The 57671-nt window shown below is 74.5% G+C and carries 51 protein-coding genes (1 of these 51 running past the window's edge); 25 read left to right on the top strand and 26 right to left on the bottom strand.

Annotated elements, in window-relative coordinates; all coding sequences use genetic code 11:
• The 4 genes from J4557_RS19680 to J4557_RS19665 form a co-directional block, all read left to right on the top strand.
• Positions 1 to 555 carry the 3' portion of a LysR family transcriptional regulator gene (locus tag J4557_RS19680; RefSeq protein ID WP_208268190.1) on the top strand. The gene continues 345 nt to the left of window position 1, outside the view, so the window shows 555 of its 900 coding nt (coding positions 346–900); its start codon lies off the left edge, out of view; the stop codon is at positions 553 to 555.
• Between the two features lie 93 nt (positions 556 to 648).
• Complete coding sequence (locus tag J4557_RS19675; protein ID WP_208268189.1) at positions 649 to 1416, top strand: SDR family oxidoreductase; 768 nt, start codon at positions 649 to 651, stop codon at positions 1414 to 1416.
• 11 nt (positions 1417 to 1427) lie between these two features.
• Positions 1428 to 2387, top strand: coding sequence for an LLM class F420-dependent oxidoreductase (locus J4557_RS19670; RefSeq protein WP_208268188.1), 960 nt, complete (start codon positions 1428 to 1430; stop codon positions 2385 to 2387).
• 123 nt (positions 2388 to 2510) lie between these two features.
• Entirely contained in the window at positions 2511 to 2822 is a 312-nt protein-coding gene (locus J4557_RS19665) for a Fe-S cluster assembly protein HesB (RefSeq protein WP_194737570.1), read from the top strand.
• A gap of 83 nt (positions 2823 to 2905) precedes the next feature.
• On the opposite strand, the gene J4557_RS19660 is transcribed toward J4557_RS19665, so the two are convergent.
• From J4557_RS19660 to J4557_RS19650, 3 genes are read right to left on the bottom strand one after another with little or no spacing between them, the layout of a single operon-like run.
• Positions 2906 to 3109: a hypothetical protein gene (locus J4557_RS19660; RefSeq protein WP_208268187.1), complete on the bottom strand. Its 204-nt coding sequence runs from the start codon at positions 3107 to 3109 to the stop codon at positions 2906 to 2908.
• Positions 3110 to 3152: 43 nt separating this feature from the next.
• Complete coding sequence (locus J4557_RS19655) at positions 3153 to 4262, bottom strand: Rv3169 family protein (protein WP_208268186.1); 1110 nt, start codon at positions 4260 to 4262, stop codon at positions 3153 to 3155.
• Positions 4259 to 5323: a phosphotransferase family protein gene (locus tag J4557_RS19650; protein ID WP_208268185.1), complete on the bottom strand. Its 1065-nt coding sequence runs from the start codon at positions 5321 to 5323 to the stop codon at positions 4259 to 4261. The genes J4557_RS19655 and J4557_RS19650 overlap by 4 nt, the downstream gene beginning before the upstream one ends.
• Positions 5324 to 5497: 174 nt before the next feature.
• On the opposite strand from J4557_RS19650, the gene J4557_RS19645 reads away from it, so the two are divergent.
• The 4 genes from J4557_RS19645 (at position 5498) to J4557_RS19630 (ending at position 11087) form a co-directional block, all read left to right on the top strand.
• On the top strand, positions 5498 to 6148 hold the full coding sequence (locus tag J4557_RS19645) for an MBL fold metallo-hydrolase (RefSeq protein WP_208268184.1): 651 nt from the start codon (positions 5498 to 5500) through the stop codon (positions 6146 to 6148).
• Positions 6145 to 6825: an HAD family hydrolase gene (locus J4557_RS19640; protein WP_307800078.1), complete on the top strand. Its 681-nt coding sequence runs from the start codon at positions 6145 to 6147 to the stop codon at positions 6823 to 6825. Before J4557_RS19645 ends, J4557_RS19640 begins: the two co-directional genes overlap by 4 nt.
• A gap of 161 nt (positions 6826 to 6986) precedes the next feature.
• Positions 6987 to 7190, top strand: coding sequence for a PspC domain-containing protein (locus J4557_RS19635; RefSeq protein WP_208268183.1), 204 nt, complete (start codon positions 6987 to 6989; stop codon positions 7188 to 7190).
• A 135-nt stretch (positions 7191 to 7325) separates the two neighbouring features.
• On the top strand, positions 7326 to 11087 hold the full coding sequence (locus J4557_RS19630; RefSeq protein ID WP_208268182.1) for a hypothetical protein: 3762 nt from the start codon (positions 7326 to 7328) through the stop codon (positions 11085 to 11087).
• A 16-nt stretch (positions 11088 to 11103) separates the two neighbouring features.
• Here the strand turns inward: J4557_RS19630 and J4557_RS19625 are convergent, their stop codons facing one another.
• Together J4557_RS19625 and J4557_RS19620 are read right to left on the bottom strand one after the other, a co-directional pair.
• Positions 11104 to 11427 carry a cupin domain-containing protein gene (locus J4557_RS19625; RefSeq protein WP_208268181.1) on the bottom strand — a complete coding sequence of 108 codons (324 nt, stop codon included), beginning with the start codon at positions 11425 to 11427 and terminating at the stop codon, positions 11104 to 11106.
• A gap of 21 nt (positions 11428 to 11448) precedes the next feature.
• A complete protein-coding gene (locus J4557_RS19620) occupies positions 11449 to 12420 on the bottom strand; it encodes an NADP-dependent oxidoreductase (RefSeq protein ID WP_208268180.1) in 972 nt (323 codons plus the stop codon).
• Between the two features lie 87 nt (positions 12421 to 12507).
• Between J4557_RS19620 and J4557_RS19615 the strand changes: the two genes are divergently transcribed.
• Both J4557_RS19615 and J4557_RS19610 read left to right on the top strand, forming a co-directional pair.
• Positions 12508 to 13071 carry a TetR/AcrR family transcriptional regulator gene (locus tag J4557_RS19615; RefSeq protein WP_243776060.1) on the top strand — a complete coding sequence of 188 codons (564 nt, stop codon included), beginning with the start codon at positions 12508 to 12510 and terminating at the stop codon, positions 13069 to 13071.
• A 58-nt stretch (positions 13072 to 13129) separates the two neighbouring features.
• Positions 13130 to 13726 carry a hypothetical protein gene (locus J4557_RS19610; protein ID WP_208268178.1) on the top strand — a complete coding sequence of 199 codons (597 nt, stop codon included), beginning with the start codon at positions 13130 to 13132 and terminating at the stop codon, positions 13724 to 13726.
• Positions 13727 to 13747: 21 nt separating this feature from the next.
• Here J4557_RS19610 and lysX read toward each other — a convergent pair whose 3' ends face one another.
• Complete coding sequence (gene lysX, locus J4557_RS19605; protein ID WP_208268177.1) at positions 13748 to 17035, bottom strand: bifunctional lysylphosphatidylglycerol synthetase/lysine--tRNA ligase LysX; 3288 nt, start codon at positions 17033 to 17035, stop codon at positions 13748 to 13750.
• 197 nt (positions 17036 to 17232) lie between these two features.
• Here lysX and J4557_RS49725 point away from each other — a divergent pair, with 197 nt between their 5' ends.
• From J4557_RS49725 to J4557_RS19590, 3 genes are read left to right on the top strand one after another with little or no spacing between them, the layout of a single operon-like run.
• Positions 17233 to 19170, top strand: a complete 1938-nt coding sequence (locus J4557_RS49725; protein ID WP_243776059.1) for a serine/threonine-protein kinase — start codon at positions 17233 to 17235, stop codon at positions 19168 to 19170.
• Positions 19170 to 20861 (top strand): serine/threonine-protein kinase, encoded by a 1692-nt coding sequence (locus tag J4557_RS19595; protein WP_208268176.1) that lies wholly within the window; start codon positions 19170 to 19172, stop codon positions 20859 to 20861. The genes J4557_RS49725 and J4557_RS19595 overlap by 1 nt, the downstream gene beginning before the upstream one ends.
• Positions 20862 to 20883: 22 nt before the next feature.
• A complete protein-coding gene (locus J4557_RS19590) occupies positions 20884 to 22227 on the top strand; it encodes a serine/threonine-protein kinase (protein ID WP_208268175.1) in 1344 nt (447 codons plus the stop codon).
• A gap of 30 nt (positions 22228 to 22257) precedes the next feature.
• Here the strand turns inward: J4557_RS19590 and J4557_RS19585 are convergent, their stop codons facing one another.
• From J4557_RS19585 to J4557_RS51690, 10 genes are all read right to left on the bottom strand, one after another.
• Positions 22258 to 23514: a DUF6114 domain-containing protein gene (locus J4557_RS19585; protein ID WP_208268174.1), complete on the bottom strand. Its 1257-nt coding sequence runs from the start codon at positions 23512 to 23514 to the stop codon at positions 22258 to 22260.
• Positions 23515 to 23518: 4 nt separating this feature from the next.
• Positions 23519 to 24130, bottom strand: coding sequence for a DUF6230 family protein (locus J4557_RS19580; protein ID WP_208268173.1), 612 nt, complete (start codon positions 24128 to 24130; stop codon positions 23519 to 23521).
• Positions 24131 to 24482: 352 nt separating this feature from the next.
• Positions 24483 to 25103, bottom strand: a complete 621-nt coding sequence (locus J4557_RS19575; RefSeq protein ID WP_307800077.1) for a response regulator — start codon at positions 25101 to 25103, stop codon at positions 24483 to 24485.
• Between the two features lie 140 nt (positions 25104 to 25243).
• Positions 25244 to 25909 (bottom strand): response regulator transcription factor, encoded by a 666-nt coding sequence (locus tag J4557_RS19570; protein ID WP_190864891.1) that lies wholly within the window; start codon positions 25907 to 25909, stop codon positions 25244 to 25246.
• On the bottom strand, positions 25906 to 27273 hold the full coding sequence (locus J4557_RS19565) for a sensor histidine kinase (protein WP_208268171.1): 1368 nt from the start codon (positions 27271 to 27273) through the stop codon (positions 25906 to 25908). The genes J4557_RS19570 and J4557_RS19565 overlap by 4 nt, the downstream gene beginning before the upstream one ends.
• A 109-nt stretch (positions 27274 to 27382) precedes the next feature.
• On the bottom strand, positions 27383 to 28774 hold the full coding sequence (locus J4557_RS19560) for an alpha/beta hydrolase (RefSeq protein ID WP_208268170.1): 1392 nt from the start codon (positions 28772 to 28774) through the stop codon (positions 27383 to 27385).
• Positions 28774 to 29916, bottom strand: coding sequence for an alpha/beta hydrolase (locus tag J4557_RS19555; RefSeq protein WP_208268169.1), 1143 nt, complete (start codon positions 29914 to 29916; stop codon positions 28774 to 28776). Before J4557_RS19555 ends, J4557_RS19560 begins: the two co-directional genes overlap by 1 nt.
• A 244-nt stretch (positions 29917 to 30160) precedes the next feature.
• Entirely contained in the window at positions 30161 to 31144 is a 984-nt protein-coding gene (locus J4557_RS52195; protein WP_208268168.1) for a cytochrome P450, read from the bottom strand.
• An 82-nt stretch (positions 31145 to 31226) separates the two neighbouring features.
• Positions 31227 to 31874 carry a response regulator gene (locus J4557_RS19545; protein WP_208268167.1) on the bottom strand — a complete coding sequence of 216 codons (648 nt, stop codon included), beginning with the start codon at positions 31872 to 31874 and terminating at the stop codon, positions 31227 to 31229.
• Positions 31871 to 32650, bottom strand: a complete 780-nt coding sequence (locus tag J4557_RS51690; RefSeq protein WP_208268166.1) for a sensor histidine kinase — start codon at positions 32648 to 32650, stop codon at positions 31871 to 31873. Before J4557_RS51690 ends, J4557_RS19545 begins: the two co-directional genes overlap by 4 nt.
• Positions 32651 to 33346: 696 nt before the next feature.
• Between J4557_RS51690 and J4557_RS19535 the strand changes: the two genes are divergently transcribed.
• Entirely contained in the window at positions 33347 to 34522 is a 1176-nt protein-coding gene (locus J4557_RS19535) for a Rieske (2Fe-2S) protein (protein WP_243776058.1), read from the top strand.
• Positions 34523 to 34743: 221 nt separating this feature from the next.
• Positions 34744 to 34881: a hypothetical protein gene (locus J4557_RS19530; RefSeq protein WP_208268164.1), complete on the top strand. Its 138-nt coding sequence runs from the start codon at positions 34744 to 34746 to the stop codon at positions 34879 to 34881.
• Positions 34882 to 34899: 18 nt separating this feature from the next.
• On the opposite strand, the gene J4557_RS19525 is transcribed toward J4557_RS19530, so the two are convergent.
• The 9 genes from J4557_RS19525 to J4557_RS19485 all read right to left on the bottom strand — a co-directional run bounded on the left by J4557_RS19525 (position 34900) and on the right by J4557_RS19485 (position 45263).
• Positions 34900 to 35826, bottom strand: coding sequence for a hypothetical protein (locus tag J4557_RS19525; protein ID WP_208268163.1), 927 nt, complete (start codon positions 35824 to 35826; stop codon positions 34900 to 34902).
• Positions 35827 to 35851: 25 nt separating this feature from the next.
• Positions 35852 to 36637 (bottom strand): sugar transferase, encoded by a 786-nt coding sequence (locus J4557_RS19520; RefSeq protein ID WP_208268162.1) that lies wholly within the window; start codon positions 36635 to 36637, stop codon positions 35852 to 35854.
• 2 nt (positions 36638 to 36639) lie between these two features.
• Entirely contained in the window at positions 36640 to 38022 is a 1383-nt protein-coding gene (locus tag J4557_RS19515; protein WP_208268161.1) for a lipopolysaccharide biosynthesis protein, read from the bottom strand.
• Complete coding sequence (locus J4557_RS19510) at positions 38019 to 39407, bottom strand: O-antigen ligase family protein (protein WP_208268160.1); 1389 nt, start codon at positions 39405 to 39407, stop codon at positions 38019 to 38021. Before J4557_RS19510 ends, J4557_RS19515 begins: the two co-directional genes overlap by 4 nt.
• Positions 39404 to 40639 carry a glycosyltransferase gene (locus tag J4557_RS19505; protein WP_208268159.1) on the bottom strand — a complete coding sequence of 412 codons (1236 nt, stop codon included), beginning with the start codon at positions 40637 to 40639 and terminating at the stop codon, positions 39404 to 39406. Before J4557_RS19505 ends, J4557_RS19510 begins: the two co-directional genes overlap by 4 nt.
• 8 nt (positions 40640 to 40647) lie before the next feature.
• The gene (locus J4557_RS19500; protein ID WP_208268158.1) at positions 40648 to 41856 is read right to left on the bottom strand and encodes an SDR family NAD(P)-dependent oxidoreductase; all 1209 of its coding nucleotides are present in this window, start codon (positions 41854 to 41856) and stop codon (positions 40648 to 40650) included.
• A 2-nt stretch (positions 41857 to 41858) separates the two neighbouring features.
• Positions 41859 to 43016 (bottom strand): DegT/DnrJ/EryC1/StrS family aminotransferase, encoded by a 1158-nt coding sequence (locus J4557_RS19495; protein WP_208268157.1) that lies wholly within the window; start codon positions 43014 to 43016, stop codon positions 41859 to 41861.
• A gap of 2 nt (positions 43017 to 43018) precedes the next feature.
• On the bottom strand, positions 43019 to 44458 hold the full coding sequence (locus tag J4557_RS19490; RefSeq protein WP_208268156.1) for a YveK family protein: 1440 nt from the start codon (positions 44456 to 44458) through the stop codon (positions 43019 to 43021).
• A 136-nt stretch (positions 44459 to 44594) separates the two neighbouring features.
• Positions 44595 to 45263, bottom strand: a complete 669-nt coding sequence (locus J4557_RS19485; RefSeq protein WP_208268155.1) for a response regulator — start codon at positions 45261 to 45263, stop codon at positions 44595 to 44597.
• A gap of 290 nt (positions 45264 to 45553) precedes the next feature.
• On the opposite strand from J4557_RS19485, the gene galE reads away from it, so the two are divergent.
• The gene (gene galE / locus J4557_RS19480) at positions 45554 to 46567 is read left to right on the top strand and encodes a UDP-glucose 4-epimerase GalE (protein WP_208268154.1); all 1014 of its coding nucleotides are present in this window, start codon (positions 45554 to 45556) and stop codon (positions 46565 to 46567) included.
• A 150-nt stretch (positions 46568 to 46717) separates the two neighbouring features.
• A complete protein-coding gene (locus tag J4557_RS19475) occupies positions 46718 to 48487 on the top strand; it encodes a WD40 repeat domain-containing protein (RefSeq protein WP_208268153.1) in 1770 nt (589 codons plus the stop codon).
• Positions 48488 to 48533: 46 nt separating this feature from the next.
• On the opposite strand, the gene J4557_RS49710 is transcribed toward J4557_RS19475, so the two are convergent.
• Positions 48534 to 49115, bottom strand: a complete 582-nt coding sequence (locus tag J4557_RS49710) for a DUF2752 domain-containing protein (protein WP_208268152.1) — start codon at positions 49113 to 49115, stop codon at positions 48534 to 48536.
• A 191-nt stretch (positions 49116 to 49306) separates the two neighbouring features.
• Here J4557_RS49710 and J4557_RS19465 point away from each other — a divergent pair, with 191 nt between their 5' ends.
• From J4557_RS19465 to J4557_RS19430, 8 genes are all read left to right on the top strand, one after another.
• On the top strand, positions 49307 to 49714 hold the full coding sequence (locus tag J4557_RS19465) for a YciI family protein (protein WP_208268151.1): 408 nt from the start codon (positions 49307 to 49309) through the stop codon (positions 49712 to 49714).
• Positions 49715 to 49722: 8 nt separating this feature from the next.
• Positions 49723 to 50865, top strand: a complete 1143-nt coding sequence (locus tag J4557_RS19460; RefSeq protein ID WP_208268360.1) for an RNA polymerase sigma factor — start codon at positions 49723 to 49725, stop codon at positions 50863 to 50865.
• 320 nt (positions 50866 to 51185) lie between these two features.
• A complete protein-coding gene (locus J4557_RS19455) occupies positions 51186 to 51797 on the top strand; it encodes a TetR/AcrR family transcriptional regulator (protein WP_208268150.1) in 612 nt (203 codons plus the stop codon).
• A 111-nt stretch (positions 51798 to 51908) separates the two neighbouring features.
• Positions 51909 to 52538: a LysE family translocator gene (locus J4557_RS19450; RefSeq protein ID WP_208268149.1), complete on the top strand. Its 630-nt coding sequence runs from the start codon at positions 51909 to 51911 to the stop codon at positions 52536 to 52538.
• A 127-nt stretch (positions 52539 to 52665) separates the two neighbouring features.
• Positions 52666 to 53997 (top strand): PucR family transcriptional regulator, encoded by a 1332-nt coding sequence (locus tag J4557_RS19445; protein ID WP_307800076.1) that lies wholly within the window; start codon positions 52666 to 52668, stop codon positions 53995 to 53997.
• 111 nt (positions 53998 to 54108) lie between these two features.
• Positions 54109 to 54714, top strand: a complete 606-nt coding sequence (locus J4557_RS19440) for a TetR/AcrR family transcriptional regulator (protein ID WP_208268148.1) — start codon at positions 54109 to 54111, stop codon at positions 54712 to 54714.
• The gene (locus tag J4557_RS19435) at positions 54711 to 56072 is read left to right on the top strand and encodes an MFS transporter (RefSeq protein ID WP_208268147.1); all 1362 of its coding nucleotides are present in this window, start codon (positions 54711 to 54713) and stop codon (positions 56070 to 56072) included. Before J4557_RS19440 ends, J4557_RS19435 begins: the two co-directional genes overlap by 4 nt.
• The gene (locus tag J4557_RS19430; RefSeq protein ID WP_208268146.1) at positions 56062 to 57543 is read left to right on the top strand and encodes a pyridoxal phosphate-dependent decarboxylase family protein; all 1482 of its coding nucleotides are present in this window, start codon (positions 56062 to 56064) and stop codon (positions 57541 to 57543) included. Before J4557_RS19435 ends, J4557_RS19430 begins: the two co-directional genes overlap by 11 nt.
• Positions 57544 to 57671: the final 128 nt, after the last annotated feature.

Below are 57671 nucleotides of genomic sequence, written 5' to 3'. Positions count from 1 at the left end.
GACCACCCCGGCGTGGCGTTCCGGCTGAGCCAGGACAACTCCGAGCGGCTCGCGGCGATGGTCCTGGACGGCCGCGCCGACCTCGCCATCACCAGCCCGCCGCCGGCCGACCCGTCCCTGACCTGGCGCCCGCTCGTCACCGAGCGGCTGGAGCTGGCCGTGCCGGCCGACCACCGGCTGGCGCCGCGCCGCGCCGCCCGGGTACGGGACGTGCTGGACGAGCCGTTCGTCGCCTTCCGGCAGGGCACCGGGCTGCGGGCGCTGACCGAGGAGCTGTTCGAGGCGTGCGGCGCGCGGCCGAGGGTCGCGTTCGAGGGGGAGGAGCACTCGACGGTCCGGGGACTGGTCGCGGCGGGGCTCGGCGTGGCGATCGTGGCGCCGCCGCCGGCCGGCGAGGACGTCCCGGGCGTCCGGCGCCTCGCCCTCGCCGACCCCGGCGGCGTCCGGACGATCGGCCTGGTCTGGGCGTCGGAGCGGACGCGCCCGCCGGTGGTCGAGGGGTTCCTGGCGTTCGTGCTGGAGCGGGGCGGTGAGCTGCGCGGGGCCGCTAACTGACTCGTCAGTCACTTCGGTACAGTGAACGACCGAGCCTGATTCTGTTGTCGGGCCCGCGCCCCGCGCGGAGCCCGCCGAGAAGGGAAGTTGCGGATGCGGACTGGACTTCAGGGCAAGACCGCTCTGATCACCGGGGCCTCCCGGGGCATCGGGAAGGCGATCGCCGTCGCCCTCGCCGCCGAGGGCGCCAACGTCGTCATCTCCTCCCGTAAGCAGGAGTCGCTGGACGCGGTCGCCGAGGAGATCCGCGCGGCCAGCCCCGGCGTCGGCGTGCTCCCGAAGGCCGCCCACGTCGGCCACGCCGACGAGGCCGCCGCCTGCGTGGACGCCGCCGTCGCCGAGTTCGGCGCCGTCGACGTCCTCGTCAACAACGCCGGCACCAACCCCTACTTCGGCCCGATGGCCGACATCGAGCCCGCCGCCGCCGCCAAGACCGTCGAGATCAACCAGTTCGCGATCGTCCAGTGGACCCAGCTGGCCTGGCGCGCGTCCCTCCGGGAGCGCGGCGGCGCGATCATCAACATCGCCTCCGTCGGCGGCATGGTCACCGAGCACGGCATCGGCTACTACAACGCCACCAAGGCCGCGGTGATCCACCTCAGCCGGCAGTTCGCGATCGAGCTCGCGCCGAAGGTCCGCGTCAACTGCATCGCCCCCGGCCTGGTCAAGACCCACCTCGCCCGCGCCCTGTGGGAGAACAACGAGGAGCAGATCGGCAAGCACATGCCGCTCGGCCGCATCGGCGAGCCCGAGGACATCGCCAACGCCGCGGTGTTCCTCGCCGGCGACGCCTCGTCCTGGATGACCGGGCAGACCCTGGTCGTCGACGGCGGTTCCACCGTCCGGCCATCGATCGCCTGAGGAGGGCGCACATGTCTCGCTGGGGACTGACCATTCCGCTGACCGGCGTCCCGCTCGCCGAGCACCGCGAGATCGTCGCGGGCCTGTCCGAGCTGGGCTACACCGACGCCTGGTCCGCCGAGACCAACGGCACCGACGCCTTCACCCCGCTCGCCCTCGCGTCCCAGTGGGACCCGGCGCTGCGCCTCGGCCCCGCGATCGTGCCGGTCTACACCCGCGGCCCCGCGCTGCTGGCCTCGCACGCCGCCACCCTCGCCGACCTCGCGCCCGGACGGTTCGTCCTCGGCATCGGCACCTCGTCCGACACGATCGTCGAGCGCTGGAACGGCATCCCGTTCACCGAGCCGTACAAGCGCACCCGAGACACCCTCCGCTTCCTGCGCAAGGCGCTCGCCGGCGAGAAGGTCAAGGAGGACTACGAGACCTTCTCGGTCAAGGGCTTCAAGCTGGAGAACGCCCCCGCGACGCCGCCCCCGATCGTGCTGGCCGCGCTGCGCCCCGGCATGCTGCGGCTCGCCGCCCGCGAGGCCGACGGCGCCATCACCAACTGGCTCGCCCCCAAGGACGTCCGGACGGTCCGCGGCGCCCTCGGCGACGAGCCGGAGCTGGTCGCGCGGCTGTTCGTCTGCCCGACCGCCGATGCCGAGGAGGCCCGCGGGATCGGCCGCTGGATGATCGCCGCCTACATGAACGTGCCCGTCTACCGGGCGTTCCACGAGTGGCTCGGCCGCGGCGAGGCGCTGCGCCCGATGAACGAGGCGTGGGCCGCCGGGGACCGCAAGAAGGCCCTGGAGGCCATCCCGGACGAGGTCGTCGACGACCTGATCGTGCACGGATCGCCGGAGGCGTGCCGGGCGCGGATCCGCGAGTACGTCGACAACGGGCTCACCACCCCCGTCCTGGCGATCGTCCCGGGCGGCGGGCTGTCGCCGGCGGAGGCCGTGCGGGCCCTCGCCCCCAACGCCGGCTGAGGCGGATCCGGCGCGCCGGCCGGGGGATTCGTCGCTCTTCGGGGCCGGACGTTCGCCCGCCGTGATGGTTTACCGCACCTCGCAGCGGGGAGGGTGGGGCAGACCCCCATCCGAAACGAACCCATGAGACGTGAGGAGCTGATCGTGCTCACGCTGACCAGCGGTGCCGTCCAGGTCATCAATACCGTGACCGCCAGCCCGGAGCTTCCGCCGGAGACCGGCATCCGCATCGAGTCCGGAGTCGATGGCTCGGACGCGCTGCGGCTCTCGGTGGCACCCGCCCCGGAGGCCGGAGACCAGGTCGTCGAGGAAGAGGGCGCCAAGGTCTACCTGGAGCCGAGCGTCGCCCAGCTGCTGGACGACAAGACCCTGGACGCCCAGGTCGACCCGCAGGGCGACGTGGCGTTCACCATCGCCGAGGGAACGGCCATGTGACGTGACCGCCCGCCCTCCGGGGCGGGCCCGAGACGAGGGGCCGGGGTGCCGATCCGCGCGATCGGCGCCCCGGTTTCGTCCCGTCAGCGGACGGCCGCCACCACGGCGATCACGGCGAAGACGAACGCCGCGGTCGTCAGCAGGAGGAAGGCGGCGATCACCGCGCAGGCCAGCCCGCGCGGCTGGTCGCGCCAGGTTCCGTAGCGGTCGCGCACCTGCCCGTCCAGCTCCCTCCGCCGCGCCCGGCGCCTCTCGTCCTCCGGGTCCTGCGATGGCGGCGTCGTCACGGTCGCCAGTCTGGCAGAACCCGCGCCGCGGAGCGGCCCGTGCTCAGCCGTTCGCGGGGAACGACGGGTGCGGGCCGAGCGCCCAGTACTCGAACAGCCCGTGGCCCGTGGCGGCGTCCCCCGGGGCCGCGCCGTCCAGGTACTCGTAGCGCCCCACGGCGTCGACCATGCCCCACATGCGGGCCGCGTCGTCCGGTTCGCGGGTGTCGTAGGTGACGCCCTGCACCTTCAGGTCGGGGCCCTGGTACATGCCGTGCTTCCAGTCGGGCTCCAGCCCGTACCCGGTCCCGACCATGAGGTGGACGGGCAGGATCGGCGTCGCGCGGATCTCGAACGGCTCGCCGGCCGGGGGAGCGAACCGCAGCGTCGCCGCCAGCACGTCCCGCGTCCCCTCCGCGTACTCCGGCCGGTACTCGGGACGGCCCAGGTACTCGGGCTCGCGGCCGTCCGGCCAGACGCGCGTCGCCTCCTCCAGCAGCCGTCGGCCCTTCTCGTCCTCCTGGAGGATGCAGAGGATCGAGTGGTCCTCGAACTGCATCGGCGCGTACAGCCAGTAGAACGTCCCGGCGTTCTTCATCTGGATGCCGGGCGGTTCCGGTTCGCCGACCGGGCGGATGCCCCAGGAGCGGTCGCGCGAGCCCCACCAGTGGTCCGGCGTGACGTCGACGGTCTCGCCCTCGACGGTGATCGAGCCCGTCCAGCGGCCCGTCTGGGCGAGGCGCCGCGAGTCGAACACCACCCGCTCCTGCCAGCGCAGGTAGTGCGGCGGCTCCAGCGTCGCCGGGATCGCCCCGTCCCAGGTCAGGTCGAACGACAGGCCGTGCCCGGTCTCGTCGAGGACGACCCGCAGCCGCTTCAGCCCCTCGATCACCTCGACGCGGAACGGCCCGACCGTCGTGTCCATCCGGTCGTTCCCGAGCTCCCGCGACGCACGGACGACCTTGTGCAGCGGCCCCCGCCGGATCACCGCGAACGCGTCCGTCACCCCGAGGTTCGGGTACTGCCCGACGCCGATGAGCATCATCATCTCGTCCGAGCAGGGGTGGACGTTGAAGTAGTAGCGGTCGTAGAAGTTGCGGTCCGACGTCGTGACGTGCCGCATCACCTCGGGCGCCTGGTGGACCGGGTAGTCGTCGAGCGGCGAGAGGGTCACGTGTCGTCTCCGAGGATGCGGGCGAGCAGCTGCGTGCAGTTGTTGTTGTAGGGGAAGTCGGAGTCCTCGCCGATCCAGCCGAAGTCGACCATGGCCTGCCCGATCCGCGCCATGATCACCGAGAACTTGAAGCCGGAGAGGATCTCGTAGTACGGCATGTTCCGCACCGGCCGCCCGAGCAGCTCCTCGTAGCGCGCGATCGTGTCGGCGTAGGACGGGAAGCCCTCCAGCCGGGCGGCGCCGACGCCCTCGGAGTGGTGCCGGTCCAGGAACATGAACCAGGCGAGGTCCTCCTCGGGCGCGCCGAGCATCGCCGTCTCCCAGTCCAGGACGGCCGCGGGCACGCCCGACTGGAAGATCACGTTGCCGATGCGGGCGTCGCCCCACAGCGCGACCGGCGGGTCCGGCTCCTCCGGCCGGTTCGCCTTCAGCCAATCCAGGGCCTTCAGCGCCGTCTCCTGCGGGCCCTTGTACGCCCAGTGCAGGTAGTGCTCGTAGTAATTGAGCCGCTGCTCCAGGCCCGGCGCGCCCCACGCGGGCATGTCGAGGAAGCCGAGGCCGAGCTCGCCGACGTCCAGCCGGTGCAGGCGCGCGAGGATCTCCAGCGTGGACCACCACATCGCGGCCCGCTCCTCCGGCGCGACCTCGGTGACCCAGCCGTCCATGTGGTACGGCGGCATGTCGGTCGGGACCAGGCCGTCGATCCGGCCCATCACGAAGAACGGGGCGCCCAGCACGCCGTCGGACGGCTCGTACCAGCGGATCGGCGGCACCGGGATGCCGGTGCGCTCGTCCAGGATCCGCATCAGCCGGTACTGCTCCTCGAACCGCGGCTCGGGGAAGATCTGGTAGTTCGCGGGCGCGACCCGCGCCACGTAGGGCTCGCGCCTGGTGGCGCCGTCCTCGGTCCACTCGGCGTCGAACATCAGGGTCTCGCTGGAGAAGCCGCTCGTCTGCGGGGTCTCCAGGTGCGGGATCGCGGCCCCGGGCAGCCGCTCGCCGAGCCAGTCCGCCAGGGCGGTCCTGGTGATCTCGGGATCGCGTTGGTCGGGAACGGGCATTCGCCGCCTCCTCGGTCCGGTGCACGCCCGAACTAGAACGCGTTCTAGTGGCGTTCACCGTGTTGTACCAGCGGGGAAAGGGCCGGTCAATGGTCCGTTCACCGCGGAACCGGCCGGGCGCGCCCCCTGGGAGGTGCCGGTCCGTTCACCGGACCGGCGTGGAAAACTGGCGGAATGCGTCTCACCAAGCTCGGCCACGCGTGCGTCCGGCTCACCGAGGACGACCGCACCCTCGTCATCGACCCCGGCGGCCTCACCGGCGACGCCGACCCCTACGCCGGGGCGCGGGCCGTCCTCGTCACGCACGAGCACTTCGACCACTTCGACGCCGACGGCCTGCGCAGGGCCATGGCCGCCGACCCCGCGCTCGAGGTCTGGACCTCCCGCACCGTCGCCGAGAACCTCGCCGACCTCGGCGGGCGCGTCCACCAGGTCGGCCACGAGGACACCGTCACCGTCGCCGGCTTCGACGTCCGCGTCTACGGCGAGGACCACGAGATCATGCACCCGGACCTGCCGCCGATCCCGAACGTCGGCTTCCTGGTGGACGGCGAGGTCTTCCACCCCGGCGACGCGCTCACCGTCCCCGGCGAGCCCGTCCCGACCCTGTGCCTGCCGGGCAACGCGCCCTGGATGCGGGCCGTCGACCTGTACGAGTACACCCGCGCCGTCCGCCCGGAGCGCGCCTTCGCCATCCACGACGGCCTGCTCAACGAGGTCGGGCTGTCGGTGATGGAACGCGTTCTCACCAGCGCCGGCGAGGAGCTCGGCCGGGAGTTCCGCCGCCTCGCCCCCGGCACCACCGTGGACCTGGCCCGCCCGTGACCCGCCCGAACCCCCCGTCCCCCCGGTCCATCCAGGCGGTCTTCTTCGACATCGGCGAGACGCTGATCAACGAGGGTGAGATCTACGGCCGCTGGGCCGACTGGCTGGGCGTCCCCCGGCACACGTTCCTCACCAAGCTGGGCGCGATCCTCGCCGCCGGCGGGAGCCACCAGGACCTGTTCGAGTACTTCCGGCCCGGGTTCGACCTGGAGGCCGAGCAGAAGCGGCGCGCGGCCGCGGGCGTGCCCAACGGGTTCGGCCCCGGCGACCTGTACCCGGACGCGCGGGCCTGCCTCGCGTCGCTGCGCGGCCAGGGGCTCTACGTCGGGATCGCCGGGAACCAGCCGGTGCAGGCGGCCGAGCAGATGGAGGCGCTCGGGCTGGACGCCGACGTCATCGGCATCTCCGACGTGTGGGGCGTCCAGAAGCCGGCGACGGAGTTCTTCGAGCGCTGCGCGCAGATCGCCGACGTGCTCCCGGACCGCGTCCTGTACGTGGGGGACCGCATCGACAACGACATGCGGCCCGCCGTGGCGTTCGGGATGCGGGCGGCGTTCCTCCGGCGCGGGCCGTGGGGCCACATCCAGCAGGACGACGAGACGCTGGCCGAATGCCTGTTCGTCCTGGACGACCTGGAGGGCCTCCCCGCGCTCGTCGCCCGGCATAACGCCCCCTAGGGAAAGTCCCGTACCCCTCGAGGGGGACGGGCAAAGGGGTCGAAAGGGGGATGCCGGGTCGGATGCCCGGTTCGTAGCGTGAATGGTGTGGCCGCGAGAACGCGGCCCCCGGGCCGCGAGGCCCGCGTTCACGGATCGACGGATCGGGGAGAGAAGAAACCATGAACGGCCTCTATCGTCCGCGTCACGGCCGGGTCATCGCCGGCGTCTGCGCCGGGCTGGCACAGCGGTTCGGCATGGCGCCGTGGACCGTCCGGCTGCTCGCCCTGCTGTCCTGCCTGCTGCCGGGCCCGCAGTTCGTCGTCTACCTGGTGCTGTGGGTCATGATGCCGAGCGAGGACCGGTACGTCGCGCGCGCCCACTGAGTCAGCGCACACTGATCAAGATCATCGGAATCGCTCGACCGGGCCCGCCCTTGGGTGTTAGATCGGTGCACAGCATCACAGGGGCGGCGGCACCGCACGAGCGGGCGGCTCCGCGGCCCCGGGGAAGGAGCCGCGGTGCCGGAGCAGGGCCCGGGTCCGGGACGGGCGGCGGGCGACGCCGCCCCGGAGGCGGCGGGCGTCCGGCGGGACGCGGCGGCCGGGGACGCGGCGGACGCCGGATCCCCGCTCGACGCGGCACAGGCCGCCGAGCGCGCCGCGCGCCTGCTCGGCCACCTGCGCGACCTCGCGCGGTCCCGGCGGCGGCCGTCCCGGGACCTGGCCGACCACGAGCAGGTCCACTGGCTCGCCGACCTGCCCGGCGACGTCTACGTCGAGACCGACGCCGGCCCCGGCGACGTGCTGTTCAGCGTCCCGGTCATCCCGCTGAGCCCGCCCGCCGTGCTGGAGGAGTTCGACGGCTGGCTCGGCCTGCGGCACTGGTACCGCATCCTGCGCGACCTCGCCGACCACGACGTCGTCCTCGCCACCGGCCTGTTCGCCTGGCGCCCGCCCGGCGCGCCGCCCGTTCACGACCACCTGCTCGGCACCCCCGTCCGGATCGCGCTGGACGAGCGCACCGAGCGCATCGACGTCGTGCTCGCCGGGCGCACCACGCTGCGCGACCGCGAACTGCTCGCGGGCGCGCCCGGGTTCCGGCCCGCCGACTGGGTGTCCGACGCCGTCCAGGCCGGGCAGGGGTTCGGGCTCACCGCCTCCGTCGGCGACGTCCTGCGCAAGTGGTGCGGGAGCGCGATCAGCGGCACCGTCGACTACCGGGAGGACTGGGCCGCCGAGGGCAGCCCCACGCCCGTCCCGCGGCTCCGCCTCGCGCCCGCCCTCGTCGTCCGGCCGCCCGGCCGGGAGGCCGCCGCCGACTACTGCACCCGGCTGATCGGCCTGCTGTCCGGCGGCGTCCCCGACGGGCTCGCCCGGTTCGTCGACCCCGCCCGCCGCCCCCAGGTCATGCACGTGCCCGAACGCACCCCGCAGACCGTGCCCGACCTGCTCACCGGGCTGCTGGTGCGCGGCCACCGGGTCCTCGTCGCCACGTCCGGCGCGTCCGCGTCCGCCGCGCTGCGCGCCGCCCTCCCGGCCGACCTCGCCGGCCTCACCGTCGCCGACCCCGCCACCGCGGCGGAGGCCGCCGACGCCCTTCGCGCCCGCGCCGCCGCACCCGTCCCCGACATCACCGACCTCGCCGAGAGGCAGGCGCAGGCCGAGCAGGACGTCGCCGAACTGACCGAGCACCTGCGCAGCGGCTCCGTCGCCGACCTCGGGTCCGGTTACCGGGGCGCGCGCGGCGAGCTCGCCGAGCGGCTCCGCGCCGAGGCGCCCGGCCTGTCGTGGATGCCCGTCGCCCCCGACCTGCCGCCGACGCCGCCGATCTCCGCCGCCGAGGCCGCCGAGCTCGTCGTGCTCCTCGCCGACGAGACCCCCGAGCGCAAGGCCCGCACCGCCCAGCGCGACGTCGACCCCGGCACCCTTCCCAGCGCGCCCTACGTCCGCACCCTCGTCGAGGCGGAGGCGGTCGCCGCCGCCCGCGTCCAGCGGTCCGAGACCGACCTGTCGCGGCGGCTGCGCGCCCACGACGTCACCCTCCTCGCCCGCCTCGACGGCGCCGCGTCCAACGTCGGCGCCGCCCTCCGCGACCTCGGCCTCGACGGCCACCCCGGCGGCTGGAACCCCGCCGACCTCGCCGTCCGCGCGTTCGCCGACGCCCTCGCCCGCCGCCGCCCGCTCGTGTGGGCCCGGGTCGCCGAGATGGCGGCCCGCGCCGGATGGGCCGAGCGCGCCCTCGACCGCATGGGCGGCCACCGCGTCGGCCTCCCGCCCGGCGAGCTCCACCTGCGCCGCCTCGCGTCCGCCGCCCAGGACCTGCGCAACCACCTCGCCGAGGGCGGCAGCCTCAAACGCGGGCCGCTGCGGTCCGCCGCGCAGAAGCAGGCCGACGCGCTCCTCGCCGGCATCACCGTCGACGGCGAGCCGCCCGCGACCGCCGAGGCCCTGGAGCTGGTCTTCACCGACCTCATGATCCGGATGACCTGCCAGGAGCTCCAGTACGTCTGGGAGGCCGCCGGGATCTCCTTCCCCGCCGACCTGCCGCCCGCCGACCGGGTCGCCCGGTTCGTGCGCGCCCACGCCCGGCTCGAACGCGTCCACCAGGCCGTCCCGTACGTCGACGAGACCCGGGGCCTCCTCGACCGCGCCGGCCTCGCCGTCCCGCTCAGCCATCCGCTGCAGTGGTACGGCTACGTCGCCGCCCTGGAGAGCGCTCTGGAGGGGCTCGGCGTCAACCGCGCCGCGGCCGACCTCGACGCCCTCCGCGATTCCATCGGCCCCGCCGGGCCCGGCGCGCCCCCCGAGCTCACCGCCGCCCGCGCCGCCATCGACGCCCGCGACGCCGACGCCTACGGCCGCTGCCTGCGCGCCCTCGCCGAGGCCCGCCACGAGCGCGCCCTCCAGCTGCGCTGCGAGGAGCTCCTCGACCGCGTCCGCACCGTCCACGCCGACCTCGCCAACTTCCTCCTCGCCACCGACGGCGACGAGGCGTGGCACACCCGCACCCGCCACTGGGACGAGGCGTGGGCGTGGGCGCGCGCCTCCGGCCGCCTCGCCGAGACCGCGCTCTCACCGACCGAGCAGCGCCTCCGCGCGTCCCTGAACGCCGCCGAGGAACGCCTTCGCGCCTCCAGCGCCGCGCTCGCCTCCGCCCGCGCCTGGGCCGCCGTCCGCGCGGCCCTGCCCCCGGCGCCCGCCTCGCCGCTCGAGACCGTCCCCGCGTGGATCGTCCCGCTGTGGCGCATCCCCGACACCCTCCCGCCCAGTCCGGACGCCTTCGACGCCGTCATCGTGGACGGCGAGCAGGACGCGGGGGCCGAGGCGCTCTTCCTCCTCTGGTTCGCGCCCCGCACCATCCTCGTCGGCCCCGCGGGGCCCGGCCTCCCGGCCCCCGAGGGCCCGCCGCCCGCGACGCCTCTGCCCGCCTCCCTCCACGACGCCGTCACCCCGACCGCGTCGCTGTTCGGCCTCCTCGCGCCCCCTGCCGAGGCGGAGCAGGGCCGTCCCCGGCACGCCCGCTCCGAGGCCGACGCCGACCGCGTCCCCGACGGCCCCCCTCCCAGCGGCCGCCACGCCCGCCCCCAGGACGACCCGCCCGCTCCCCGGCCCGACGCCCGGGACGAGGGGGCGGCGCCACCGCGCCCGCCCGGCGCTCCGCAACGGATACCGCCGCAGCGCGCGGCCGGCGGGCACCCGCCCGGTCAGGCGGGGCCTCCCGCCCCTGCGCGGCGTCCTGACGCCCGCCAGGAGGGCGTGACGGACCCGGGCCCGGGCGCCCCTCCGCGCTGGCCGCCGGAGCGCCGTCCCGACGGGCACCCGCCGCCTGGACAGGCCGCGCCGCCTGCGCCCGCGCGACGCCCCGACGTCCCGGAGGCGGACCCGGGCGGTTCGCTCAGGAGGGACGCCACGGGCCGGTCACCGCAGGAGAGCGCGCCCGCAGGACGCCCTGACCCGGCGCCGGAGCGCCCCACTCCAGCCGGCGCCGCCCCGGGACGCCCCCAGCCGAGCGCCCCCGAGCCCTCACCGGAGCGAGCGGCCGCCCGGAGGCCGCAGGGGGAGTCGCCCCGGGTGCGGCGCGGGCGGTCGATCGCGACGTACCGGCGGCCCGAGCTGATCGAGATCGTCGCGCGCGTCGCCGAGCACGAGCCCGACCTCACCGACGACCAGCTCGTCGACCTGGTGAGCCGCCTGCTGGCGTGCCCGGAGGACGAGGCGCTGCTCGTCGGCGCGCGCCTGCGGTACGCCGTGGAGGTCTACCGCGAGCAGTCGGCCGGGTAGGGCCCCCGCCGCCGGGTCAGCGGGCGCGGGAGCCGTAGGCGGGGCCGAACACCACGAGGAGCGCCAGGTCCTCGGTGACGTCGGTGAACCGGTGCGGCTCTCCCGCCGGGACGAAGACGACCGTGCCCGGCCCCACGTCCGCCGTGGCGTCCGGGGTCACGATCTTCGCGCGGCCCGCGGTCACCACGTAGATCTCGTCCTCGGTGTGGGGGCTCTGGCCGTCGACGCCGCCGGCGGGGATGCAGTACGTCCCGACGGACAGGTCCGGCGTGCGCAGGTGCTCGGTCCAGTCGCCCGCGGCGGGCGGGCTCCACGCGCCGGCGCCCGTGATGATCTCCATCGGGCGAGCGTAACCGGCCGGTCAGGGCACCGACAGGACGATCTTGCCCTGGATGTGGCCGCGTTCGGCGCGCTCGTGCGCCTTCGCGGCGTCGGCCAGGTCGTAGACGGAGTCGACGCCCGCGCGGAGGGACCCGTCGGCGAGGAGGGCGGCGAGCTCGGCCATCTGCGCGCCGTCGGAGTGGACCTGCCCGCCGCGGAACGCGATGCCACGGCGGGCGGCCTCCTCGCGGTCGTAGTCGCCGTGGAACACGGGGCTGATCGTCCCGCCGTCCTTGACGGTCCTGAGGAAGCGGTGGGCGCCGGGGCCGCCGACGGTGTCGACGACGAGGTCGGCGTCGCGGACGGCGTCCTCGGCGGCGGTCGCGGTGTAGTCGACGTACTCGTCGGCGCCGAGGCCGCGGAGGAACTCCTCGTGGCGGGACGAGGCGACCGCGATGACGCGGGCGCCGCGGGTCTTGGCGAGCTGGACGGCGAAGTGGCCGACGCCGCCGGCGGCGCCGTTGACGAGGACGGTCCATCCGGCGGGCAGCCGGACGTGGTCGAAGAGGAACTGGTAGGCGGTCAGCCCGGCCATGGGGACGGCGGCGGCCTGCATGTGGTCGACGGCGTCGGGCTTGCGGGCGAGGTGCGCGGCGGGCGCGGTCGTGTACTCGGCGTAGGCGCGGCCGCCGTCGTCCAGGCTGGGAAAGCGGATCAGGCCGAAGACGGCGTCCCCGACGGCGAACCCGGTGACGCCGGGCCCGACGGCGGCGACGACCCCGGAGGCGTCGGAGCCCGGCGTCCAGGGGAAGCGGACGCGCGGGCGGCCCCCGGCGGGGAAGAGGTGGTCGGGGAACATCTCGAAGTCGCGGCGGGCGTACCAGTCGGGCGGGTTGAGGCAGGCGGCGCGGACGCGGATCAGGACGTCGCCGGGGCCGGGCTCGGGGACGGGGACGTCCTCCAGGACGAGGACGCCGGGGTCGCCGGGGCCGTGCGCGCGGATCGCTTTCACGGGATACCTCCAGGAGTTAAGTGGAGCAGTGCTCCGGAATAGTAACCGGAGCAGTGCTCCGATTGTCAACGCCCTAGGATGCGGGACATGACGCGTGCGCTGCGGGCCGACGCCCAGCGGAATCGGGAGCGCATCCTGGACGTGGCGACCGCGGTCGTGGCGGAGCAGGGGACCCAGGCGTCGCTGCGCGACATCGCGCGCCGCGCCGGGGTCGGGATGGGCACCCTCTACCGGCACTTCGCGACGCGCGAGGAGCTGCTGGAGGCGCTGCTCGGCGGCCGGTTCGACCGGCTCGCCGACCGCGCCGAGGCGCTGCGGGACGCGAACCCGCCCGGCGAGGCGCTCACCGCGTGGCTGGGGGAGTTCGCCTCGGGGGTCACCGTCTACCGGGGGCTCGCCGCGTCGCTGGTCGCGACGCTGGAGGACGACACCACGTCGCTGCACGCGTCGTGCGCGCGGATGCGGGCGGCGGGCGCCGACCTGCTCGCGCGGGCGCAGGAGTCCGGAGACGTCCGCCCGGACGTGGACGGGACCGACCTCTTCGCGCTGCTCGGCGCGGTCGCGTCGATCGCCGACACGGCGCCGTCCCTCGCCGAGCGCCGCGGGCACCTGCTGCAGCTGGTGATGGACGGGCTCGCCGCACGGCGCTGAAGTGGGATTTCCCGCCACTCGCCGTATTCGGTCACGGGTTGTCTGTACAAAGGTCCCTGTGACGGGGTGGGACGAGGACGCGCTGGCGGGGCTCCGGGCGGCCGTGGCGCGCGGCGACGCCCGCGCGGGGCTGGCGGCGCTGGCCGGGCGCCCGCTCGGCCCGGTGCTGCAGTACGCGGGGGACGTGCTGGCCGCGGCGGTCGCCGGGGCCCTCGGCGGGGCGGAGGCGGCGGCCCGCGAGTGCCGGGCGGAGCTGCGCGCCCGCGGCCTGCCCGGTGACGCCGAGCTGGCGGCCGAACTCGCCGCCGCCCTCGACGGGAGGCCGTCCGGCCTGGAGGCTCTCCCCGTCGACCTCGGCGCGGTCGCGGAGGCGCTGGAGGCCGGCCCGGCGGAGGGCCTCTGGCTGCTCGACCTGGAGCGCGGCGACGTCCTCGCGCCCGACGAGCCCTGCCGCGACGAGCCCCGCCGCGACGAGCCCTGCCGCGACGAGCCCTGCGGTGACGGGACGGGAGGCGGCGAGCCTGGAAGCGACGATGGCCGTCACCTCCCGATCCCGCCCGGCGCGCCGGCGGGAGGGACGGAGGAGGAGCGCAGGGGGCGGGCCCGCCACTGGCTCGCCGGCCAGGGCCTGCGGCCCGCCCCTCGCTCCCTCTGAAGCCCGCGTGCTCCCGGTGGCTCAGTAGCCGGGCCGGACCAGCGGGAACGGGATCGTCTCGCGGATGCTGCGGCCGGTGAGGGTGATCAGCAGCCGGTCGATGCCCATGCCCATGCCGCCCGCCGGGGGCATCGCGTACTCCAGGGCGCGCAGGAAGTCCTCGTCCAGCTCCATCGCCTCCGGGTCGCCGCCGGCGGCCTGCAGGGACTGCTCGGTGAGCCGCTGCCGCTGCAGGATCGGATCGATCAGCTCGGAGTAGGCGGTGCCCAGCTCCATGCCGAAGACGATCAGGTCCCACTTCTCCGCGAGCCGCGGGTCGACGCGGTGCGGCCGGGTCAGCGGCGAGGTCTCGGCCGGGTAGTCGCGGACGAAGGTCGGCGCGGTCAGGTGCTCCTCGACCAGCTCCTCGAACAGCTCCTGGACGATCTTCCCCTGCCCCCAGGCCGGGTCGAAGTTCAGCCCGACCCGCTCGGCGTGCGCCTGCACCGCGGACACCGGCGTGTCGGGGGTGACCTCCTCGCCGAGCGCCTTGGACAGCGACTCGTACACGGTGATCTCGTGCCACGGTTCGGCCAGGTCGTACTCGACGCCGTCGCGGACGACGACGGTGGTGCCGAGCGCGGCGTTCGCCGCGTCCACCACGAGGGAGCGGGTCAGCTCGGCCATCGTGTCGTAGTCGCCGTACGGCTCGTACGCCTCCAGCATCGTGAACTCGGGGTTGTGCTTCTGCGACACGCCCTCGTTGCGGAAGTTGCGGTTCAGCTCGAAGACCCGGCCGACGCCGCCGACGAGCAGCCGCTTGAGGTACAGCTCGGGCGCGATCCGCAGGTAGAGCTGCATGTTGTAGGCGTTGATGCGGGTGGTGAACGGGCGGGCGGTCGCGCCGCCGTGGACGGGCTGCAGCATCGGCGTCTCGACCTCGAGGAACCCGCCGGCGCGCAGCCGGTCGCGGACGGCGGCGATGGCGTCGCCGCGCATCCGCAGCATCCGGCGCGCCTCGTCGTTGACGATGAAGTCGACGTAGCGCTGCCGGACGCGGGCCTCCGGGTCGGACAGCCCGGTCCGCTTGTTCGGCAGCGGCCGCAGGCACTTGGCGGTCAGCTGCCAGCAGGACGCGAGCACCGACAGCTCGCCGTGCCGGGACGTGACGACCTCGCCGCGCACGCCGACCTGGTCGCCGAGGTCGACCAGCGACTTCCACCGTCCGAGCGGCTCCTCGCCGAGCGCGTCCTGCGTCAGCATGACCTGGAGGTCGGCGGTCTCGTCCCGCAGCGTCACGAAGATCAGCCGGCCGTGCTCGCGGGCCAGCACCACGCGCCCGGCGACCGCGACCCGCTCGCCGGTGCGCGTGTCGGGGGCGAGCCCGGCGAACCGCTCGCGGATCCCGGTGGCGAAGTCGGTGCGGTCGAACCCGAGCGGGTAGGGCTCCATCCCGGCGGCGCGGATCTGGTCGAGCTTGGCGTGCCGGACCCGCTCCTGCTCCGACAGCCGGCGGTGCGGGGCGCGGGCGGCGTCGGCGGCCTCCTCGATCCGCTTGATCTCCTCGACCAGGTCGGGGGAGGGGACCATGGCGGCGGCACGGTCCAGCTTGGGGCGGTTCAGGTTCGGCAGGAAGCCTTCGGCGCGGGCGTAGGCGAGCCCGAGCCGGATGATGTGCCGGCCCTGCGTGTAGCAGATGTAGCGGGGCCGCCAGTGCGGCAGGTACTTGGCGTTCGACAGGTACAGCGACTCCAGCTGCCAGAACTTCGACGCGAACGACAGGAACCGGTAGTAGAGCCGGGAGACGGGCCCGGCGCCGATCTGGGAACCGCGCTCGAACGCCGACCGCAGCATCGCGAAGTTCAGCGACAGCTGCTGCGCGCCGACCGCGGCGGCCTTCTCGGCGAGCTTGGCGACCATGTACTCGTTCAGGCCGTTCTCGGCGGCCCGGTCGCGGCGCATCAGGTCGAGGGACAGCCCGCTGCGGCCCCACGGGACGAAGCTGAGCAGCCCGCGCAGCTCCCCGTTCGCGTCGAACGCCTCGACCATGACGCAGCGGCCGTCGGTGGGGTCGCCGAGCCGGCCGAGCGCCATGGAGAAGCCGCGCTCGGTCTCCTCGCCGCGCCAGGCGTCGGCGCTGCGGATCAGCTTGGCCATCTCCCAGGCGGGGATCTGCGCGTGGCGGCGGATCCGGATCGTGTACCCGGCCCGCTCGACCCGCCGGACGGCCTGCCGGACCTGCCGCATCTCCCGGCCGTCCAGGTTGAACTCGGTGAGGTCGACGATCGCCTCGTCGCCGAGCTCCAGGGCGTCGAACCCGTGCCGCCGGTAGACGTGCGCGCCGCGCTCGCCGACGCTGACGGCGCCGGGGATCCAGGCGTGCTCGCGGCACTCCTCCAGCCACGCCTCGATCGCCTGGTCCCAGGACTCGGGGTCGCCGAGCGGGTCGCCGCTGGCCAGGGAGACAGAACCTTCGACCCGGTAGGCGATGGCGGCCTTGCCGTTCGGTGCGACCATGACGTCCTTGTCGCGGCGCAGCGCGAAGTAGCCGAGGGAGTCCTGCTCGCCGTACTCGGCGAGCAGGCGGCGCGCCGCGAGCTCCTCGGGCGGGCTGAGGACGGGGTCGCGGCGGCCCGGCTTGAACAGCGCCCAGAACGTCGCGATCATCAGGCCGGTGCCGAGCACCCACAGGATCGCGTCGACCCAGAACGGGACGGACACGTCGATCGGCTTGCCGGTGACGCGCGGCCCGAGGACGGTCTGCAGGATCGCGTAGAGCGGGTGCGTCCAGAAGCCGCCCTTGGGGTTGGTGTCGGTGAGGGTGACCAGGAACGTGCCGATCCCGCAGGTCACGACCAGCAGGCTGGTGAAGACCGTGGCGGCGAGCCGCCGGTTCGCGCGGTCGGGCAGCGTGGTGAACTGGCCGCGGGCGGAGACCAGCAGGGCGAGGACCGCGAGGTACACGCCGGCGGTGACGAGCTGGCCGATGGAGGTGGGCTCGGACGGGTCGAACAGGGTCGTCAGCACCGTGCTCACGCCGACCGCGGCGGGCAGGCAGAAGATCAGCACGAGGATCCGCCAGGCGGCCTTCTTGCGCCGCCGGATGCCCATCGAGAGCAGGATCCACAGCAGGCCGATCGGCACGCTGGGGAACCAGCCGAGGTAGCCGATCCACCGCAGGGCCCAGATATCGGCTATCTCGAGGATGAGACCATAGGAGACCCAGGCAAGGAGCGAGAGGATCCCGGAGAGACGGGTGTACCAGAAGAAGATGGTCGGCGCGGCCTGCAGCAGGCGGCGCCATTCGCCCAGTAGGCCCTTCTCCGCCATGGTCCCCCCGTCGCCGTGCGTGGCCCTGTTGGTCGTACCGGGCTTATTCATACCGGGTGTCACACGCACCACGCTCCCGTCCGGGCCCGCCCGCCCGGTGGCGAACCTCGGCGCGGCGCCGGACGTCGTACGGGTGGGGGGATGTCGCTTGCAAGCTCGATCCAAGGTTGTCAGCAAAAGTCGATATGGTCGCGGATATGCCAAATGAGACCACCGGTGAGCGGTTGCTCGCCCGCCGCTACCGCCTGGTGACCCAGGTCGGCCGAGGCGGCATGGGGACGGTCTGGCAGGCACACGATGAGGTCCTCGGCAGAGACGTCGCGGTGAAGGAGGTCATCCTGCCGCATGGTCTCACCGACGAGGAACGCGCTGTCCACCATAAGCGTACGTTCCGTGAGGCGCGCACCGCGGCCCGGCTGGGCCATCCCGGCGTCGTCACCGTGTACGACGTCGTGGAGGAGGACGACCGGCCCTGGATCATCATGGAGCTGATCAAGGCCCGCTCCCTGGACCAGGTGATCAAGCAGGACGGGCCGCTGGAGCCGCGCCGCGCCGCGGAGATCGGCCGGCAGATGCTGGCCGCGCTGCACGCCGCGCACCAGGCCGGGGTGCTGCACCGCGACGTCAAGCCGAGCAACGTGCTGATCACCGGTACCGGCCGGATGGGCGAGCGCGCCGTGCTCACCGACTTCGGCATCGCCACCGCGTCCGGCGACGCGACCCTCACCCAGACGGGCCTGGTCATGGGCTCGCCCGCCTACATCGCTCCCGAACGCGCCCGCGGCCGCACCGCGGGCCCCGCCTCCGACCTGTGGTCGCTGGGCGTCACCCTGTACGCGATGCTGCACGGCAAGTCGCCGTTCGAGCGCTCCGAGCCGATGGCCGCGCTGGTCGCGGTGATCTCCGACGAGCCGGACCCGCCGGAGAAGGGCGGCCGGCTCGTCCCGGTGATCGAGGGCCTGCTGCGCAAGAACCCCGACCAGCGCATGGAGGCCATCGAGGCCGGCGCGCTGCTGGACGACATCGTCCGCCAGGAGACCATCGACACCCAGCGGACGATGGCCGTCGAGTACCCGGTCGAGGAACCGCCGGGCGGCGCCCCGGGCAGCACGATGCCCGACCCGTACGAGGAGCCGGAGCCCGAACCGCCCGCGGGCGCGACGCGGGCGGCGCCGTGGGCGGGCGGCCAGGGCGTGGCCGCGCCGCACGCGGAGTCCCCGGACGCGCGTCCCGACCAGCTGACCCGGTTCGACGTCCCGTCGGGCGCCACCGCCCGCGCCGACCCGAACCGCGCCGGAACGAACAGGGCCGGGACGAACAGGGCCGACCCGAACCGCCCCGACCTCACCCGGGCCGACCCGAACCGCACCGAACTGGACGGCGCCGCGTCGTGGGCGTCCGGGCCCGAGACCCGGCCGGTCGAGAGCCCGCCGCCGCTCGGCGGCCCGGCGACCCCGTCGGGACGGCCCGCGCTGGCCTCCAACCGCAACGTGCTGATCGTCGCGGGGCTGGTGCTCGTGGTGATCGTGGTGATCGCCGGGATCGCGTGGGCGAGTTCCGGCGACGGCAAGCCGAAGAAGCACGCCGGGGCGCCGGCGGGCGGGCACCCGTCCGCGCCGGCGACGTCGGCGAGCGCGTCGGCCTCGGCGAGCGCCACCCCGTCGGGCACGGCGCCGCCGGCCGGTTTCCGGCCCCACAAGGACGGCTCGGGCTACTCGGTGGTCGTCCCCGACGGCTGGACCGGCCCCGAGCACAAGGGCACCAGCGACTACTTCTACGCCCCGGGCAGGCGGACCTACGTGCAGATCGACCAGACCGACAGCCCCGGCAAGAGCGCGATCGACGACTGGCGGCAGCATGAGAACGGCGGTGCCGGCTTCCCCGGCTACAAGAAGATCAGGATCGCGCCGACCGGCGACCACCCGCCCGTCCCCGACACCGGGAACGGCGACCGGTCGGCGGACTGGGAGTTCACCTTCGACGGCGACGGCGGCCGGATCCACATCCTGAACCGGGGGTTCGTCGCGAACGGGCACGGCTACGCGATCCTGCTGCGCGCTCCCCAGGACGCCTGGGACCGGACGTTCTCCGAGCTGCAGCCGGTGTACCAGTACTTCAAGCCGGCGGAGGGGTGATGGTGGAAGGTCGCCTGCTCGCGGGGCGCTACCGGTTGCTGTCGGTGGTGGGACGCGGCGGCATGGGCACGGTCTGGCGGGCCCTCGACGAGACCCTGGACCGGGAGGTCGCGGTCAAGGAGGTGCTGCTGCCGTCCGGGCTGAGCGACGAGGAGCGCCACACCCGGCACCAGCGGACGCTGCGCGAGGCGCGCGCGTCGGCGCGGCTGAACCATCCGGGCGTCGTGACCGTGCACGACGTCGTGGACGAGGACGACCGGCCCTGGATCGTCATGGAGCTGGTCCAGGCGCGGTCGCTCCAGGACGTCGTGGACGAGGACGGGCCGCTGCCGCCCGGACGGGTCGCGGCCGTCGGCCGGCAGATCGTCGGGGCGCTGCGCGCCGCGCACGCGATCGGCATCCTGCACCGCGACGTCAAGCCCGCGAACGTGCTGGTCACCGACGACGACCGGGCGGTGCTCACCGACTTCGGCATCGCGCAGATGGCGGGCGACGCGACGCTGACCGGCACCGGGCTGATCATGGGGTCGCCGGCGTACATGCCGCCGGAGCGGGTCAACGGCGACCGGGCGATCCCGGCGTCGGACCTGTGGGCGCTCGGCGCGACCCTGTACGCCGCGTGCGAGGGCAAGGCGCCGCACCACCGCAGCGACGCGATGGCGGTGCTGGCGGCGGTGATGACGCAGGACGTGCCGCCGCCGAAGAACGCGGGGCCGCTGGCGCCGGTGCTGCTCGGGCTGCTGGAGCGCGATCCGGTCCGCCGGATGAGCGCGGAGAGCGCCGAGGAGGCGCTCACCGCGGTCGCGTCCGGGCACGCCCTCGACCAGGCCGCCGCGCAGCTCGCCTGGAGCAACGTCACGGTCGGCGACGCCGCCGGGCCCGCCGGTCTCGGGACGGGACAGACGCAGTCCGCGCCGCCTCCCCTTCCGATGCCGAACCAGCAGGTCCCGGTGCCGGACATGACGGCGCACTACCCGCCGGGGACGGACGGGCTGCAGTGGACGCCGGCGCAGGGCGGGCCGGGCACGACGGGCGTCCAGGCGAAGCGCCGGTCGCCGGTGCTGCCGATCCTCGCGGGGTCGGTCGTCCTGGCGGCCGCGGTCGCGGCGGCCGTGCTCGTCCTCTGGCCGCACGGCGGCAAGCCCGATCCCGATCCGAACCCGACGACGGGGCAGCCCGTCGCCGGGGGCGCGAGCAGGCCGGCCGCGCAGTCCCCGGTGTCGCAGCGGCCGTCGCCGTCCGCGCCGACGTGGCCCGCGGGCCTCAACAAGGTGACCGGTCCCGGCTACTCGATCGGCGTGCCGCCCGGGTGGCAGCGGTCGACGACGCGCCGCGGCGTCGTGTGGTCCGACCCCGCCACCAAGGCCTACATCCAGGTCGACAAGACCCAGTGGAGCGGCGACCCGGTACAGCACTGGGCGACCTGGAAGAACCAGGCGATCGCGGACGGCTGGCTGAAGAACTTCCAGCAGGTCGGGGAGATCAAGCAGTCCAGCGTGCGGGGCGTCCCGGCCGCCGACATCGAGTTCACGTGGTCGCGCCTCGGCGGCACCCACGCCGTCGACCGGGGCGTGATCGTGGACGGCCAGGCATACGCGGTCGTGGTGGCGCTACCCTCGTCCCAGTGGAGCGAGAAAGCACCTCTCGTGAAGAATGTGCTCGGCACGTTCTCTCCCTCAGGGGTGGGATGAACACTGGGGGGTCCGGAAACAGATGGCACAGGCACGTCTGCTCGGTAACCGCTACCGGCTGGACTCGGTGGTCGGCCGCGGCGGGATGGGCACCGTGTGGCGCGCCTTCGACGTCATGCTCGACCGCGAGGTCGCGGTCAAGGAGGTCGTCCTCCCGCCCGGGCTGAACGACGCCGAGCGCGCCGTCCTGTACGAGCGGACGTTCCGCGAGGCGCGGGCGTCGGCGCGGCTGAACCATCCGGGCGTGGTGACCGTCCACGACGTGGTCGAGGAGTCGGACCGGCCCTGGATCGTGATGGAGCTGGTCCTCGCCCCGTCCCTGCAGGACCTGCTGGACCGCGGGCCGCTGGAGCACCGCCGGGTCGCCGAGATCGGGCTGCAGATGCTGGCCGCGCTGCGGCACGCGCACGAGAAGGGCATCCTGCACCGCGACGTCAAGCCGAGCAACGTGCTGATCACCGACTCGGGGCGGGTCGTGCTCACCGACTTCGGCATCGCGCAGGTCGAGGGCGACGCGACCCTCACCCAGACGGGCCTGGTCATGGGGTCGCCCGCGTACATCCCGCCCGAGCGCGCGCAGGGCGAGCGCGCGGTCCCGGCGTCCGACCTGTGGGCGCTGGGCGCGACGATGTACGCGGCGGTCGAGGGCCGCTCCCCGTACGAGCGTTCGGACGCGATGGCGTCGCTGCAGGCCGCGCTGTCCGAGCCGGTGCCGCCGGCGCGCAACGCGGGGCCGCTCGGCCGCGTCCTGGACGGCCTGCTGGCGCGCGAGCCGGTGAACCGGATGACGGCGTCGCAGGCGCTCCCCCTGCTCACGCAGGTCGCCTCGGCGCCTCCGCCGCCGGTCACGAGCGCCGACGACACGGTGATGGACGGGCCGCGAGGCTACTACGGCGCCGACGACGCGTCGGAGACCGTCCTCGACCCCGACGAGCTGGACCCGGTCACCCGCCGGGATCCGGGGCCCGGCCGGAGCGGCGGCCGGGACCCTTACCCGTCGCAGCGCGGTCCCGCGTCCGAGCCGGAGGAGCGGACGCTGCTGGAGACCGAGTGGGCGCCGCCTCCGCACCAGCGCCCGCCGACCGCGCACTCCCGGCAGCGCGCGCCGCAGACGCCGCCGCCGTGGGAGCAGCCGCAGCACTTCGCGAACTGGCAGCAGCCGCCCGCGCCGCCGTCCGTGCACGGCGTCCGGCAGGCGGAGCGCCGCAAGACGATCATGATCATCGTGGTCGCGGTGGTCCTGGTCGTGGCGGCGGTGCTGCTCGGCGCCTTCATCCTGCGCCGCAAGCTGCACGTCGACGCGCTCGGCTTCGCGAGTCCCGGCCACACGGCCACGATGGCCGTCATCAGCCTGGTGCTGCCCTGACGTCCGGTTCGCGCCGCCGCGCCCGCGGCGTCAGGTCGTGATGCCGAGGCCGCTGATCTGCGCCCCGTTCGCCGTCACCGAGGGCTGCTCGGACACCACGTCCGTCATCACCATGTACGGCAGGGTGAGCGGCGGCGGCTGCTCCGGGGTGAAGGTCAGCGGGATGCCGAGCAGCTTCGACGACATCTTCGTCGTGTACATGACGACGTCGCCGGTCAGCGTGAGCGAGCCGGTCCTGATCCGGCTGGTGACGCCGCCGTGCGCGGCGGTCTGGTCGACGTCCTTCAGGACGGCCTTGGACATGCTGAACTTCAGCGCCCGCACCGTCCCGGACGCCGAGGGCAGCGACGCGACGCCGTCGTAGCTGAGGCCCGACATGGTCAGGGAACTCGCCCGCAGCGTCCCGGCATCGCTGTAGAGGCGGGAGCCGGACGCGGCGGCCTTCGTGGTGGCCTGGCCGGCCCCCAGGCACGCGGCCGGGTCCTTGCTGGACTGGATCTCCTGGAGCAGCTTGGCGGCCTGGTCCTGGGACAGCCCCGAGCCGTTCGCCGGGACGGCCGGGCACGACGGCGAGGCCGAGGCCGACGGTGACGCCGAGGGTGACGCCGAGGGTGACGCCGAGGGCGTGGCCGAGGGGGACGGGGTCGTGCCGGCTGACGGGGTCGCGCCGGCGGAGGCGCTCGCGGTGGGCGCGGGCGTCTGCGCGGCCTTGGCGGCCGGGGACGGGCTCGCGGACGCGGCCGGGCTCGCGGCCGGGCTTGCGGACGCGGCCGGGGAGGGCGCCGCGCCCAGCAGGTGCAGACCCAGAGCGCCGGGCAGCGCCAGCGGTAGCGCGAGGGCGGTGTACCGTCCGCCGCGCGGTGCCGCGTGCGCGCCGATGCCGTGCCCGCCGGCGCGGGGCCGCTCGGGCCCGTCGGGTCCGCCCGGCCCGCGGGGCCGCGCGGGCGCCCAGGCGAAGCCGAGCGCCCCGCCCAGCAGGCCGAGCAGCATCCCGACGAGGAAGCCGCCGAAGTTCGACGTGAGGAACGACGCCAGCGACAGCAGCACGGCGAGGATGCCGAAGAAGCCGCGCTGCGCGGGCTGGAACCACATCAGCGCGCCGGCGGCGATCAGCAGCGCGCCGATCAGCCAGCTCGCCACGCCGGCGATGCCCTGGTGCACGACCAGCGGCATCGGGGCGAGGGGGATCGCGATGAGCTCCGCGCCGCCGAGGACGGCGAACGCGCCGCCCCAGAAGGGGCGCGTGCGCCGCCAGCGGCGGAACCCGTGGGGTGTCGTGTCCGTCATCGTCTCAGAAGCATTCCTTGCCGAGCTTCATGCTGAGGTCGCTCAGCTTGAAGGTGCCGGCGGTGGTCGCCCACGCGACCTGCTTGACGCCGGTGAGCTTGATGGAGTCCGCCTGCTGGCCGAACATCCCGGCCGTGCCCTTCGCCCCGTTCGGGCCCTTGTCGAGCGTGCTGGCGTCCCGGCCGATCTCGATGTTGGAGAACTCGGCGTCGGCGTCCAGCTGCTCGACGTCCAGGACCAGGTCGGACGCCTGGACCGGGGTGCCCTTGGTGCCCGCGGTGAGCCGCAGCGTGAACGGCCCGACCTTGACCGACTGGCACATGTTCGTGATCGTCGCGTTCTTGATCCCGGAGACCTGCACCGGGTGCTTCGTGCCGTCCTTGCTCGCGTCGACGTCGCCGTACTGGACGAAGCCCGTCCCGGTGAGGGAGTCGGCGCTGACCTTGAAGCTGCTGCCGGAGACGGCGAACGAGGAGGCGATGGCGCCCTGCGCGGTCATGAAGACCAGGGCGCCCGCGCCGACCGCGGCGGGGGCGGCGATGGCGGCGAAACGCTTCCAGCGGACGCGGCCGAGGCCGGCGGCGGCGGCGTCGGTGGGGCCGGCGGGGTCGGTCATAGGGGGACTCCTGGGGGTCGGGGGGCCGGGCGGGGCGCCCGGTGATGCGGGTCACGTGTGTGACGGTGAGTGCAAGTTACCCTCAAGTACTTACTTGCGGCAAACCGGTACAGAGAACTCAAAGGTAAAGAATTGGGGCAGGTGACCTGCGTAAACGATCACGGCCACCGCTGAGCTCCCCCGTTCGGGACGGACCGTTATCCGCTACTGTAAGTAGTCACTGACGGGCGTCCGAAACCCCGTCGCGGCAGGGGTTCGCGGGCCCTGGACCGGGGGCCGGGTTCGGTGAAGAACGCGCCGGGTCGGCTCCCGGCGGGGAAGCGCGGCAGGCCGGCTCCCGGCGGGGTGCGGGTCAGCTCCCGGCGGAGAACGCGTCGAGGGCGAGCCGCAGGTCGGCGACGCTCGCGTCGAGGTCGTCGGCCGGCTCCCCGGACCGCATCCGGGCCAGCGCGTCCTCGACGCGGGAGACCCGCTCGTCCAGCGCCTGCAGCAGCCCGCCGCAGCCGCCGCCCGCGCCGTCGAGCTCGGCGCCGCCGTGCTCGGCGAGGGTGCGGCGCAGCAGCGCCGCCTGCCGCCGCAGCTCCAGGTTGCTGCGGTGCAGGTCGAGGAAGACCGACACCTTGGCGCGCAGCAGCCACGGGTCGAACGGCTTGGTCAGGAAGTCGACCGCGCCCGCCGCGTAGCCGCGGTAGGCCTGCTCGCTCTCGCCGCCCGCCGCCGTCAGGAAGATGATCGGGATGTCCCGGGTGCGGGGCCGGGCCTTGATGTGCTGGGCCGTCTCGAACCCGTCCATCTCCGGCATCACCACGTCCAGCAGGATCAGCGCGAAGTCGTCGCCCAGCAGCTCCTTGAGGGCCGCCTGCCCGGACGAGGCGGGCACCACCTCGACCGGAAGCGCGTCGAGCACCGCCGCCAGGGCGGTGAGGTTCTCCTCGCGGTCGTCGACGGCGAGGATCCTCGTGTCGTGCGGCACCGGACTCCTTCTTCGGTGACGGCCTGTGCGTTCCACCATGTCATGTCACCACGGACGGGGACAGTGAATCGCGACAGAGTGCGAATTTCCAGGGCAGGGCCCCGTGCCGGGGACACCGGGCGCGCCCGCCCGTCCCCTTTCTAGGGCAGCCAGCCCGGCTTGACCAGTCCCGACTCGTAGGCGAACACCACGAGCTGCGCCCGGTCCCGCGCACCGAGCTTCACCATCGTGCGGCTGACGTGCGTCTTCGCCGTCGCCGGGCTCACCACCAGGCGGGCCGCGATCTCCTCGTTCGACAGCCCCTCGCCGACCAGCGCCATCACCTCGCGCTCCCGGTCGGTCAGCGCGTTCAGCCGCGGCGACGGCGCCGGCTCCTTCGCCCGCGCCGCGAACTCGGCGATCAGCCGCCGGGTCACCCCCGGCGACAGCAGCGCGTCCCCGGCCGCGACCGCCCGCACCGCGTGGATCAGCTCGACCGGCTCGGTGTCCTTGACCAGGAACCCGCTCGCGCCGCCGCGCAGCGCCTCGAACACGTACTCGTCCAGCTCGAACGTGGTCAAGATCACGATCTTGACGTCGCCGAGCCGGTCGTCGGAGGCGATCCGGCGGGTCGCGGCGAGACCGTCCAGGCCCGGCATCCGGATGTCCATCAGGATCACGTCCGGGCGCAGCCGGCGCGCCTGCGCGACGGCCTCCTCGCCGTCGCTCGCCTCGCCGGCCACCTCGATGTCGTCCTGGGCGTCCAGCAGCGCCCGAAACCCCGCCCGGACCAGCACCTGGTCGTCGGCGAGCAGCACCTTGATCATCGACCGCCCCTCTCCGCGGGAGTCCCCTCACCGGCGCCCGTGGTGCCCGTGGCGCCGTCGCCGTCCGCGTCGTCCTCCGGCTCGCCGTTGAGCGGCAGCGCCGCCCGGACGGCGAACCCGCCGCCCGCCCGCGGCCCGGCGTCGAACGTCCCGCCGAGCGCGGCGGCCCGCTCCCGCATGCCGCGGATGCCGCTGCCGCCCGGGTGGTCGTCCAGCAGCGACGCGCCTCGGCCGTCGTCCTCGACCCGCACCTCGATCTCCCGCTCACGGTAGGCGATGCGGACCCGCACCGTCACCGGGCCCGGACCGGCGTGCCGGGTCACGTTCGTCAGCGACTCCTGCACGATCCGGAACGCGGCGAGGTCGGCCCCCGCCGGCAGCGGGCGGCGCTTCCCGGTGATCTCGGCGTCCACCGCGAGCCCGGCGGAGCGCGCGCGGTCGAGGAGGTCGTCCAGCCGGCCGAGCCCGGCGGTAGGGGAGCGCGGCGCGGTCTCGCCCTGCGCCCGCAGCGCGCCGATCACCGACCGCATCTCGGTCAGCGCCTCCTTGCTCGCCTCCTTGATCGCGGCGAGCGCGGTGCGGGCCTGCTCGGGATCGCCGTCCATCAGGTGCAGCGCCACCCCCGCCTGCACGTTGATCATCGAGATGTTGTGCGCCAGCACGTCGTGCAGCTCGCGCGCCATCCGCAGCCGCTCCTCGCTCGCCTGGCGGCGCTCCTCCTCGGCCCGCGTGCGGGCCCTCTCGGCGGCCCGCTGCCCGGTCATCCGGACGAGCTCGGCGGTGACCAGCACCGCGAGCGACCAGCCGACGACCACGCTGACCCCGCCGACGCTCGGCTCCTCGACCGGGAACGGGCGGCCGGGCGTGCCGCGCTCCCCGAACGGGACGCCGATCAGCGCGGTGATCCCGAAGTACACCGCCACCGAGACCGCCGTCCCGGCCCAGGCCACGAGCCGGTGCCCGGCGACGATCGCGCCGAGCATCGCGACGCCGACGGCCGCGAACGCCGGCCCGTAGGGATAGGCGCGCAGGAAGTACAGGCCGGTGAGCAGGCCGGTCGCCGCGAGCGTGGGCACCGGGTACCGGCGGCGCAGCAGCAGCAGCGCCGGGCCCGCGAGGACGATCGCGAAGCCGAGCGCGTCCAGGTGCGTGGTGCCGTAGGTGTGCGAGCCGTCGCCCCAGCCGGGCCCGTGCCCCCAGCCGTCGCCGCGGTTCCACGTCCGGTCCCGGGACGCGCCGTGCTGCGCCGCCATCGTCCCGAAGAACTCGACGGCCAGGACGAGCAGCGGGACGACCCAGACGGGCCACGCGGACGGCCGCGGCCAGTGCGCCCGGACCGCCCCGTGCGGCGGCGAAGTGCTCATTCCTGCACGTTAGGTCATCGGCGTGCGGCGGCACGTCGGCCGGGAGGAGGCAGCGGGCCTACTCCCCGGGAGGTAGGGGATCGGCCCGGGGAGGACGGCGGCATACCGGTCATTCGGCTCTGAGATGGGCGCTGAGCCACTCCAGTACGACCGGCAGGTGGTCGCGCCACTGCTTCAGCGTCGCCGGGTCACCGGGCACGAGGACCGTGTCGATGCGCATCGGCGGCTTCGCCAGCGCGGTGAACCGCACGGCCGCGTCGGCGTCGGGCCCGGTCGCCCGGGCCGCGGCCAGCACCGAGACGGGCGGCGGCGGGAGGTGCTGGAGCCGCCACGTCAGGTCCTGGTCGAGCCGGTAGGGCTCGCTGCCGCCATAGGGGTCGTCCGGTTCCGGCGCGGTCCTCGTCCCGCCGCGCGGCGCCTTCCCCGTCCCGGCCTTGAGCTTGACGACCGTCCGGGCGTCCGTGCCGGAGCCCTCGGTGGGCGTCCCGAACCGGCCGTTCAGGGACGCGCCGGCGGTGAACCGGTCGGAGTGCAGCATCGCGAGCCGCGCGGCGCACTGCCCGCCCGTCCCGATCCCCGCGACGCCCCAGCCCGCGCGCGTCTCAGGCAGCCGGTACGTGGCGGCCAGCGCGAGCGGCAGGTCCTGGGCGAGGAAGGTCTCGGCCTGCCCGCCCGCGACGCCCGGAAGGTCCAGGCACCCGGCCGGCCGGACGGGGCGCGGCGCCGCTTCCGGCGCCCCGCCGAGGGGCCCGTGCGACCTGTCAAGCGCCTGCGGGCCGCGGCGCTCCCCAGGCCCGCTCGGACCGCGGCGCTCGCCCGGCCCGCCGGGACCGCCGTGCACGGGGCTCGCGGACGGCGTCCGGACGGGCGCGAACCGGCGCACCGCCCCGACCGCCGCGTAGATCACCGGCTGGGCGCGGCCCGCCCGGATCGCGGCGACGGCCGCGTCGGGCAGCCTCGCCTCCCGCAGCCACGCCGTCCCGGTGTCCGACCCGGACCCGTCGTCGGAGACGGCGATGACGACCGGCAGCCGCCGGTTCGCGTACCGGGGCTGGAAGTACTCCGGCGGGAGGTAGACGTACGCCTGCGCGCCGAGGCCGCTGCGCGCGCCCTCGACGTCCAGCCGGTCGACCCGCCCGTCCTCGGCCGGGTCGCGCTGGTGCCCGCGCCGCTTCGGCCCGAGCGCCGTCGTCACCCGGTGCACCGGCCCGGCGGCCGCCGCCTCCGCGCCGCGGCTCGGCTGCACCTGCTTCACCGTCGCGGTCGTGGTGGTGCCGCCGAGCAGGTCTCCCCAGGTCGCGTAGAACACGAAGTACCGGTTGACCAGCAGCACGACCGCGGCGGTCAGCAGCGCCTGCGAGCCCAGGAGCAGGCCCGTCCGGGCCGCCACCGGGCGGACGCCGCCCCCGGCGAACCGCGGCCACAGCACCACCGCCGCGACGAGGCCCGCCGCGGCGGACCCGCACACCAGGACGAGGAACGCCGCGCTGACCGGCTCCATCATTCCCCCTTCAGGTGCGCGCTCAGCCACGCGATCGACGGCGGGATGTACTTGCGGAAGGTCTTGAAGTTGTGGCCGCCGGTCGGCAGCAGCAGCTTGTCCACGACCAGCGGCGGCCGCGCCGCCCTCATGAACCGCTGCGCCGACGGGTACGTCTTCTCGCCGACGTCCGCGGACGCCACCAGCACCGCCACCGGCGGCTGCGGCAGGTTCCGCAGCCGCCAGACCAGGTCGCTGCTCCGCCGGATCTGCTTGCTGCCGCCGTAGAGCTCGCGGGTGGTGCGGTCGAGCAGCGCGTCGAAGTGCCCGGCCATGCTCGCGGCGGCGGAGAACCGGTCGGAGTGCAGCAGCAGGAGCTTGGCGGCGCAGAACCCGCCGGTCGAGTATCCGGCGAGGCCCCAGCCGGTGCGGGTCCGCGCCGTCCGGTACGCCCCCGAGACCGCCTCGGGGACGTCCTGGGCGAAGAACGTCTCGACCTGCGGGCCGCCGGGCACGTCGGCGCACTCGGTGTCCCAGCCCTCCTCCACGGTCGGCCGCATCATCACGTAGATCATCGGCTGGATCCGGCCGGCCGCCAGGGCCTTCGCGGCGTCCTCGGGGATGTGCCCCTTGTCGATCCACACCATCCGGTCGGCGGCCGGGTAGCCGGCGATGAGCAGCACGACGGGGAAGCGGCGCGCCGCGTAGGCGGGCTGGAAGTACTGCGGCGGGAGGTAGACGTACGCCTCGGCGGAGATCCCGGTGCGGATCCCGCGGATGTCGAGGTGCTCGACCTGGCCGTCGCGCGCGGCGGTGCGCCCGCCCTTGCCGCCCGGGTCGAGGTCGGAGCGCACCTTCCGGACGGCCTGGCTCGCGGCCGCCGCCCCGGCGCCGGAGGGCGGCGGATGCTGCGCCTGCGTCGACGTCCCGCCCGCCGCGCTCAGCAGGTCGCGCCACGAGCCGTAGAAGAGGTAGTACGCGTTCACCGACGCCAGCAGCGTCAGCAGGACGGCGACCTGGCAGCCCGCCAGCAGCGCCGCCCGGCTCGCGACGGCGCGGGCGCCGCCGCCCGCGGCGCGCGGCCACAGCCACACGGTGCCCGCCAGGCACGCCGCCGTGAGCAGCGACAGCACGGCGAGCAGGCCCGAACTCGTCAGTCCCACAACCAGCCCCCTCCGGTGCCGCGCCCGGGGTGCGGGCGCGCAACGGGCGACTCTGCCGGGATACGGCGGAGTCCCGATCGAAGTTCAGCGAACGGTTCATCGCCGGTGGACCGTTCCGGTGCGGCCGCCGGCGCGGCGCGGAGCCGCTGGTCGGCGGTCCGGGACCGGTTCGGGGGACGCTGAGGAGGCGGCGGTAGGGCGCCGCGATCCGGTGATATGGCGCACAGTGCGCTCGGGCCCGCCCTCAGCCGTTCCAGCGGATCGGCAACCGCTCGAAACCGTGACGGGCACTGGACCGCGACATTACCGGTTCTCCCGCCGGTTGCGCGAGCGAGGGCCGCTCCAGCAGCGCGACCAGGAACGCCCGCAGATGCGCCCGGGCCAGGCGCGCGCCGAGGCAGGCGCGCCGGCCGGTGCCGAAGCACAGGTGCGGCCGCCCACCCTCCATGAACCGGTCGGGCACGAACCGGCCGGGGTCGGGGAAGACGTCCTCGTCGTGGTTCGCCGACACCAGCCACAGCGCCACCCGCTCGCCGGGCAGCAGCGGCACCCCGCCGATCTCCGTCGCGCGCCGCACCCGCCGCCGCACCTGCAGCACCGGCGTCCACCAGCGCAGCATCTCCTCGACGGCGCCGTCGATCAGCCGCTCGTCGCCGCGGTCGGCGCGGAGCCGGGCGTACTGGTCCGGGTGGCGCAGCAGGGCGTGCAGGCCGCCCGCGAGGGTGTTGCGCAGGGTCTCCGGCAGGTCGTGCGCGACCTGGCGGACGAAGTCCACCGCGTCGCCGGGCGGGATCCGGTCCAGCATCGCGGCCATGGGCGGGTCCATGTCGATCGGCGCGCGGCCCGGCTCGTCGTCGGGGATCGCGTCGGGATCGCGGCGTCCCGCCGGCCGGCCACCGCGCCCGCTCATGCAGCCGGGCCGTTCGGTGCCGAGCGGTGCCGTGCCGGGGCGTTCGGTGCCGTCGGGGGGTTCCGTCCGAGGGCCGTGCAGGACGCCGTCGTCCTCCGGCGGGAACAGCTGCGGGCGCGTGAGGGCGTGCTGGACGTCGGCGTACCGCAGCACCGCCCAGGCGCCCGGCCGCTCCGCCGCGCCCGCGTCCTGCCAGACGACCGGCGTCCGCGAGCGCAGCCGGTCGAGCCGGTCGTGCGGGACGCCGCGCGCGAAGGCGTCCGCGCAGCCGAGGGCCGCCGCGTCCGAGACGGGCAGCGCGCCTCCCCGTCGAGGCATGGGAACCCCTCCTTCTCAGGTGGACGCTAACGCGTCCCGGCCGAACCCCGTATGTCCGGATTCGGCCGTCCCCCGCCACGTGTCAGCCCGCCAGCCACTCACCGGTCTCGACACTGACCAGCCCGTGCCGGGCCGCCTCGATCACCGCCTCCCGCTGCGAGTGCACGCCGAGCTTGCTCAGCACGCTCTGCACGTGGCTGCGCGCGGTGCTGCGGGTCACGCCCATCGCCTTGGCGAGCGCCTGGGTGGACTCGCCGCGCGCGAGGCGCGTGAGCACCTCCCGCTCGCGCGGGGTGAGGAACCGCGCCACCCGCTGCGCCTGGCTGCGCGGCCGGACGGCGTCGGCCCGGGCGACCTGGTCCACGACGACCTCCCCGGCCGCGACCCGGCGCAGCACGGTGAGGATGTCGCCGGCCTGCTGGCCCTTGTGCGCGAACCCGCGCACGCCCGCCGCGACGCCCTCCTCCAGGACGTGCCGCTCCAGGAACCCGGTCAGCACCACGAACTGCGTCTGCGGGGCGGCCGCGCGCAGCCGGGGCATCCAGTCCAGCGCGGTGCCCGACGGGAACTGCAGGTCGATCAGGCAGACGTCGGCCTGCCGGCCGCGCAGCACCGGCAGCGCCTCCTCGGGCGAGTAGGCGACGCCGACCACCACGTGCCCGGCGTCCGACAGGACCAGCGACAGCGAGTCGGCGAAGACGGCGTGGTCGTCGCAGATGATCACTCTCATGGGTGCGGCCGCCAGTCGTCGGCGTGCTGCGGCGCCGGCTCGGGTAACGGCACCGGGTCGCGGAGCGGCGGGGACGACGGCAGCAGCATGCGCACCCGCGCCCCGCCCATCTCGCAGGTGCGGATCTCCAGGCTGCCGCCGTAGCCGGAGATGAGGTCGTGGACGATGCCGAGGCCGAGCGAGGCCAGCCCGCGCCGCGCCCCGCCGGTGCCCGGGCCCGCGCCGAACCCCGGGCCGTCGTCGTCGACCTGGATGACGACCCAGCCCTGGTCGGCCTCGACCTGGACGTTGACGCGGCCCTCGGCCACGCGGCACGCGTTGTCGAGGACGTTGCGGATCGCCCGCCACAGCGCGACGGGGTCCATGTGCGCCCACGCCTCGCCGCCGCCGAAGCAGACCTCGTGCGGGGTGGCGAGCCGCATGCCGGTCACGACCTCGGCGGTCAGCTCGTCCACCCGGATCCGCTCCGGGCTCGGCATGGGCTGGTCGTCGTCGTCCTCGTCGAGCCGGCGGAGCAGGTGGTCGAGCCACCGGGTCTCGCCGAGCAGCTGCTCGATCCGCGCGCGGCTGCCGTCGCCGACGTCCTCGGCGACGACGACGGCCGACGCCAGCATGATGATCGTGCCGAGCTCGTGCCGGATGTCGTGCCGCAGCCGCCGCTTCCAGAGGGCGTGCTCGCCGGCCGTCTCCGGCGCGGCCGGAGGATCGGGCCGCGCGTCCTCCCGCACGTCCTCCCGGCCGTCCTCCCGCGGGGGAGCGGCGGCGAGCGTCCCCACGCCCGCGCCCGCTCCCGGGGAGGACCGTGACCGCCCGTTGATCATGAAAGGACCCCCGTCCCTATTTACCAGCACCGCCTCCGACGGTCACCCGGCGTGCCCGGTCGTGTCCAGTCAATTGACCGCAACAGATCGGTGCGTGACCGGAAGTGGACATGCCTCGATCCGGGTAAACTCGGGTCTTTCTTCGAGCGTCTAAGTCAGGATTGTCAGTTCGGCTTGTGGCATTTCCTTCATGCCTACGGCGTAGCCGCTTTGCGCATTCGGGCGGGTGCGGCGGCGGGGCCGGCGAGGGACAGTCTCGGTATGCCGACGGTCACATTTATCGGACACGCGGGGGTGTCGGTGCACGCCCGGGCGTTCCACCTGCTCGCAGACCCGTGGCTCGCTCCGACGGGGGCCTTTATCGGGGCCTGGCACCAGTACCCCAGAAACGATCACCTCGACGTCGATCGGTTGCTCGCCGCGGACTGGGTGGCGGTCTCGCACGAGCACCTTGATCATTTCGACCCCTGGGTCATCGGCCGGCTTCCGCGGCGGACCCGGATCCTCATTCCGCGCTATCCGGGACCGGCCTTCCGGGAACGGATGGCGGAAGCCGCGGGTTCCCGCCAGGTAATCGAGATAGAACCCTGGGAGAAATTCCCGCTCGACAATCGGGGCTCCTGGATAACGGTCATTCCGGAACTCTCCCCTATGTGCCATGACGCGGCCTTTCTCATCGTCGCGGACGGCCGCGGGTTCCTGCACTGCAACGACGCCCGGCTCACCGCCGCGCAGGCCCGCCGGGCCAAGCACCTGGCGGGCGGCCGGCTCGACCTGATGGCGCTGCAGACCTCCGGCGCGTCCTGGCATCCGATCTGCTACGAGTACCCGGCCGAAGAGATGGCCAAGGTCTCGATGGACAAGCGGGTGTCGAAGCTGCGCGCCGCGCAGCGGCTCGTCCGGCAGACCCAGCCGGAGCTCGCGGTCCCGTTCGCCGGGCCGCCGTGCTTCCTGGACGGCGAGGTCGACCGCCTCAACTGGGTGCTCGGCCAGCGGGACGGGGCGTTCTGCGACCCCGAGGTCTCCACGGAGTGGCTGCGCGAGCACCTGCCGCGGCAGCGCTGGGAGTGCTTCAAGCCCGGCGACACCGTCGACCTCGACACCGGCGAGATCGTCCGGGACCCCGTCTCGGCGGAGTTCTCCTTCGCCGACGACGAGCGCCCCGCCTACCTCAAGCAGTACGCGGAGGACCGCAAGGAGCTGATCGAGGGCGTCCTCGCCGAGTACCCGGAGCCGGGCCCGGACCTGTTCGCGCGGTTCACCGCCCACTTCGAGCACCTCGGCTCGCTCAGCGACTACTTCCTCCGGCAGATCGCGATGCTGGTCCGGTTCGAGATCACCGGCCCGAACGGCGGGGTCTGGGACGTGGACTTCTCGCCGGAGGGGCTGACGGTCGGAGAGGCGTCCCCGGACGCGCGCCCGCACTACCGGATCACCACGGCCGGCCGCTGGCTGGACTCCGTGCTGACCGGCCGGATGGCCTGGGAGGACCTGCTCATCTCCTTCCGGCTCAGCCTGTACCGCGACCCGGACGTCTACAACGACTACCTGGTGGGGCTGCTCAAGCACGCGAACGCGCCCGCCCTGAACGCCGTCGAGGCGTACGAGACGGGCCGGGACGAGAGCGAGCGGATCACCGTGGAGTGGGCCGGCGGGTGCTACGACATCCCGCGGTACTGCCCGCACGCGGGCGAGGACCTGTCGGTCGGCGCGGTCATCCGCGACGGGCAGGTGCACTGCCTGGCGCACAACTTCGCGTTCGACCTGGCGACCGGCTCCTGCGTCAACGCCCGCGCCGCCAACCTCACCAGCCGCCGCGTCTCCTGACCCGACCGCGTTCACGCGCGGCGAGCCGCCGTCATGCGGGCCGGCATGACGGCGGCTCGCCGCGCTCGGCGGCGGAGCGCGTCGGGGCGTGTCCGGGGCGGGTGTTGTGTTAGGTTCCTTATGGTTAATGGGGGATTGAAGGGGTGCGCGTGAAACGCGGGGCCTGGGCGGCTTTCAGTGTCAGGCTGAGCCGCACGTTGAATCGCAGGAAGCCGAACCGGGTGCAGCTTGGCCTGATGGCCGTGGTGTTCGTGCTGCTCATCGGCGGCATGGAGGTCCTGGCCCTGAAGGTCGGGTCGTTCAACCTGCCGTTGCCGTCGGACGGCCATCCCGCCGTCGCCGACCACCCCAAGCACTGACGCCTCCGGCGCCGGCCCTCACTTCGCGGTGTTGCGGGCCTTCATGATGCTCTGCAGGTCGGGATGGGCGCCGCCGGACGCGTCCGCCAGCGACGGGCACGCCCACTCGGACTGGTGCCCCCACGAGTAGGAGATCTCGAGCCTGGGACGCGGCGCGAGCCTGTCCCAGCGGGCGAGGATCTTCCGGAACTGCGCCTGCGTCGGCAGCCAGTACTGCTTGTCGCCCTTGCTGCAGCTCTGCCCGAACGTCTGCAGGACGGGCGCGACCCGCGCGCGCGGGATGCCGGCGTCGTCGGCCAGCCGGACCATCCGGTCGATCGCCCCGATGTCGCACGAGTCCTGCACGTCCGCCGAGCCCTTGCAGGGGTACGGGTCGAGGCCGTAGAGGTCGACGCCGACCCGCTTCGGCGCGAGCTGCCGCATCGGCCAGTCGGTCAGCGAGACGAACGAGACCTGGCCGGGCGCGTTCTGCCGGATGTAGTCGGCGCGCCGCCGGATCTCGCCGGCGACCTTCGGGCAGCGCCCGGTGTCCGGCTCGTCGGACAGGTACCACCCGTACACCTTCGGGCTGCGCCCGTACCTCTGCACCGCCCGGGTGAACGCGTCGTAGTCGAGGTCGAAGGAGCCGCAGGTGAAGTTGCCGACCCACAGCAGCGCCTGCATCCCGTCGGGGACGCCCGCGACGAGCGAGTCGTCCGGCTTGGCGTCCACCAGGTCGTAGCCGAGCTCCTTCAGCCGCGGGTAGTCCGACGGCCGGGTGTTCAGCGCGATGCGGCGGGTCTCGCCCGGCCGGGCGGCGGGGCTGCCGGGCGTCGCGGGCGGGCCGCTGTAGGGGGCGTCCCCGCCGGACGGCGACCGGTGCTGGAGGTAGAGGAGGAACCCGGCCACGAGCACCACCGCGGCCGCGACGGCCGAGACCTTGAACCGGACGTCCCGGATGTCCATGTCTCCCTTTCCCCGATGCGGGTCTCTACGCGGCGGAGCCGGGCTCCTCGGCGGGCGTGCGCGGGGCGGCGTCGGCCGCGTGCGGCGGCGTGTGCGGCGGCGCGGGCTCGGGCGCCTCCTCGACGGTCCCGTCCGACGCCACCTGCAGCGGCGGGATCGTGAACCCGAGGATGTGCTTGACGGTGTCCCACAGCGCCCGCAGCGTCTGCCGCATCGACGGGTCGCGCAGGTAGACCGCGTCCACCGCGACCCGCGCCGGGACGATCCGCTCGATGTAGTTGACGAGGTCGACCTCCTCGCCCGGGCCGAGCACGTCGAAGTCGCGGAACCGGACCTCCGACACCCCGGTCAGCCCCGGCCGGTGGTCGAAGATCCACCGCGAGTCCGCGTCGTAGTGCACCGCGAGGTCGTAGGTCTCCGGGCGCGGCCCGACCAGCGTCATCTGCCCGCGCAGCACGTTCACCAGCTGCGGCAGCTCGTCCAGCGACCACTGCCGCAGCAGCTTGCCGATCCGGGTGAGCCGCGGGTCGCAGTTGGCGGTGACGGTGAGCCCGCCGACGCCCTGCCGCATCGTCCGGAACTTGTACATGGTGAACGGCCGGCCGCCCTGCCCGACGCGGGTCTGCCGGAACACCCCGGGACCCGGGCTGGACAGCCGGACCAGCAGGTAGATGAGCGCCAGCGGGACGCTGAGCAGCAGCAGCCCGGTGAGCGCGCCGGCGATGTCCAGGGCGCGGCGCGCCCCCGAGGGCGCGACGCCGTCGGACGGGTCGACGGGCCGCGTGGCGAGTTCGGTGTTGTCCTCGGACATGGTCACCCCTTGCTGTGCGGAGCAGGGTCGTCGGCCGCGGCGAGCCCCGCGCCGGACGCCTCCGGCGCGGGCCCCGCCCCGGCCGCGGGTTCGCGGGCGGCGGTCTTGCGGACGTGCTGGAACCAGGCGAGCAGCGCGGCGGTGGTGGCGACGAACGAGACGGACGTGGCGATCGCCGCGCCGACCGCGCCGTGCCGGGGGATGAGGATCGCGCCGAGCACGACGACGACCAGCAGGCCGATGCCCTGCCCGGTGGACGCGGCGCCGGGCCGCCCGACCCCGTACAGGTACGCCATGATCAGCCCGGTGACGCCGAACGTGACGACGCCCGCGAGCCGGATGTAGGTGGGCACGACCGCGTCGTCGAACACGTCCCCGAAGATCCACGGCAGCGCCGTCCCGGCGACGAGCGCGAGCGGGACCGCGGCGAGCGCCGACACGCCGAGCGCGGGCAGGATGAGCCGGGCGGTGCGCCGGGTCGCCTTCGCCCGGTCCTCCTTGGCGAAGTCGGGGTACAGCACGTAGTTCACGGCGAGGCCGGGCAGCTGCACCAGCTCGGCGAACTTGCTCGCGACCGTGTAGACGCCGAGGACCTTCGGGCCGGCGAGCGCGCCGAGCAGCGCCATGTCGAACCGCAGCTGGAGCAGGTCGATGAGCTGCCCGACGTAGCCGCGCACCCCGTATCCGGCGATCGTCCGGCCGAGGCGCGGGTCGGCCCGCCCCCAGCCGCGGAAGAACCCGCGGGTCGCGAGCCGCCGCGCGATCCACGCGGCCGCCGCGACGTCGGCGAGGACCAGCCCGGTGATCAGCGCGCCCGGCCCGTACCAGCCGGTGAGCAGCACCAGGTAGATCGGCACGAACACGAACTCCTCGACGGCGATGGCGAGGCTCGCGCCGTGCTGGTCGTCGGTGCCCTGCAGCAGGCCCTTGCCGACCGACACGAACCCCTGCGTGAACGACGGGACCGCCGCGGCGATCGTGATCCAGATCCCGAACGACTTGAAGAACACCAGGTAGGCGAGGGGGCTGAGGGCGAGCCAGCCGGCCCCGCCGAGCACCGCGCCGATGACGGTCAGCCACGCCAGGGTGGGCCGCACCCGGCTCTGGTCGTAGGAGTCGCGGGCCAGGAAGTAGGGTGCGGCGCCGGGCAGCCCGGCGCTGGACAGCTGGCACAGCAGCCCCGGCAGGATCCGCACGAGCGTGAACGCGCCGACGAGCTTCGGCCCGCCGATCCGCGCGACCAGGATCGTGGCGATGCCGAGCGAGCCGAGCGCGCCGATCCGTCCCGCCATGTTCCCCGCGACGAGCGCGAGGAGCCGCCGCCGGAGCCGTCCGGCGTCGGCGTCGGCGGTCGGCGCCGCCGTCGGCTGCTGGGTGTCGGTCATCGGGCTCCCTCCGCGGCGGGGTCGTCCGGGTCGTCGGGGGTTCCGGCGGGCCGCCCTCCCGGGGCGGCGCGCCGTCCGAAGAGGTCGAGGGCGGCGACGAGGCCGAAGAACGCCCAGCCGTGCCGGTAGTGCAGGGTCTGGTAGAAGAGCGCGGAGACCAGGAACACCGCGAGGAGCGCGCCGAACATCTCCGGGCGCGGGACGAGCGCCGCGTACTCGGCGGTGAGGGCGCCCCGCCGGGCGATCCGCACGCACCGCATGATCAGCACGAACAGCAGCGTGACCAGCGCGATCCCGCCGAGGAACCCGCGTTCCAGCACGGCCGCGATGTAGTCGTTGTGCGCCTCGCGGACGTACCCGTACTGCCGCGCGAGCATCTGCGGGCGCGTCTGGTTGGGGCCGATGCCCCACGGGTGCGTCTGCTCCTCCAGCATCTGGACGGTCGCGGCGTTCACCGAGCTGCGGGACTCGGTGCTCTCCCCGGTGGTGCGCCCGATGGAGTCGCGCAGCACCGGCGACATCTGGCTCGCCCGGTCCAGGTACGGCTGGATGTCGACGGTGGTGACGACGGCGACGCCCGCGCCCGCGACGAAGAACGCCAGCGAGCCGACCGCGATCGCGTGGTGCGCCTTCCCCTCGCGGACGAGCCCGAACAGGTAGCCGAGCAGCAGCGCGACGCACAGCGCGAGGAGCCCGCCGTTGGAGCCGGTCAGCCCCTCGGCGGTCAGCAGGACGGCGCAGACCGCCCAGCGGTGCCAGGTCCTGCGCGGGTACCGGGCCGCGCGGGTGATGAAGAAGACGCAGATGAACCAGTTGGAGGCGTAGTTCGCGTCGCCGAAGGTGAACATGGCGCGCTCGCCGTCGAGCTGCTTGCCGGACATCGCCTCGATCCCGAGGATCATCCCGAGGATCTCGATGACCGCGTAGAGCGTGCCGATCACCACGAAGGCGCGCAGCGCGAGCCGCAGCGCCCTCGGGTCGCGGCCGAGGTTGGCGATGCACACCGCCCACATCAGCACGAACAGGTCCTTGACCAGGGTCAGCGTGCCGGCCTGGTTGACGACCGCGGCGATCCCGCCGGCGATGATCGTCATCAGGGTGGGGACGAGGAACGGCCAGCGCACCGGCAGCCCCCGGCCGCTCGCCCACAGCAGCGTCACCGCGACCAGCCCGATGAGCGCGAGGTCCGGCAGCCCGGTGTTGCCGGGGCCCGGCGGCAGGCCCGCCGGCATCAGCATCGGCAGCGACGCGATGCCGAGCACCAGGGCGACCGACGTCAGCGGCCACCGCCGCCGGAGCGCCGGGAGCTCCGCCTCGGCGGGGGCACCGGCGTCCGGCCGGGCGTCCGGCGTCGCGTCCGGGGGCGCTTTGGTCAGGACGGTCATGGGCGCCTGGAGCCTCCTCGGTAGGTCTCGTCCAGGACGGTCCCGAGGTGCGCGGGGGAGAACCAGTCGCCGATCCGGGCGCGGGCCCGCTCGGCCATCCGCGCGGCGGCGGCCGGGTCGTCCAGCAGCGCGCCGATCGCGCCGGCGAGCCGCTCGGGGTCCTCCGGCGGGACGAGCATCCCGGTCTCCCCGGCCAGCACCAGGTCCTGGTTGGACGGGACGGCCGTGGCGACCAGCGGGATCCCCGCGCCGATCGCCTCGACCAGCACGCACGGCAGGCCCTCCCACCGGGACGGCATCGCCATCAGGTCGAACGCCGGCAGCACCTCGGCGACGTCGTCGCGGTGCCCGAGCCACCGCATCCGCTCCCCGATGCCGAGCTTCGCCGTCAGCGCGTCCAGCTCGTCCGCCATCGGGCCGCCGCCGACCCACAGCCCGAACACGTCGTCGGGCAGCCGCGCGAGGGCCCTCGCGAAGATCTCCGGGCCCTTCTGGAACGTCAGCCGGCCGATCGCGCCGACGACCTTCACCCCGAGCGGCAGGTCGAGGCGGCGGCGCGCCTGCGCCCGGGACCCCGCCGCGGTCGCGAACGCGTCAACGTCCACCGCGGGCCACGACAGCCGGATCCGCTCCGGCGTGGCGAGGCCGAGCCGCAGCGCCGTCGTCACCGTCTCCGACCCGATCGCGAGGAACGCGTCGGTGCGCTTCGCCGCGACCCGCTCGAGCCGGATGTAGACGCGGCGCCGCGCCCACGACTGGAACTCGTTGAACGGGAACCCGTGCCAGGTGTGGACGATCCGCGGGACGCCCGCGCGGGCCGCCGCGACCCGCCCGATCACGCCGCCCTTCGCGCTGTGGGTGTGGACGACGTCGTAGCGCCCCTCGGCCAGCACCCGCGTCAGCGTCTTCAGCGCGGCGAGGTCGTCGCGCGGCGAGATCTGCGGGACCAGCGGCCCGACCTGCACGATCTCCATCCCGGCGGCGTGCGCGGCGGGCGTCAGGTCGCCCGCCGCCGCGTTCTCGACCGCCTCGTCCCCGTACAGGACGGTGTCCCTCGTCGCGCGCGCCTCCCCGTTCGAGGCGACGCTGTCCATGCCGACGCCCCCGGTGACGATCGCGCGCTCGTACTCCCCGTCCGGCAGCGCCAGCGCGCCGTTCAGCGCCACCTGACCGGCGCCGCCGTTGAACCGGGTGATCACCGTGGCGACTCGGAGCTTCCTGCTCGTACTCAACGCGCACCTCACAGGCCGGGAGGGTCGGGGATGCACCCCGGATGAAAAGAACGGGCGTCACACAGGCGGGAGGGGCCGTGCGGCGGCGGGTCGCCGGCCGGCAGCGGGCGCCGCACCGGGTGGTACTCCGGGAGCAGCCGGCGCAGCAGCATCCGGACCCGGCCGTCGTCGCCGGCCCCGGCCGCCGCCGCCAGCTCGTCCAGCAGATGCGGCAGCCCGGCGGGCGGCGGCGCCGGACGGGTCGCCCAGATCTTCGGATGCGCGGTGCGGATCCGCCGCTCGGAGTCGGCGAACGCCTTCTCCGCGAGCTTCTCGCCGGGCCCGAGCCCGCTGAACCGGATCGTCACCTCCGGCAGCCGCAGCTGCTCGGCGTACCGGTGGACCAGCTCCACGACCGGGACGGGACGGCCCATGTCCAGCACGAACGTCTCCGCCTCCTCGGCCAGCGCCGCCGCCTCGATCAGCAGCCCCGCCGCCTCCGTCACCGTCATGAAGTGGCGCGCGACCTCCGGATGCGTGATCGTCACGACCTCGCCGGAGGAGATGCGGTGCGCGAGCAGGCTGAGCAGCGCCCCCGCCTCGCCGATGACGTTGCCGACGCGGACCGCCGCGAAGCACGTCGGGCCGCCCGTCGCGGTCTGCAGCAGCAGCTCCCCGAGCCGCATCGTCGCGCCGAACACCGAGGTCGGCTCGGCGGCCTTGTCGGAGGAGACGAACACCATCCGCTGGACGTCGTGCCGGACCGCGCTGTCGACCGCGTGCCGGGTGCCGACGACGTTGTCGGCGACCCCCCGGCACGGGTCCTGCTCCACCTTCGCCAGCTCGTTCTGGCCGGCGGTGTGGAACAGCAGGTCGGGGCGGGCGTCCCGGACGACCCGGTCGACGCGGGCGCCGTCGCGCACGTCCGCCTCGGCGAGCGTGACACCGGCCCCGCCGCCCTCCGCGGCCAGCTCCCGGCCGAGCCGGGCGAGCCCGGCCGCGTCCTTGTCGACCAGGCACAGCGCCTCCGGCTCCAGCCGCCGGACCTGCCGGCACAGCGCCGACCCGACCGTCCCGCAGGCGCCGGTGACCAGCACGCGCCGGCCCCGGACGAGGCGCCGGCCGCGCAGCCCGGCCAGCGCCACCTCGTCCCGCCCCATCAGCAGCGCGAGCGGGCTGACCGGGGCGGGCGGGGGCGGGACGTCCCTGCGGGCCGGGCGGGGCGGGAACCATCGCACGGTCAGCTCCGGGCCCGCAGCGCCTCGGTGAGTGCGGCGATGACGCGGTCCTGTCCGTCGGACGTCAGGCCGGGATACAGCGGCAGGGACAGCAGCTCCTCGCCGACCCGGTCCGTCACCGGCACCCGCGCGCACTCGTCGGCGCCCAGGATGTCCCGGTACGACGTCATCTGGTTGGCGGGGATGAAGTGGACGGACGTCGACACGCCCGCCGCCTCCAGCTCCGCGCTGATCGCGTCCCGGTCCGGGACCCGGACCTGGTAGAGGTGCCAGGCGTGCTGGATCCCGCCGAGGTCCCGCTGCGGCAGCGTCAGGCCGGGCAGGCCGCGGAACGCCGCGTCGTAGGCGGCGACGATCTCGGCGCGGCGCCGCTGCCATTCCGGCAGCGCGGCGAGCTGCGCACGCCCGATCGACGCCTGCACGTCCGTCATGTTCGCCTTGAGGCCGATCTGCTTCACGTCGTACCGCCAGCTGCCGCCCGGCAGGTACCGCTTCCAGGAGTCCTTGCTCATCCCGTGCAGCCGCATCGCCCGGACCTTCTCCTGCAGCCCCTCGTCGCTCGTCGCGATCGCGCCGCCCTCGCCGATCGGCATGTTCTTGGTGGCGTAGAAGGAGAAGCACGCCGCGAACGACTCCGACCCGACGGGCTTCCCGCCGCGCGCCGCGCCGGGGCCGTGCGCCGCGTCCTCGACGACCCGCGTCCGGTCCAGCCCGGCCGCCTCCGCCAGCGCCGCCACGTCCACCGGGTAGCCGCCCTGGTTCTGCACGATCATCGCCGCGGGGGCGGTGCGGGCCGCCGCGGCCGCGACCGTCTCGGGGCTCGGCACCAGCGTGTCCTCGTCGATGTCGACGAGGACCGGCCGGTGCCCCGCGTGCAGGATCGCGTTGATCGCGCCGCAGAACGTCAGGCTCGGGGTCAGCACCGCCGACCCCGGCGGCAGCTCCAGCCCGCGCAGGCACAGCTCCAGCGCGGTCGTGCACGACGCGACCGCGATGACGTGCGCGGCGCCCAGGTAGTCGGCGAACTCCTGCTCGAACGCGGCGGTCTGCGGCCCCGTGGTGATCCACCCCGAGTCGAGGACCTTGACGACGGCGTCCGAGACCTCGTCGGACACCGACGGGATCGTGAACGGAACGGTGGACTGACCGGCTGAACTCATTGCTACCCCTTGATCTTGCGGGACGTGGCGATGACGCCGAGGAGCGGCCAGCCGGACGCGGCGACCAGGTCCCGGACCGTCTCCAGCCCTGACACCCGCGTCACCGGACCGACCACCACGACCACCCCGACCTCGTCGTCCGAGCCCGGATCGATGTCCTCGAACGCGTGCACGTGGCACACCGCGCGCCCCGGCACCGGGACGGGCTGGGTGATCTCCGACGGGGAGACCGCCTCGCCGGACTTCTTCGTCATCACGGCGGTGCCGCCTCCGGCGCGGACCACCGACGTGCTCCTGCCCGTGCCGGGACCGGAGCTGTTCACCGACGGGCCGTCGCCCGGCTCGTCGCCGGACCCGTCGTCCTTCTTCGGCCGGCCACCCTTCCGCTTCGCGGCGGCGCCGGTCACGGTGCCGCCACCGTCGCCCTCGCCCGGACGCTGCCGGACGGGACGGGCGCCGACCACCTTCGTCCGGTCCCCGTACACCGCCGACGCCACCGACGACACCAGGTCGGCGGGCAGCGGTCCGGGCGCGCCGACCAGGGTGACCTGCCCGACCTCCTCCTTGCGGGCGGCGAGCCGGACCCGCCGGCCGAGGTCGGCGAGCTCCGCCGGGCCCTTGTCGGCCCAGCCGAGCAGCGGGACGCCGAGCCGCCGCGCGACCCGCCGCTGCCCGGGGATCGTGGGGCGGGCCATCTCGTTCAGCACCGCGATGAGGATCCCGGCGATCAGCCCGACCAGTCCCGCGACGACCGCCATCATGACCGCCGGGTCGCTCTTCGGTGCCAGCACCGCCGGCTGCACCACCGAGGCGTTCCCGGCCGCCAGCAGCTGCGCCTGCAGGTCCGACCGGTTCGACCGCAGGTCCGTCAGCTCCGCCTGCACCCGCTCCCGCTCGTTCGCGGCGCCGATGTCGGGGTTGGGCTGCGCGCCGGCCCGCCGCGACAGCGGCCCGAGCCTCTTCTCCAGGTCCCGCACCCGCTTGTCGATGTCGCCGAGCTGCTGGTTGATCGCGCCCTGGTTGGAGTCGTTGATCTCCTTCACCACGGCGGCGCCGATCGCGTCGGTCAGCTTCCGCGCGGCCTGCGGGTCCTTGTCCTTCACCGACAGCTCGACGACCGTGGAGGTGCCGAGCCCGGCGACCCCGATGTCCTTGGCGAGCTTGGTCGTGGACCGGTGCAGCCGCAGCTGCCCCAGCACCCCGGCGAGCAGGTTGTCGCTGGTCGCGAACGCCTTCACCTGGCTGACCACGGTGCTGACGCCCGCGTCCCCGGCCGCCGCGTCCGCCGCCTTCGCGGTGGCCTGCAGGCGCGTCTTCGCGACCGCGGGCGGGTCCTGCCGGCTCATCAGGCCGCCCACCAGCACCAGCGGGACGACCGTCATGACCAGCAGGAGCGCCCAGTAGCTGCGGGCGACGCGCGCCGCGACCTCATCGATCTCCACGGGTCTCCCCTCCGGCCTCCGGCTTCGTACGGCCGAGCGTAGGAAGGCCCGATGCCGCCCGAATCGCCCAAACGACGACCCCCCACTACGCCGTTTGCATCAGGCCCCGCCCGTCGCGTCCCGGCGCACCGGGCGGTCAGCCCTCGGGGGATCCCGGGCGCATCCCGGCGCGCATCGCGAGCGTGATCGCCTCCAGCGCCGAGTGCAGGTCGAGCTTCGCTAGCAGGTTCTGCGTGTGCGTGCGGACGGTGTTGGCCGACAGGCCCAGCCGCTCGGCGATCTCCGCGCGGCCCAGGCCGTCGACCATGCACTGCAGCACCTCGCGCTCGCGGGGCGTCAGCTCCGCCAGCAGCCGGGCGCCGCCGCCGTCCCGCGCGTCGCCCGCGACGAGCCGGCGCAGCACCTCGCCCAGCACGTCCGGCGGGATCCAGCCGCCCCGCCGCGCCGCCGACCGGATCACCCCGGCGACCAGGTCGGCGCCCTCGGTCTTCGACAGCCAGCCGACCGCACCCCGCCGCACCGCCTGCACCAGCGTGTCCAGGTCGCTCATCGCGGTCAGCACCACCACCCGCACGTCGGGGTGGTCCTCACGGACGCGGTCCAGGACGTCCAGGCCGCTCTCGGCGCCCAGCGTCATGTCCAGCACGATCACCTGCGGCTGCTCGGTGCCGGCGAGCGCCAGCGCGCGCCGGACGTCCGCGGCGATCGGCAGGATCACCAGATCGGGTTCGCGGCCCAGCCGGGCGGCGAGCGCCTCGGCGAACAGCGCGTGGTCGTCCACGATCAGGACCCGGATCGGTTGCATCCACCGACGATGACCGGTGCGGGGGCGATGCGGATCCTGCAAACGCTGTAGTCGTTTCGGACATGCCGCGGGGCCCGGGGCACCGGGCACGGAACCCGGCCCGCGCGCCCGCCCGGAGATCCTCGCAGGTGGGGGCGCGCGCGAGGAACCGTGCGCGGACGCCCCGTACCGGGCGCCGGTTCACCGCCGTCCGGACCCGGACACCTGGAGTGCCGTCCGTTGACCATCCGCGACCGCCTGCTGATCCTGTGCGTGACCGAGCAGGGACGCACTGGCTCAGGGGATGCCATATGAAAGTCCTGATCACAGGGGGAGCCGGGTTCATCGGCAGCACGATCGCGTCCGCGTTCGCCGAACGCGGGGTCACGCCGGTGGTGCTCGACAGCCTCATCACCGGCCGGCAGGAGTTCACCGACGGGAAGATCTTCTACCAGGGCGACATCGGGGACGGGGAGCTGGTCGACACGATCTTCCGGGAGCATCCGGACATCGCCGTCGCCGTGCACTGCGCGGCGCTGATCGTGGTGCCGGACTCGATGGCGGACCCGCTCCGCTACTACCGCGTCAACCTGGGCCGCACCCGCGACTTCGCCGAGCACCTCGTCCGCAACGGCTGCGACCGGATGATCTTCGCGTCGACCGCGGGCATGTACCGGCCGGAGGCCGACCTGTCGGTGACGGAGACCTCGGCGCTGGAGCCGCAGAACCCCTACACCCGCTCGAAGATGATGGCCGAGCTGATGCTGGAGGACGTCTGCCGGGCCACCTCGCTGCGGGTCGTCTCGCTGCGCTACCTCAACCCGATCGGCGCCGACCCGCAGCTGCGCACCGGCCTGCAGAACAGCAAGCCGACGCACGCGCTCGGCAAGATGATCGAGTCGTACGAGCTGGGCGTCCCGTTCAAGATCACCGGAGTGGACTGGGACACCCGCGACGGCACCGCGATCCGCGACTACATCCACGTCTGGGACATCGCCCGCGCGTTCTGCGAGGCGGCGGACCGGTTCGACTCCGTCGTCCCGCCGCTGCGGCCGGCCGGGGAGGGCTCCGGCTACGAGGTGATCAACCTCGGCACCGGCGACGGCACCACCGTCCGGGAGCTGGTCGAGGCGTTCCGCGAGGTCGTCGGGGACGCGTTCGTCGCGGAGGAGGCCCCGGCGCGCCCCGGCGACGTCGTCGGCGCGTTCGTCCGGCCCGACAAGGCGTGGGAGCTGCTGCGCTGGAAGCCCGAGTACACGATCGAGGACGCCATCCGGCACTCCCTGCAGTGGGCCGAGCGGCGCCGGGAACTCGACGTCGCCTGACCCGCGCGCCGGCCCGGCGGTCCCGCGGGGCCTGCCGCGGCGGCGCACCGGCCCGCCCGCCCGGGGCTCGTCCGGTCCCCGGTCCTTCCGCTGGAGGGGACCGGACGAGCGGCGCGCCCGCGCCCGCGGAAGGCCCTATGCTGGCGGCGCATGACCAAGATCATCGATTACGGGCGTTTCGCGGAACGGCTCGCCGCGGACCGGCCGCGCTGGGCGCTGCTCGACGAGGTGCAGCGCGAATGGGGGTACCGGGATCCCGGCGGCGACCCGCTGGCGAGCCGAGAGGACGAGGCGCCGGGATACGAGCCGGACGAACCGGTCCCCGCCGCGCTCCTGGAATGGTGGGACTCGCCGTTCAACTCCTTCGCCATGCGGCCGCGCCTCTACTGGACCCACCCGCAGTGGCCGCCGTCCGCCCCCGACTCCGTCGACGACCCGCCGGGCGACTCCGTCCGCGTCATCATGGCCGAGTACCAGTGGGTCAACCAGTGGGGATACCTGGCCTCCGAGGCCGCCCAGGACGACCCGAAGGTCGTGGTCAACACCGCCGGCGGCTGGACGACGCAGAGCCGCTCCATTTCGGAGTTCTTCCTGCAACTGGCGCTGGAACGGCTGCCCGCGCACTTCGGCTGGAGCATCCGGGTGCCGCGCAAGACCGTCGACGACGACCCCGCGATCGTGGCGCGGCTGCAGGACAACTACCGCGACATGGGCCTGCTGCCCTGGCAGGAGATGGGCACCGACGCGCTGTCGTACGGGGCGCCGGACGCGATCATCCGCCACGGCCGCGGGCCCGGCGCCGACTACGCGATCGTCGTCCAGGCTCGGACCCGCCGGGCCCTCACCGACGTCCTGGACACGCTCGGCCTGACCTGGTCCGACGAGGACGTCGCCGCGCCCGCCGAGGTGCCGCCGCGGACCGAGGACCTCGGCCCCGCGTCGTTCGCCAGCGACGACGAGCGCTGGACGGCCGCCGCCGTCCCGGCCGCCTCCGCCGTCCCCGCCCTCCCCGACGTCGCCGCGCTCCGCGACCTGCCGGGGCGCACGGCCGCCGGCACCGACCGCGACCGGACGGCCGCCGCCGCCGGCACCTCCGCCGGGCACGTCCACGTGTGGGACGCCGCCGGCGCCGAGATCGGCGCCGAGAGGCTGCACCGCGCGCCGGTCACCGCCGTCGCCTGCGTCCGCGACGCCGAGGGGCTCACCGTCGTCAGCGGCGACGCGAACGGGGTCCTGCGCCGCTGGAAGCCGGGCGTCGGGGTGTTCGCCCGGGCCTTCGCGCACCGGGACGCGCCGGTGACCGCGCTGGCCGGCGCGACCCTGGAGACCGGCGCCGCCGTCGCCGCCGCCTGGGCCGACGGCCTCGTCCGGATCTGGGACCTGGCCACCGGCTCCGTCGCGGACCTGCGCATCGGCACCGGCATCGAGGCCCTCGGCCTGCGGCCCGAGGGCGTCCTGCACGTGACCGCCACCGGGGGGTCGGCCGCGCTCCGCCTCGACCTGGACCGCCTCTGGCCGGACCGGGACTTCCGTTCGCGGATCGACCGGATCGCCTGGAAGGACCTCTGGTCCAACCACGGCCCGGCCGTGGAGGTGCCCGGCCTGCTCGGCACGCTCGCCTCCGACGACGAGGACGCGGCGCAGGCCGCGGTCAAGCGCCTCTACGAACTCCTGGTCTCCCGGCACGGGCCGAACGCGGCGGCCGCGCCCGCCGTCCCGTTCCTGGTGGAGCGGATGCTGGTCCCCGGCAACCGGGCCCGCAACACCCTCCTGCTCCTCATCGCCGACATCGCGGACGGCCCCGGCGACGAGCGGGAGGCGGTCAAGGCGGCGGTCCCGTCCCTGCGGCACCTGCTCGACGACGACCACCCGTCCATCCGCTGGGCGGCCAACGAGCTCGTCCGCATCTGCGAAGCGTGATCCGCCCGCGCGGCCTCCCGGCTCCGCACGCCGGGCGGCCGCGGCGTCACCCCCCGGGCCGCTCCGTCCCGTTCCGGCGGAGCCGGCGCGCGAGCGGCAGGACGACGAGCATCTGGACGGCCGCCGCCGCGCCCACGGCGGCCATTCCCAGGACCATGCCCGTCACCTGGTGGCGGAGATCGCCGTCGCCGCTGCGCAGCATCGCCGAGTGGGAGGCCTGGTTCACCCACAGCGCCGCAAGGGCGAGGGCGCCCAGCGCCCACAGCACGCCCGGACGCGGCGCCCGGACGTTCACCCACCGCCCGGTGACCAGCCCCAGGGCCCACCTGACCAGGACCAGCAGCGCCCCCGGCACCACCGCGAACGCGAGCGGGTTGTAGTGCCACGCGGTGGCGGCGTCCCCGCGCATCAGCGCCTGCACCGCCCGCGTGCCGCCGCACAGCGGGCACACCATGCCCACCAGCCGGAGCGGGCTGTGGACGACGATCGGCGGCAGCCCGAACACGGCCATCAGCGCCCCGGCCGCGAGTCCCGCGACCGCCACCGCGCGGAGGCGCCGGTGCCGGTCGACGCGGTCCCAGCTCACCCGCACGGGCATCGGCCCGGCCGCCCGCTCTTCACTGCTCACCGTCCCGTTGTACCCCGGCCCCGGGACCCGGCGACACCGCTCCGATCATCCGGCGCGGGACCGTGCGCTCTCACCTGCGGCGACGGATTTTCTTGAAGAGAATGGGGCGGCGATGTCGAGATCCGGTGCGCGGCTCCGTCCCCGGGGCGGACGCGGCCGGAAGGGGTCGCGCCGACGAAGAGGAGGTCACGATGGCCAAGTACCTGCTGCTCAAGCACTACCGGGGCGCTCCGGCCGCGGTCAACGACGTGCCGATGGACCGGTGGACGCCGGAGGAGATCTCGGCCCACGTGAAGTACATGGAGGACTTCGGGGCCCGGCTGGAGGAGACGGGCGAGCTCGTCGACGTCCAGGCGCTGTCGTCCGAGGGCACGTTCGTCCGCTACGACGGCGAGGGGCGCCCGCCGGTCACCGACGGCCCGTTCGCCGAGACCAAGGACCTGATCGCCGGCTGGTACGTGATCGACGTCGACTCCTACGAGCGCGCTCTCGAACTGGCCGGGGAGCTGTCGGCCGCTCCCGGCGCGGGCGGCAGGCCGATCCACGAGTGGCTCGAACTGCGCCCGTTCCTCGGCACGCAGCCCACCATCACGGAGTGACGGCCCGCGTGAACGAGGTCATGCTCCGGAGCCTCATCCCGAGCGTGCTCGGCGTCCTCGTCCGCCGCGGAGCCGACTTCGCGGCGGCCGAGGACGCCGTCCAGGACGCGCTGGTCGAGGCGCTCCGCGTCTGGCCGGCCGACCCGCCGCGGGACCCGAAGGGCTGGCTGGTCACCGCGGCCTGGCGCAAGTTCCTCGACGCGGCCCGGTCGGAGGCCGCGCGCCGCCGCCGCGAGGAGCTCGTGGACGAGGAGCCGGCGCCCGGTCCCGTGCCCGCGGCGGACGACACGCTGCGGCTCTACTTCCTGTGCGCCCATCCGTCGCTGACGCCGGCGTCCGCGGTCGCGCTCACGCTGCGCGCCGTCGGCGGGCTCACCACCCGGCAGATCGCCGCGGCCTACCTGGTCCCCGAGGCGACCATGGCGCAGCGCATCAGCCGCGCCAAGCGCACCGTGTCCGGTGTGCGGTTCGACCGGCCCGGCGACGTCGCCACCGTGCTGCGCGTCCTGTACCTGGTCTTCAACGAGGGCTACTCCGGGGACGTCGACCTCGCCGCCGAGGCGATCCGGCTCACCCGGCGGCTCGCGGCCGTGATCGACCATCCCGAGGTGGCGGGGCTGCTCGCGCTGATGCTGCTGCACCACGCCCGGCGCGCCGCCCGGACCGCGCCCGACGGCGGGCTGGTGCCGCTCGCCGAGCAGGACCGCGGCCGGTGGGACACCGACGCGATCGCCGAGGGCGTCGGCATCCTGCAGGCGGCCCTCGCCCGGGACCGGCTGGGCGAGTTCCAGGCCCAGGCCGTCATCGCGGCGCTGCACGCCGACGCGCCCACCGCCGAGGAGACCGACTGGGTGCAGATCGTCGAGTGGTACGACGAGCTCGCGCGGCTGACCGACAGCCCGGTCGTGCGGCTCAACCGGGCCGTGGCCGTCGGCGAGGCCGACGGGCCGCGCGCCGGGCTCGCGGCGCTCGCGGAGGTGGACGCCTCGGTGCCGCGCCACGCCGCGGTGGCGGCCTACCTGCACGAGCGGGACGGCGACCCGGAGACGGCGGCACGGCTGTACGCCGAGGCGGCGCGGAAGGCGACGAACCTCGCCGAGCACGCCCACCTGACGCGCCAGGCCGCCCGGCTCAACTCCCGCCCCCGCTGACGGGGGCGCTCGGCGGGGCGGCCGGACTCGGCCACCGGGCGACGCGCTCGCGGCTCGCGCGCCGGGCGTGCGGACGGTCGCGGGGCGCCGGTGCGGGGCACGGGTGCGGGCGCGGGTGCCGGTGGGGAGGCCGAGGGAGACGAGGTCGCGATTCCGGTGGACCCCTGGCGTGAGACTGCCGTCTGAACTAACGTCACACCGAGCAAGCGGTAGGTACAGAATTCCGGGACCGGCCGCACCGGTCCGCCGGGCCCGCCCCCGGCGGCGCGAAAAGGGCGACGGTGCGGGAGAATGGGGGACGGTCACAGCGAGGAGGCGTTTTGAGCGGCGATGTGCGGTTCACCGTCACGCGGACGCTGACCAAGGATCAGCAGGCCCGGCGCCAGCGGCTGATCGACGCGGCGCGCGACCTGGCGCGCGAGGGCGGCTACCCGGCCGTCACCATGCACGACGTGGCGGACCGCGCCGGGGTGGCCCGCGCGACCGTGTACCGCTACTTCGCCACCAAGGACCACCTGCTCACCGAGGTCGCCGCGACCTGGGCGCACCGCATCACCGGCGACATCGACGCGCTCGCGGTCGGCGAGACGCCGGTCGAGCGGCTCACCGCGCTGCTGGAGCGGATCGTCGAGGTGGCGGCGCAGGAGCGGACCCTCACCTCGGCCATCATCCAGGCCGTGACCTCGGACGACTCCAGCGTGGACGACGCCCGTACGGTGCTGTTCCTGTTCGTCCGCGACCGGCTGTCGGCGGCGATCGGCGAGCCGGTGCCCGCGCGCGACGACGTGGAGATCGTGCTCGGCCACATCCTGCTCGCCGCGCTGGTCAGCCTGGCGTCGCTGCGCCGTCCCACCGAGGAGGTCAGGGACATGGTCCGCACGTCCGGGCGGCTGGTGCTGGCCGGGGCGCTGGCGACCGCGCCGACGGCCTGACCGCGCCGGCGCCCGACCCGGACGGCGGCTCCGCGCGCGCCGTATTGGTCCATCTTCCGTGCGCCCCATTGGCCCTTTGATGTGGACCACCGGGCTCGTAGCGTTCCACGGGTGACGAACCCACCGCTGTTCCTGCTCGCCGCGCTCGTCCTCGTCGCGATCCCCGGGCCCAACCACCTGTACATCACCGCGCGCAGCATCGGGGAGGGCCGGCGCGCGGGCGTCGCGTCCGCGCTCGGCGTCGAGTCCGGGATGCTGGTGCACATCGCCGCCGCCGCGGCCGGGCTGTCCGCGCTCGTCGCCGCGTCCGCCACCGCGTTCGGGTTCCTGCGCTACGCGGGCGCCGCCTACCTGGTCTTCCTCGCCTGGCGGACGCTCCGCGCCCGCGGCGGCGAGGACGCGCCGCTCCTCGAACCGCGGCCGCTGCGCCGCGTCTACCTCGACGGCGTGCTGGTGAACGTGCTGAACCCGAAGGTCGTGCTGTTCTTCCTGGCGTTCCTGCCGCAGTTCGTCGACCAGCGGGCCGGCGCCGTCCCGCTGCAGATCGCCGTGATGGGGCTGGTCACCGCGCTGATCGGGCTGACCGCCGACCTCGTCTACGCGTTCGCCGCCGGGTCCCTCGGCGGATGGCTGCGGGCCCGCCCCGCGTTCCGCCGCCGGCAGCGGTACGCCACCGGCCTCATCTACCTCGGCCTCGGCGCCGCCGCCGTGCTCGCCGGACCGGGAGGCCGCCGGGCCTAGGTTTCCGATGAACGGTTTGTCAGTCGGATGACAAGAGCCCGCCTGCAATGCGTCCCCGATCGCGCAGCCCGCCGCCCGCCGGCTCGGTACCTTCCGGAAGGACTCATGGGGGGCGGGAGGTGCGAAGGTGACGACGAGCCTGAAGGCTTTCGCCGGCGGGTCCGGGGGGCCCGGCGGGGCGTCCGCCCGGGGCGGGGACGACCGCTCGCCGCTGAAGCCGTGGGCGGGGGTGCCCAGCGAGCTGTCGGAGATGTTCCGGCCGCACCTGGAGGCCCTCGCCGAGGAGATGATCGAGGAGATCCTCGCCGGGATCCCGGAGTACTCGCGTCCGCAGGACGAGGAGTACGCGCGGCTCGTCCGGCTCGCCGTGGAGGGCGCGCTGCGGCAGTTCGTCGATCTGATCATGGACCCGGAGAGCTCCTGGGAGGCGGTCGCCGCCGTCTACCGGGAGATCGGCTGGGCGGAGGCCCGCGAGGGCCGCAACCTCGACATCCTGCAGACCTCGCTGCGGCTCGGCGCCCGCGTCGCGTGGCGGCGGCTCGCGTCGGAGTCCGAGCGGTACAACATCTCCCGCCGCACCCTCGCCAGCATCGCCGAGGCGATCTTCGCGTTCCTCGACGAGATCGCCCGCGCGGCCACCGAGGGGTACACCAAGGCCCGCGAGCAGGAGGCCGGCGAGCTGGAGCACCGCCGCCGGCGGCTGCTCGACATGCTGCTCGCCGAGCCGCCCGCCGCGCCGCAGGCCGTCGCCGACCTCGCCCGGCTCGCTCAGTGGCGCGTGCCCCGGACGGTCGCGGCGGTCGTGCTGTACGAGCGGGGGCACCAGCCGTTCTCGCACCCGTCGCTGCCGCCGGACGTCCTCGCCGACGTCAACCGGCGCGAGCCGTGCCTGCTCGTCCCGGACCCGGAGGGCCCCGGGCGCGGCCGGATGCTGGAGTCGGCGCTGCGCAACTGGGTCGCCGCGCTCGGCCCGACCGTCCGCACCGAGGACGCGGCCAAGTCGCTGCGCTGGGCCCGCGAGGCGCTGCCGCTCGCCCGCCGCGGCATCCTGGCGTCCGACCGGCTGATCCGCTGCGCCGACCACATGCCGGTGCTGGTGGTGTTCAAGGACGAGGAGTTGGTGCGTGCGGTCGCGGACCTGCGGCTCGCGCCGCTGAAGACCGTACGGCCGCGGCACCGCGAGCGGCTCATGCGGACGCTCCTGTCCTGCCTGCAGAACGGGTTCAACGCCACCGAGGTCGCGAGCCGGCTGCACGTCCACCCGCAGACCGTCCGGTACCGGCTGCACCAGCTGGAAGAGCTGTTCGGCGAGCGGCTGTACGACCCGGAGACGCGGCTGGAGATGGAGATGGTGCTGACCGTCTGGCTCTCGGGCCCGCAGGAGGACCGGCCGGACGCCGACGTGATCCCGCTGGACGGCCCGCGCCGCCGCGAGCAGGACACCGCCCCCAGCGAGTAGCGCCGCCGAGGAGCGCCGCCGAGGAGCACCGCCAGGCCGCCGCGCCCCAGGGCGACCGCGTATCCATCAAACGATTGACCGAGAGCCGGGCGGCCCCCTACGGTGCTGCCCATGACCAGCGACTCCGGCCGGGAGCACATCCTCGACGTCGCGACCCGGCTGTTCGCCGAACACGGGTACGACGGCACGTCCACCCGCTCGATCGCCGAGGCGGCCGGGCTCAACATCGCCACCGTCGCCTACCACACCGGCGGCAAGCGCGATCTCTACCTCGCCGTGATGGAACGGGCCCACCAGGCCGAACGCGCCGCCCTGGAGGGCGCCCTCGCCGGCCTCACCCCCGACGCGGCCGGGATCCTCGCCCTCGTCGACCGCTACATCGACTTCTGCGCCGCCCACCCCGAGATCACGGCCCTGTGGATGCACCGCTGGCTGTCGGACGCCTCCGACATCGCGGACATCGAGAGCCGGTACGTCAAGCCGCTCATGGACGCGGTCGTCCGCGCGGTCGGGGACGCCGTCGGCGAGGACGCCGACGTCGAGTACGTCGCCTGGACCGTCATCTGGTGCACCCACGGGTTCGGGCGGGGCGGCGTCCTGCGCGGCGACGGCCTCCGGCACGGCATGGAGGACCCCGCCGCGCTCGCCCGCTTCCGCGCCAACCTGCACCGGCTCGTCATCGCGGGGCTGAACCTCGACGCCCGGGCGGCGCTGTGACGGCGCCCGCCGCGACCGCGGCGCTGCCGCGGCGGCGGCTCCTCGGCTACGGCGTCGGGTCCGTCGGCACCGGCGTGTTCTCCGCCGTCCCCGGCCTGCTGCTCCTGTACTACCTGACCGACGTCCTCGGCGTGTCGGCCGCGATCGCCGGCGCGGTGCTGGTCGTCCCGAAGGCGTGGGACGTGGTGCTGAACCCGATCGTCGGCGCCGCCAGCGACCGCGAGGCCGTCCGGACGGGCCGCCGCACCCGGCTGCTGCTGATCGGCGGCGCGACGCTGCCGTTCCTGTTCGCCGCGATGTTCGCCGTCCCGGCGGACTCGCCCGGCTTCGGCGCCGGCTGGGCCGCCGTCATGTTCCTGCTGGCCGCGAGCGCGTTCGCGTGCTTCCAGGTGCCGTACGTGGCGCTGCCCGCCGAGATCTCCGACCTGCCGTCCGAGCGCGGCCGGGCGATGGCGTGGCGGGTCGTGTGCCTGACCGTCGGCATCCTCGTCGCCGGTGGCCTCGCACCCGCCCTGTCGGACTCCGCCGGGGGAGGACGCGGCGGATACGCGCTGATGGGCGCCGTGATCGGCACCGTCATGGGCGCCGCGATGATCACCAGCGCGCTGGCCAACCGGTGGATCCCGTCCGCCCCGGGCCCGCGCCCGCTCGGCCTCGCCGCCGCGCTGCGCGCCGCGCGCGGCAACCGCCCGTTCTTCGCGCTGCTCGGCGGCTACGCCGCGCACACCCTCGCCGTCGCGATCATGCTGGCGGGCGCCCCGTACGTCGCCACCTACCGGCTGGACGACTACGGGCTGACCTCCGCGATGTTCGTCTGCATGGTGGGGCCGAGCGCCTTCGCCGTCCCGCTGTGGCGGAAGATGTCCGTCCGGTACGGGATCGTCCCCTGCTATGCCACGGCGCTCGCGATGTTCGCCGTCACCGGCTTCGCCTCCTACCCGGCCATCTCCGCCGGCTCCCGGCCGGGGGTGCTGCTCCTCGCCGCGCTGACCGGCGTCTGCTACGCCGCCGTCCAGCTGTTCCCGCTGTCGCTGCTGCCCGAGACCGTCCACGCCGACAAGGGGCGCACCGGGCAGGCCCAGGCCGGCGCGTTCACCGGCCTGTGGACGGCCGCGGAGACCGGCGCGCTCGCCCTCGGCCCCGGCGTGTTCGCGCTGGTGCTGGCGGTGTCGTCGTTCCGGTCGTCCGACCTCGACGAGCCCGTCCACCAGACCGGGACCGCCCTCACCGGGCTGACCGCCGGCTTCTCCATCCTCCCGGCCCTGCTGTTCCTGCTGGCCGTCCCGCTCCTGCTGGCCTACCGCCGGCTCGCCGCCGCCCACCGACCGACCGAGGAAGCACAGCCCCATGCCGCATGAACACGAAGTCGCCCCGGGGGGAGCGGAGGGCCGTCCCTCCTCGGGAAGCGCCGAGAGCGCCCTGCCCGAACACGGCCGTCCGGCCGCCGACCTGCTCACCGAGCTCGCCCGGCTCCGCGAGGCCGACCTGCCCGTGCGCGGCGGCCACGTCACCGCCTACGTCTACGACACCGGACGCGAGGCCGTGCACGACCTCGCCGCCACCGCCTTCCAGGAGATGCTCGAGGTCAACTGCCTCGACCCGACCGCGTTCCCGAGCATCGTCGCGCTGGAGCGCCGCATCGTGTCCGCCGTGGCGGGCAGGCTCGGCGGCGGCACCGGCATCTTCACCAGCGGCGGCACCGAATCGATCATGCTCGCGGTGAAGGGCGCCCGCGACGCCCGGCCCGTCGCCGGGCGCCCCCGGATCGTCCTGCCGGCGACCGCGCACCCCGCGTTCCACAAGGCCGCGCACTACCTCGGCCTCGACGTCGACCACGTCCCGGTGGACGCCGGCTTCCGCGCCGACCCGTCCGCCGTCGCCGCCGCGATCACGCCCGACACCGTCCTGGTCGTCGCGTCCGCGCCGTCCTACCCGCAGGGCGTCATGGACCCGGTCGAGGAGATCGCCCGCATCGCCGCGGCCGCCGGAGTGCTCTGCCACGTCGACGCGTGCGTCGGCGGCTGGGTGCTGCCGTGGCTCCGCGACCTCGGACGCCCCGTCCCGCCGTTCGACCTGTCCGTCCCCGGCGTCACGTCCATCTCCTGCGACCTGCACAAGTACGGGTACGCCCCCAAGGGCGCGTCCGTCGTGCTGTTCGCGGACGAGGCCGTCCGCCGGGCCGCGTACTTCGCGTCCGCCGAATGGCCCGGCTACACCGTCATCAACGCCGGCGTCCAGAGCAGCAAGAGCGCCGGCCCCCTAGGCGCCGCGTGGGCCACGCTCAACGCGGTCGGCGCGCAGGGCTACCGCGACCTCGCCGCGACCGCCATGGACACCGCCGAACGGTTCATCGCGGGCGTCGCCGGCATCCCGGGGCTCCGCGTCCTCGGCGACCCCGCCGTCCCGCTCGTCGCCGTCGCCTCCGACGACCCCGCCCTCGACGTCTTCACCATCGCCGACGAGGCCCGCGCCCGCGGCTGGTTCTTCCAGCCGCAGCTCGCCTACCAGGGCATCCCGCCGAACCTGCACTTCACCCTCACCGGCGTCAGCGACGTCGACGCGCTGCTGTCCGCGCTCGCCGACGCCGCCAAGGCCTCCCGCGCGGCCGGACCGCCCGACGTCCCGGCCGACCTGCTGGACGCCCTCGCCGGGCTCGACCTCGACACCCTCGACGACGCCGGCTTCACCGGCCTGCTCGCCGCCGTCGGCGTCGACCTCGACGGCGGCGGGCCCGAGATGGCGGTCGTCAACACCGTCCTGAACGGCCTGCCGCCCGCCACCCGCGAGGCCCTGCTCGTCCGGTTCCTGTCCGCCCTCTACGCCGGCTAGTTGTTCTGTCTATGGAGGTTGTGAACGCGGGGACACGGTCGGATGATCTTGGAATGAGGGAGGGCCTCCGGGTTCGGTGTGGATTGCGACATCTACGCCGACACCGCAGGAGGCCCTCATGCCCCACC

This window comes from Actinomadura nitritigenes (assembly GCF_017573545.1).
Classification (GTDB): domain Bacteria; phylum Actinomycetota; class Actinomycetes; order Streptosporangiales; family Streptosporangiaceae; genus Spirillospora; species Spirillospora nitritigenes.
The sequence above is the reverse complement of the archived record's forward strand: the minus strand, read 5'-3'. Positions and strand labels throughout refer to the sequence as shown.

Bases quoted from the DNA above. Each gene is read 5' to 3' on its own strand.
- J4557_RS19595 (WP_208268176.1), top strand. From the start codon at position 19,170: ATGGTGGAAGGTCGCCTGCTCGCGGGGCGCTACCGGTTGCTGTCGGTG.
- J4557_RS19650 (WP_208268185.1), bottom strand. From the start codon at position 5,323: ATGCCCGTTCCCGACCAACGCGATCCCGAGATCACCAGGACCGCCCTG.
- J4557_RS19615 (WP_243776060.1), top strand. From the start codon at position 12,508: ATGACGCGTGCGCTGCGGGCCGACGCCCAGCGGAATCGGGAGCGCATC.
- J4557_RS19430 (WP_208268146.1), top strand. From the start codon at position 56,062: ATGCCGCATGAACACGAAGTCGCCCCGGGGGGAGCGGAGGGCCGTCCC.
- J4557_RS19625 (WP_208268181.1), bottom strand. From the start codon at position 11,427: ATGGAGATCATCACGGGCGCCGGCGCGTGGAGCCCGCCCGCCGCGGGC.
- J4557_RS19645 (WP_208268184.1), top strand. From the start codon at position 5,498: ATGCGTCTCACCAAGCTCGGCCACGCGTGCGTCCGGCTCACCGAGGAC.
- lysX (WP_208268177.1), bottom strand. From the start codon at position 17,035: ATGGCGGAGAAGGGCCTACTGGGCGAATGGCGCCGCCTGCTGCAGGCC.
- J4557_RS19525 (WP_208268163.1), bottom strand. From the start codon at position 35,826: ATGGACATCCGGGACGTCCGGTTCAAGGTCTCGGCCGTCGCGGCCGCG.
- J4557_RS19665 (WP_194737570.1), top strand. From the start codon at position 2,511: ATGAGACGTGAGGAGCTGATCGTGCTCACGCTGACCAGCGGTGCCGTC.
- J4557_RS19565 (WP_208268171.1), bottom strand. From the start codon at position 27,273: ATGAGCACTTCGCCGCCGCACGGGGCGGTCCGGGCGCACTGGCCGCGG.
- J4557_RS19515 (WP_208268161.1), bottom strand. From the start codon at position 38,022: ATGACCGACACCCAGCAGCCGACGGCGGCGCCGACCGCCGACGCCGAC.
- J4557_RS49725 (WP_243776059.1), top strand. From the start codon at position 17,233: ATGCCAAATGAGACCACCGGTGAGCGGTTGCTCGCCCGCCGCTACCGC.
- J4557_RS19675 (WP_208268189.1), top strand. From the start codon at position 649: ATGCGGACTGGACTTCAGGGCAAGACCGCTCTGATCACCGGGGCCTCC.
- J4557_RS19570 (WP_190864891.1), bottom strand. From the start codon at position 25,909: ATGATCAAGGTGCTGCTCGCCGACGACCAGGTGCTGGTCCGGGCGGGG.
- J4557_RS19475 (WP_208268153.1), top strand. From the start codon at position 46,718: ATGACCAAGATCATCGATTACGGGCGTTTCGCGGAACGGCTCGCCGCG.
- J4557_RS19520 (WP_208268162.1), bottom strand. From the start codon at position 36,637: ATGTCCGAGGACAACACCGAACTCGCCACGCGGCCCGTCGACCCGTCC.
- J4557_RS19560 (WP_208268170.1), bottom strand. From the start codon at position 28,774: ATGGAGCCGGTCAGCGCGGCGTTCCTCGTCCTGGTGTGCGGGTCCGCC.
- J4557_RS19670 (WP_208268188.1), top strand. From the start codon at position 1,428: ATGTCTCGCTGGGGACTGACCATTCCGCTGACCGGCGTCCCGCTCGCC.
- galE (WP_208268154.1), top strand. From the start codon at position 45,554: ATGAAAGTCCTGATCACAGGGGGAGCCGGGTTCATCGGCAGCACGATC.
- J4557_RS19510 (WP_208268160.1), bottom strand. From the start codon at position 39,407: ATGACCGTCCTGACCAAAGCGCCCCCGGACGCGACGCCGGACGCCCGG.
- J4557_RS19535 (WP_243776058.1), top strand. From the start codon at position 33,347: ATGTGCCATGACGCGGCCTTTCTCATCGTCGCGGACGGCCGCGGGTTC.
- J4557_RS19545 (WP_208268167.1), bottom strand. From the start codon at position 31,874: ATGAGAGTGATCATCTGCGACGACCACGCCGTCTTCGCCGACTCGCTG.
- J4557_RS19635 (WP_208268183.1), top strand. From the start codon at position 6,987: ATGAACGGCCTCTATCGTCCGCGTCACGGCCGGGTCATCGCCGGCGTC.
- J4557_RS19580 (WP_208268173.1), bottom strand. From the start codon at position 24,130: ATGACCGACCCCGCCGGCCCCACCGACGCCGCCGCCGCCGGCCTCGGC.
- J4557_RS19440 (WP_208268148.1), top strand. From the start codon at position 54,109: ATGACCAGCGACTCCGGCCGGGAGCACATCCTCGACGTCGCGACCCGG.
- J4557_RS19590 (WP_208268175.1), top strand. From the start codon at position 20,884: ATGGCACAGGCACGTCTGCTCGGTAACCGCTACCGGCTGGACTCGGTG.
- J4557_RS52195 (WP_208268168.1), bottom strand. From the start codon at position 31,144: ATGCCTCGACGGGGAGGCGCGCTGCCCGTCTCGGACGCGGCGGCCCTC.
- J4557_RS19485 (WP_208268155.1), bottom strand. From the start codon at position 45,263: ATGCAACCGATCCGGGTCCTGATCGTGGACGACCACGCGCTGTTCGCC.
- J4557_RS19495 (WP_208268157.1), bottom strand. From the start codon at position 43,016: ATGAGTTCAGCCGGTCAGTCCACCGTTCCGTTCACGATCCCGTCGGTG.
- J4557_RS19465 (WP_208268151.1), top strand. From the start codon at position 49,307: ATGGCCAAGTACCTGCTGCTCAAGCACTACCGGGGCGCTCCGGCCGCG.
- J4557_RS19585 (WP_208268174.1), bottom strand. From the start codon at position 23,514: ATGACGGACACGACACCCCACGGGTTCCGCCGCTGGCGGCGCACGCGC.